Source organism: Actinomadura physcomitrii (genome assembly GCF_008923205.2).
GTDB lineage: Bacteria > Actinomycetota > Actinomycetes > Streptosporangiales > Streptosporangiaceae > Spirillospora > Spirillospora physcomitrii.
In genome coordinates, this window is record NZ_WBMS02000037.1 from 1 (window position 1) to 57,671 (window position 57,671).

Sequence of the window (57,671 nt, forward strand, 5' to 3'; positions counted from 1 at the left end):
CGCACTTACGACGAGCCCTCTCGATCCGGGTGCATGGAAGCGTAGGAACTCCCATCCTCCCAGGCCGGAGGGCATCGTCATGTCCGGGACACCTTCACCGCCGAATGCCGAGCGGTGGATTCAGGCTGAGCTGCGCGCACCAACGCCCATTGCGCTCCGCTACCCCTTGGGGACGGGGGCAGTTTTTCGTCTGGCTGCCCAACTGACCCGCATCACACTCGCAAGCACGGATTGACGATGATGCTCAGCTTTTTGAATCACGTTCGAGAACATCATGAACCACGGCCGGAAAAAAAGTCGAGCGAGACCTTTTTCCATCAATTGTCTCGTATCCATAAAGAATCAGCATTATTTCGAAGTCGACATACCAAGGTTCGCCATCGGCACCCGCAATCCCCCCAACAACATGTCGATGAAATGAATTTGATGTTGTTTCCCTACAGAGGATCCATTTGAGATTTCGCCCGCGATTTATAACCAATTCTCCGAAATAAAGGCCGATATCGTGAGCTATCGAATACCAAATCCCCTCAAGCTGCCCGGGATTTCGCTCGCTCGGCTCAACGTTTTCATTGAACCATTGCTCCAACTTCGTAATTGATTCGTCCGAGAAATCGAGTCTGATGCCATATGCGCCAAGCAAGGAAGCCAACTGAACAAGTCGCGAGTCAAGCGTCTCCATAACATCCTGAAGCACGCGAATAGCTTGCTCTTCACTGACATCCTTGAGGGGGCGATCAACTTCCGGCTGATATGGCTGGTAATCCATGAAACATACAACTTTCTCAATAGTGAATTCTGATAGTCACCCCCATCCTGAGCAGCCTTCGAGCCGCGCGACCACTAAGTCCGATTTTTCCGGTGAGGGGACTACGAACGAATGTCCAAGTAAGGTCCGAATATTCAGGTGTCGGACCATTCAGCAAATGGTCGTCATTTGCCATTTCCTGGCGTATCGGCTTAGTGAGCGAGATTCGGCCCACCTTCACCTCGAGTCCTTCCGTTCCTCCGCTCCCATCGGGTATTTCTATGTCAGTGCGCCTAATCGTACCATTCAGGCCTGGGTGACTGACTTCGCGCTCCGACCCTGGAAGTTGATGCGCTATCACGTCAGCATACCCGTCCCCGATCTACTTGTTCAGAGTGACAGGACTGACTGTCCGGTCATCGATAGGCCCCCCAGGCTCCGCAACGAAGCGCGGCGTCTCGGTTACGATCCCGTTGCCGTCGACTGTGAACCGAGGAAAAGCAGCCATAATGTTGGGACCTGAAGGTGAATCCGCAGGCGTTCCAACAAGTCCCGGGCCCGACACTGGCGACGGGATGAATTGCGTCCCAGTCTCCACGACTTTAGATGCCGGGGTAGGCAAGATTTGAGGCGCATCCAGGCCCGCTTGGCCCGGAAATATCGTGCCAGAGCCTGTTCGAGGAATTGCCGGCGTGTCAACAATGCTAGGGGCCGCCGGGCGAGCTGATTGGAAGTTGAAGTTGCCGATACCCGAAAGCAGGCTGCCTACGCTGTTAACTCCCGCTGCGGCTTTGACGCCACTTTCGATGCTGTTTCGCTGCCGGTCGACGTCTCGTTGGCTGACCGTGTTGACGATCGGGGGGCGCGGCTTGGGATGGTCGCGGGCCCATTCCGCCTGCTTCTTTTGGATTTGTGCGGGCGTGGGGCGCGGCGGCGGGGCGGGACGGCTGCCGATTGCGCCGGTCCCTCCTTGCCCGCTGCCTCCGGCGTAACCGCTACCCCCGCCGATGCCGCAGAACATGCATCCGGTGTATGGGAGTGCCATGTTCATTCCCGGCGCCAGGCCGCTGAAGCCGGGCGCCATCAGTCCGCCCATTGCTCGGCCGTAATAGGGCGCTGCGAGATAGGCACCATAACCTGCATAACCCAGTCCTAGAGCGGCCCATCCATAGGGCCCCACTTCGACACCGACTTCGGTGCCGACTTCGGCGCCAATCCCAATGCTCGGAACAGGAATCGGGAAATCAAGATGGCCGGTGGGGTCGGTGCCGTCGAGAGGGTCGGCGTCGACGTAGGTGTAGCGGTTGGCCTGGATGCTGGGGTCGGGGTCGAGGGTCCAGGTGTCGCGGGTAGTGAAGTTGGCAGTGCCGGGGGTGTACCAGCGGGCGTTCATGTTGACGCGGCCGGTTTCGGGTTCGGCGTATTCGCCCTGGTAGCCGATGAGGCTCGTAGTGCCGGTGGTCCCGGCCTGCCCCCCGAAGGGGTCGTAAGCGGTGGAGCCAGTCAGGGTGGTGACTGTGGCGTCGGTGAGCGCTGTGAGATCGTCGTGGCGGTCTGAGTAGGCGCGGTAGGACTGTCCGTTTTGGTGGGTGCTGAGGAGGCTGCCGTCGGGGGTGCGTTGGTAACTCGATTCCAGGTCGCCTGAGCCGTCAAGGATGGCAGTCAGGTCGTTTTGGTCGGTGGCGTAGAGGAAGGTGTCGGTGTTGGCGCCTTGGGTGCGGGTGGCGATGCGGTTGAGGCCGTCGTAGGCGTAGCGGACACCGTGGTCGGTGATGAGGCGGTCGAAGGCGTCCCAGGTGAGGGTGTTGGTTCCGTCGGATTTGAGGGTGCCGCGGGCGGAGTAGGTGTAGGTGTTGGTGCCGTCGGAGGTGAGGCGGTTGCGTTCGTCGTAGGTGTAGGTGGTGGCGCCGGCTTGGATGCGGTTGCCGGATGGGTCCCAGCCGTAGTCGGTTTTGTGTCCGGTGGGGTCGGTCCAGGAGGTGAGGCGGCCTGCGTCGTCGTAGCCGTAGGTGTTGGTGCCTGCTCCGGTGGTGCCGGTGGTGGTCTTGGTGGTGAGCTGGTCGTCGAGGTTGTAGCCGTAGCCGATGGAGGCCAGGCTGGTGCCGTCCGGGGCTTTCAGCTCGTCGGAGGTCAGGCGGTCCAGGTCGTCATAGCCGTAGGTGCGGTGGGCGGTCGTGGTTCCGTTGAGGGTGGCGATGCCGGTGAGGCGGCCGGCGTCGTCGTAGGTGCGGGTGTCGGTGTCTCCGGTGATGCTGTCGGTGGTGGTGGCGATCTGGTCGTCGCCGTTCCAGGTGAGGGTGGTGGTCCCGGCAGGGTCGGTCTGTTGGGTGAGTCTGCCGTTGGGGTCGTAGCTGAACTGGGTGGTTTTGTCGCCGTGGCTGGTGCTGGTCAGTGGCAGGCCGCGGTCGTTGTAGGTGATGAGGGTGTCGTTGTCGGGCGCCGATACCTGGATGCGGTTGCCGGCGAGGTCGTAGCCGAAGCGGGTGTCGGGGGTGTTGACGGAGCCGCCGGTGCCGCTCTGTTTGGTGAGGCGGCCGAGTTCGTCGAAGGTCCGGGTGATGGACACGGCGCCGGGCTTGTCTTGGCGTACGGGATTGCCGGTCGCGTCGTAGCTGGTGGTCCAGGTGCGGCTGGCGTCGTCGTAGGCGGTGGAGGTGCGCGGCTCGATGACCTTTTCGGGGAGTCCGAGGGTGTTGTAGGTGGTGATGGTGGCGTTGCCGCGGCCGTCGGTGAGGCGGGTCTGCTGTCCGGCGGCGTCGTAGCCGAAGGTGGTTTGGATGGTGGCGGTCGCCGAGGTGGGTTCGGTGAGTGTGGTCAGGCGTCTTGCGGCGTCGTAGGCGCGGTGGGTGGTGTGGCCTTCTGGGGTGGTTTCGCTGGTGCGATTGCCGGCGGCGTCGTAGCCGTACCCGAAGGTGCGCAGGACTGTGCCGGAGGGGTCCAGGTCCTGGACGCGGGTCATCCTGCCAGCAGGGTCGTATTCGGCGGTGGTACTCGCGCCACGCGGATCGGTGATCTTGGTGAGGCGGCCGGTGAAGTCGTAGTCCAGGGTCGAGGTGTGCTGTGTCCGATCGGTGACGGCGGTCAAAGCTCCAGCGTCGTCATAGGTGTAGGAGACGCTGTCGCCAGCGGGCCTCGTACGGGAAATGAGGTTGCCAGCGCCGTCGTAGGCGTAGTGGCTGGTGAACGCGGCGGGTGTGGGATACCGGTCGATTCTGGTGGTGGTGATCTGGTTTCCGAGGTCGTCGTAGGTGGCCTCGGTGCGTGCGCCGACGGGGTTGGTGAGCGAAAGTTGTTCACCGGTTAGGTCGTATTCGGCGCGCCAGGTTCCGGGCCCGGATTCGCCGTCCAGTTCGGGTTCTTCCAGCCGGACCGGGTTGCCGAGTGCGTCGTAGGTGAGCCGGGTGGTGTTGCCGCGTGCATCGGTGCTTTCGGTGAGTTGCCCGGCCGGGTCGTAATGCAGTGTGGTGGTAGGCGTGATTTGTGTTCCGCCTGGTGGGGTGTAGGCGGGGCGGGCGATGGAGGTTTGTCGGCCGGTCTTGTCGTAGGCGATGGTGGTGAGTTGCCCGAGCGGGTTGGTGGCCTGGGTCTGTTCACCTGCGTTGTTGTAGCCGTATTGGAGGGTGGGGCGGTCGGTGGTGGCGGGCTGGCCGTTCTGCTCGACCTGGACCGGGGGTTGCAGCACCTGGGTGAGCTGACCGGCGTTGTCGTAGTGCAGTGTGGTGGTGTAATCGGCCGGTGTGGCGCCCTCGGCGTTGCCGCGCGGGTCCACGATCTGGGTGACCAGGCCCCGCTGGTCGCGGGTGTAGGTGGTGACCAGGTCGTTGTCGCCGTTCTCCACGGTCATCCGGACGGGGAGGTTCATCGGGTCGTAGGCGTAGGTGGTGGTCTCCTCGCCTTCGGAGTCGGCGCCGGTGCGGACGGTCCGGGTGATGTTGTTGTCGGGGTCGAGGCCGTAGTCGGTGCGGCGGGCGGCGCCGTCTGGGTCCACGATCGTGGCGATCAGATGGCCGGTTTCGTCGTACTCATAGTCGGTGCGTTGAGTGCCGCCGACGGTTTCGGAGGTCAGATGGCCGGCTCCGTCGTAGGCGCGTGAGTCCAGCACGAGGTCCTGGGGTGTCGCGGAGCCGTTGATCTTGGCGCCCTGGGCGGTGGTTTGTGCCAGGCGGTCGTCGCCGTAGTAGGTGTAGGCCAAGGTCCGGCCCATGGCGTCGGTGTGGGAGGCCAGCCGTCCGCCGGGATCGTAGGCGTAGGAGTCCAGCACCTTGTCGGTGGCGGGGCTGGGGTCGTTAGGGTTGCCCGTCCAGTCCTTGAGAGTGCGGGTGGCCAGCTCGCCGCGGAGGGTGTAGGCGAACGTGTACTTGGTGCCGCGTTCGTCGGTGACGCTGGTGCGTGCGCCAGTAACGTCGTAGCCGTAGGTCTGCTGGCCGCCTTCGGGGTCGGTGACGGTTTCAGGCAGACCGTGGTCGTTGTAGGTGTAGGTGGTGGTGCGTTCGGGGTCCCCGCCGGTGAGGTCGGCCAGGGTTTGGGTGAGCGTGTGGCCGTCAGCGTCGTAGGTCAGCCGGGTTTCGGCGGTGTGGACGACGTTGGTGGTCTGGTTCGTCACCCCTGGGCCGATTTGGCGGATGAGTCGTCCTTGGCCGTCGTAGCCGTAGGTGGTGGTGACGCCGCCTGGTTGGGCGTCGGTGGTCTCGGTGGCGCTGGTCACCCGGCCGAGGGCGTCATAGGCGTAGGTGGTGACCTTGCCCGCGGCATCGGTGATCTTGGCTAGGTCACCGGCCGCGGTGTAGGAGTAGGTCGCCGATGTTCCACCGTTGGCCTTGCCGCGGCGTTTGAGGAGGCCGGCGGGTTGGGTCCCGCCGCCTTCTGCTGTTTCGGTGCCGTCGGTGTATTGGTACTGGACGCCGCGCAGGCTGTAGGCGTCGGTCGCCGCCCAGATCTCATCGGTCTGCTGGCCGTACTGGTCGTATTGCCAGGTGGTGTAGTACGGCGTGTCGTAGGGGTTGAGGGTTCGGCCGTCGTTGTACTCGGTGAGCTGGTCGTTGCGTGGATCGAAGGGATCGTCGGCGTTGAGGTAGTAGGTCCAGTACTCGGCGTGGCAGGTATCGGGGTCGGAACATCGCTGTTCGTAGCGTTTGTTGCCGCGTTCGTCGAACCAAAGGTTGGTGACGTTGCCGTTGGCGTCGGTGATTTGGCCGAGGTGACCGTCGACGTCGTACCCGTAGGTGGTGGTCTTGCCGAGCTGGTCGGTCTCCGAGAGCAGCCGGTTGCCGCGCAACGGCTCGTAAACGTAGGTCGAGGACGCCTGGTTCGGTCCGGTCAAGGTGATCGTGCGTTGCAGGTCGTCGATCTTGCCGCTGAACGTGGGGGCGCTGATCTTCCAGGTGCCGCCCTTGTCGTCGGTGTGCTGGGACAGCCGATCGGTGCCTGTGTTGTAGGTGTTCACCGCCTGGACACGGCCGCCCGGGCTGGTCACCTTCTGCAGTTGCTGCGACGCGAGACGGGCAGCGTAGTGCTGCTTGATGGTCGGCAGCCCCAACGGCTTGTCGTAGATCGCGACCTCGTCGATCTCGCCGCTGAAGTCCCACCAGGTGTTCGAGAGAGACGTATGTGGCCAACTCGGAGAGGTGTAGCCGCTGCCGACGATGACGAAAGGTGCGTTTCCGTGATCGATCGTTCCCGACAGCGTGCCCACCGCCTGGCCGTCCAGGTACAGCGACTGCGAGCCACCTTGGCCCGACAGCACGACATGGTGCCATTTATCGTCGGTCACCTGATTCGGTGAAGACATGACGTTGGCGGCGCTGCCGTTCCAGAACTGGCCATGCAGCTTGTTGTCGGTTCCGACATAGACTGCGGGGGTGAATTTAGTGGCGATGCCGCCGTAAATGGCGTTCTGGTAAGAGAGGATCACACCGGTACCGATAGTACGGAACCATGCCTCGACCGACAGATAGCCGCCTTCCCGGCTGATGTATCGATCGGGGAGCCGCACACGGCTGGCGAGCCCGCTGAATGCCGTTGACTGGTCGGATGTTCCCGCCAGGGCGCCGTCCTGACCGAGCACGACATTGACGCCGCCGGCGGCGTCGGTGCCGAGATTCTCCGGCACCGACGAGTGCATTACCGTGCCGGATGATTCATTGAAACGCCAATAACCTGTTGGGTTGTCGTCGCGCACGACCGTCTGGTAATGCGATCCGGCGGTGTAGGAGTACTGAGTGCACTCGGTGGTCGTGCCCGGTGGGCATACCTTGGTGAGCGAGTCTCCGTCATAGGTGTAGTTCCACGTGAGCGGGTTCCCGTCGACGGGATCGGTGCTCACACTCAGCACATGGTTCGCGTTCCAAAAATCCCAAGTAAAGGTCAACGATCGGCCATTGGACGCGGTGACCTTATCCAGATGTCCCGTGAGTCCGTAGGTTAGGTTCTCGGATCGCCCACGATTATCGGTGATAGTGTCGAGTTTCCCACCTGAACCGAACTTGTAAGTCGTTGAGGTTTTGTCACGCAGTTTCCAGCCACCACCCAGGACGTTACTCAAAGTGGCGAACGTTCCAGCGGGGGCGGTATAGGTGTCGCCGGAGGCATCTTTGGCGAATCTCACCTCTTGGCCGCCGGGATACGTGACGACGACGTTGCCGGTCCCGTCGTTGTCCGGGACGACCTTCATGTCGTAGCGCGTCGACCAGCCCGCGCCGAACAGGCCATCGGTACGAGGGTCCAGGCTGTTATAGGTGCGGGAGATCGACAAAGGGGGGCCCACTGTCGCGACCTGAGCATCGGTCGCCGTGGTGGTGTAGTTCCCCGCCTGCTGATCGAACTGCTGGCCATCGGATGCCGGGCTGGCCAGATGAGAGGTGATCGCCGGCTGGGGTACACCGGTCACCATTTTGTACCAGGGCCCGTTGGTGGTGGACCCGCCTCCGTCGTTGACCGAGACGGTCCAGTAATACTCCTTGCCCCAGGCCAGCTTGCCCGCCGGGACCGTCCACTTCGGCGTCTGCTGCCAAGGCGAGTTGACGCACCAGTCCCAGTCGATCCACGGTGGCGCGCACAAGGTGAACTGGTAGTTCACGTTGGCCGACGGCCAGGCGTCGACCGACTTCGCTTCTGCGAACAGTTGCGGCTGCAGTGTCCCGGTCTCGTAGTTGTTCTTGGGAAACATCTCCGTCAACTGCGTGGGCACGTCAGGTACGGTGACCTTAAGCGCTGCGGTGCGCGGAACCCCCCAGTCCGAGAATAGCGCATACCCGTCCGACGTCGTCTTGATCATGTCGAACTTGATCGTCCAGGTACCCGGCGGCAGTGGATTAATCTTCGCGTTGACCGTGACGGTCTCCCCGAAGGAGACGGCCTGCGGCAACGCGGTTTGCGCGGCCTTGTGGTAGATCTGCCGCCCTGAGGAATCGAACGCCTCGTAGGTAAGCTTGTAGTCCGAGGTGTTCCACGCATCATGGCCCCGGTTTTGCACCTTGACCTTGACATTTCCAGCACTGTTGTTGAGCACTGGAGGGTCAATCTTGGGCGGGCTGTCAGCGAATGCGTACCACGCATTGAACGGGCTGTAGGTGATCTTCAGGTACGGGCCGCCTCCGGTCTCCCGAGAGGAGAACTTCTTCCAGCCGTAACTGCTGCTCGTCGAGCCCCGGACGGTCAGGCCGTAGTTCGGCTTGCTGCCGTCCACCCATCCCTGGACCAAGGCGTTGCCGGCCGAGCCGAGGTCCATGCCCTCCCAGTCCGCCGGGCACGGGCTCGCCGCCCCCGACCCGTCGGTCCATCCGTGCGCATAACTCTTGGACGCCAGCGCTGAACCGTACTTTGGGCCCGGGTATGCTGCCAGATCCGACTGCGACCACGCTTTGGTGACACCGTAAACTGTTACCGGCGTTGCCTTACACGAGTACGACCAGTAATTGTACATGTACAAGTCGACGTCGTAGATCTTCGAATGGGCGAGATCATTGTCGACTTGCGTGAACGCCAGGTATGTCGCCGCCTTGGTCGAGCCACCGTCGTAGGTTCCGGCTTTCAACTCGTTCTCGGCGTAGGGGCTGGACCCGTACCCGGTCTGCACATAGGTGTCGTGGGTGTCGCTGTAGTTCCACACCGTGGTCGGATCGACGACGACAGGAAAGACACGAGCTGGATCCTGCACCCAACTCGGATCGGCCGAAACCTTCAGAACCCACGTATCTCCACGCTGTTGAAGGCCATAGGTAACCGCTTCTGAGCGCGCTGAGTCTCCAGAGCGGGGGTCGATCTTGGAGTCGACCATGAAACCATGAGGGATACGCCCAGCGACCTGGCCTCCCTTATCCAGCAGTTCCACACTTCCATCGGGAGCCATACGCGGTGTGAGATTCTCCGCACGCAGCGGGAACTCCCACTCGGTCGGCGCGTTCGGTGAACGCAGCGTGATTTGTTCCTTGACGCTGCCGCCATCAAGCACTGTCAACTGCAGATCAGCGTCCGGGCGGACTCCGGCATAAGTGATCGAGTTGCCCTGCACACGGCCTTGCACCGCTTGGGCCCCGTTCACACCGAAGGCGAACTTCTGTTCTTTGCCGAGGTCGAGCGTCGTGAGGTCTTGGCCTGATGCACGTGCTGCCAGGGTGACCGACTGCTGGTCGGCCCGATTGCGCCAGCGTTCCTTGCCGTCCGCAACGAGCGTGGAGTCGACCGGCTGCCAGGTTCCATCCGGCGCCTGGTAGTTCACCGGCCTGGTACTGACCTGCGCCGTCCAGGTGCCGTCCGGGTTCCGGTAACGGTTGGTGAAGCGCGTACGCTGCGTCGGATCCTCAACGCTCTTCTTCGGGTCGAAACCGGTAACCTTCACCGGCTCGTGTTTCGGCATGACCTTCGCCGCGGCGGTCTTCGGCGGCGCCGGCCGCTTAGCGTCGGTCTTGCTGACGACCTTCGGCGTGAACTTCTTCTCCAACTCCGGGGCGCCCTTGGGACGGCGCGGAGTGCGGCTCTTCCGGTCAGGTTTGGCCGCCGTTTGATTTGACGTCGCCTGATGAGGGCGCCCCTTGGCCGTCCCCGCCTGCTGCTTAGGCGTATCGACGAGCCCGGCAGCCACCAACGAAGGCGGCGCCACAGAGCCACCACTGGCCAACGACAACAGCAGCGTGAAAGCCACCAGAACGGCTAGAAGCCGCAGATAGGAGGCATCGCCAACCGCTCTGATCAACTTCAGCCTGCGCACAAGTCATCGGCCCCAACAAGAGAGCAGCCACTACCAATGTCGGAGACGATGAAGGGTCGGCCCTGACCACTTCCGCGCCCGGATCCAGTTGAACGATGGTGATCTTAAAACGAAGATCGCGAGATCGTTAAGTAGGCTAATGCAACGAAACGGTCTCAGAAGCTGGATTCGGGAACCTTTGCGACGATCAGCTATCTTCTGATTTCACAGCGCAGTTGACCACCCCGGAAGGACATGGGGCCGCTACGGATCGTAAGCCCATCACTGAGCCGGCCAGTCACCCTGCCGCCCGACCCAAAGCCGTCGATCTTTGCTGACACAGAGGCGCCCAAGCCGTATGGAACGTGCTGGCCGAGTGTGGTCTCTCCCGCGCGGAGAGTCTCGACCAGCGGGCTTATCGCCGTACATTGGCGTCGCGTGTGCAGGTGATCGCCCTCCGTGTTTTCACGGGGGTCCGTGGCTTTCACAGCTCCCTCTGCACACGCGAGGTGCTACCAGCCGAGGAGCCGAAGAAGTGCAGCAGATGTCCAAGGGCGCCAACATCGACCTGTCCAGCCTCACCGCCGCGACCGGGCCTTTGACGGTGGCGCTGAGTTGGATCGATCCTTCGGGTGAAGGGGAAGCCGATGTCTCGGTGCTCTTGGCCGGTAGCGACGGCAAGGTCGGCAGTGACGGCGACTTCGTCTTCTACAACCAGCCCACCACCGCCGACGAATCAGTGCGACTGCTGGGCAAGTCACCCACTGCCACAGGGAGCGAGGATCGCATCCTCGTCGACCTCGGCGCCCTGCGCCCCGATGTACAGCGCGTGGTCATCGCCGCCAGCCGCTACGCCGGAGCGACCTTCGGCGCCTTGGACGAGCTGTGCCTGACGATCTCCGACAGCACCGGAGCCGAACTGCTGGCCTTCCCCATCAAAGAAGCCGACCGCGAGACCGCGTTCATCTTCGGAGAGCTCTACCGCAGAGACGACAGCTGGAAATTCCGAGCCGTCGGCCAAGGGTACGCATCCGGACTCGCCGGGCTGGCCGCCGACTTCGGCATCAGCGTCGACGACAGCGAAGAGGAGCAACCCGAGCCGGCACCCGCTCAACCAGCGGAACCGCCCCCCACCGACGGGCCGGACGCCATCGCCGACCACGCAGCCCCAGAAGTCTCCCCCACCGGTGGCAAGCGTCCCCAAAGGGTCCGGACCGCCAAGAAGAAGGTCACGGCCCCCAAAGCAGCAAAGGTCAGCTTGGCCGAGCACCCCTCCTGGCAGCATGCACGCCTGTTCCCGGTCACCGGGCTGCGCAATGACCAGGAACGCGAAGCACGCGCCACCGCCACTCTGCTGGCGGTGATGGCCCAAGTCCCTGAATTCGGCCGCCGCCTGACCGCGCGGTTCAACGCCCCGGCCGGCACCATCCAGACCTTCGCCGAGGCGAGCTTCAAGCACGGCGACGGCAAGGTCCGGCCCGACGGCGTGGTGCGCGTCGCCCGAGCAGGCAGAATCTGGACCGCTCTCATCGAAACCAAGACCGGCGGCAATCCCCTCAAGGCCGACCAGGTCGAGGCCTATCTGCAAGTCGCGGCCCGGCACGGCTACGAGACCGTGATCACTTTGTCCAACGACCTGGCCCTGAGCAACGAGCACCCACTCCAGGTCGACAAACGGCTGCTGCGCAAGGTCGCGCTGCGCCACCTGTCCTGGGCCGAGGTCGCCCATGAAGCCGACATGCTCTGTCACCACGACGGCGTGGCCAACCCCGTCCACGCCTGGCTGCTCAGCGAACTGCTGCACTACCTGCGCCAAGACAATGCAGGCTGCCAAGGATTCCGCGACATGGGCGCCGCCTGGGTCCCGGTCCGCAACGCCATCACCGCCGGCACACTGCGCCTGGGGGACCGCCGCGCCATGCAAGTCGCCGAAAGCTGGGAGAAGCTCATACGCCAACTGTGCCTGCGCCTCAGCGGCCAGACCGGCCTTACCATCGCCCCCGTCCTGCGCAAACGACGGGACGGCGACGCCTCAGTGCGTCGCCTGCAGACCGTCACCTCGCTGGTCGAGACCGGACGCATGAGCGCCGAAATCCGGATACCCAACGCCGGCGGCCCAGTCCTCCTCGAAGCCGACCTGCGCACCGGCCAGATCGAGACCACCGTAGAGATCCCCGCCGCAGCCCGCGCACGCTCCCTCACCCGCGTCCAATGGCTCCTGCGCCAACTCGACCAGGCCCCACCCGAACTGCGCATCGAAGCGCTCACCGCCGGGCACAACACCGGGCCATGCGACCTGCTGAAGAACCTCATAGCTGAACCCGGCCTCCTGGTACCCGACGACGGCGGGCAGATCACCTCATTTCGACTGACCCTGGCCTCCAGCATGGGCACCAAGCGAGGCATCGAAGAGACCGGCTTCGTCCGCAGCATCGACCTGGCCATGGACCGCTTCTACCAGGAGATCCTGCTCGTACTGAAACCCGACACCACCCAGTAGATCCTCTGTCTCCCACATGTTCGATAACCCACCGGTAGGCAGCCGAGCGCGGCACCATGCCGGGCCGCCATGCGACCGGGTGCCTTCTCACAGCAATGAGAAGCGGCCAACCCGTGCCCATGCTGGCTCGGGGCTATGTTCGCTCGTTGTTTGCTCGTATGTTGCGGACCAGCACGGCAAGGAACGACACGGGGCGGCACCAAAGACAGCCGCCCGGCGGATAGAGCCACACGAAACGGCACGTGTCCACACGTGGCGATACCGGGACCCCGGCCGTGCAGGGGTCTTCTAAACCGACGGTCGCGGGTTCGAATCCTGCCGGGCGCGCCACCCCTGACCTGCATAAACGTGTGCTTACAACCCAAGATCCACGCCCGATATGTCCGCGTGTTAGCTCGATGTTCGCTCGGATGTCGCAACCGTGTCGCCAGGGCTGCCTGGTCCGCGTCCTGGATCAGGCAAGTCCCACGTTCAGGAAGCAGCCAGCCCAGCGGGCGCGATCTTAAGGCGATGGGGTGGGGTGAGCGCACGTTTGTCCATCAGCCAGCCAGGTCGAAGTACGGCCGATGGGCCGAGCGATGGGGTCTTGTTTGTCGCCTCCCGGGGCTGCGGCGGGATCCATGCTGACGCGCGGGCTTCAGCCGCTGCTGTTGAGACGGAACTGCCCTGGGGTCAAGCCGGTGTGGCGGCTGAAGTACTTGCCGAAGTTGGTGGCCTGATCGAAGTTCAGGCGGCAGGCGATGGTCGATACCGGCAGTGAGGTGTGAATCAGCAAGCGCTTCGCCTCGAGGATCACGCGGCGGTCGATGATGAACTTGGCGCTGTGCCCGGTCGCGTCTTGGCAGACTCGGTTGATGGTCTTGGTCGAATAGCCGAGCGCCGTGGCGTAATTCTCGACTCGCCGGGTCGAAGCGAAATCGTCTTCGAGCCGCCGACGGAAACGTACGTAGATTTCACTGCCCGCCGTGATGGTCTCGGCGGTGGGTTCGGGGCCGGGGAGGGCCGCGATGCGCAGTAGGAGCACGGTCAGCTGGTGCCTGAGCAGTTCCAGGCCGAGTGGCGGCGATGCCGCGGGGGATGCCGCCATCCCACAGGCCGCGGCGTAGTCCTCGGCCAGCTGGCACATGGACCGGTCGACCGGATCGAGAAGCTCCGGCTTTAGCTGCCACCGGCTCGTGTCGTAGGCATCCAAGATCACTCGCAACCCCGGCGATCGGGGCAGGAACGCCTCGGTGAACAGGACGAGCCGCCCCTCAAGCACGGCGGCCGTGTTCTCCTGGACCTGGCCCGGCCTCGTCCAGAGCAGGGTCCCCGGCTCGCACGGGTGCTCCACAAAGTCGACGCGCTGCGCTCCCCGGCCAGAGCTGATCAAGATGAGCTGATGGAACTCCAGCCGGGCCGGGCGCCGCAGGGTCTCAAGGGGAACGCGTTGCCGCAGTTCCGCGAGCGAGAACGTCTCGATGCTCAGGCCGGGTGCGGACGGGTTACGGAAACCGAGATCGGCGATGGGCGCCCCTTCAGCGTGTCCCGTATTTACCATCATGAGTCGTAAGCGTATCTCGCTTCCACCGCAGGTCCTGGCCATCATCGAAGTTGCCTTATGGCTGCTTGAGGAGGATCTTGGTGCAGGCCGACGAGCCATATGAGGCTGGATTGGATCTCGCGGTCTACCGTGAACCGCTCGCTCTCGACGAGCCTTTCCGGATCATGGACGGCGATGGCGGCGACCCTGGGCGCTGCTTGCAGATTGTTCTGGCCGAGCTGGAGCGGGACGGAACCGCCGCGGTGCTCAGCAGATCGCTGCAACATCTCAGCGGCGACCTCGGCAAGGATCGCGAGTTGCTGCGAGCGCTGCTGACCATTCGGGGTCCGCGCGCTCTATCCGGACCGGCGGAGGCGGCGCTCGATCTGCTGCTCGAAGCCGAGCGAGCCGACCGGACCGTCGTCGCCCCTGCCACGCTTCCGCGCACCCATGGACGCGTCGTCATCTGGCGGGGAGACACCACCCTCCTCGGGGCGGACGCCGTCGTCAACGCGGCCAATGACCGCATGCTCGGCTGCTTCATCCCGTTCCACCGCTGCATCGACAACGCGATCCACAGCGCCGCCGGCCCTCGGCTGCGGCGGGACTGCGACCAGTTGATGCGCCTGCAGCGCCAGGCCATCGGCCTGCCGACCGAGCCGACGGGCAGGGCCAAGGCGACCCGCGGTTACCACCTGCCCGCCCGCTACGTCATCCACACCGTGGGGCCGATCGTCCATCACACGCTGACGGCCGCCCAGCGGGAGGCGCTCGCCTCCTGCTACAGATCGTGCCTCGACCTCGCCGCCCGCCTTCCGAGCGTTCGCTCGATCGGGATCTGTGCGATCTCGACCGGAGTCTTCGGCTTTCCTCGCGATGCCGCCGCCCGCATCGCCGTCGCCACCGTCGACACCTGGCTCGCCGAGCACCCCGGCCGGCTCGACCAGATCGTGCTCAACCCGTTCACGTCCGAAGACGAGGTCGACTACCGCAACGCGGCCGCCGACCATCGCTGGGAACACGCATGATGACCGTCGCCGCCCAGGTCACGGCGCTCGAAGCCTGGTTGAACGATGCCGATCGGGTCCTGGTCGGGGCCGGCGCGGGACTGTCCGCGGCGGCGGGTTTCGACTACGGCGACACCGAGACCTTCGCCCGCCTCTTCCCGGACCTGGCCCGCCAAGGGTTCACCGCTCAGTATCAGATGATCGGCCGCCGTCTCCCTCAGCCGCAACTGTGGGGGTACTGGTACCGCCACGTCCATCACATGCGCTTCGCCGACCACGGCCCGAACCAGATCTACCTGGGGGTACGGGACCTCATCGGGGAGAAGGACCACTTCGTCCACACGTCCAATGTCGACAGCCTTTTCGCCCGCAACGGCTTCGACCCCGGACACGTCCATACCCCTCAAGGCGACTACGCTCTCCTGCAGTGCACCGTTCCTTGCAGTCGCCGAACCTGGCCCGTCGAGCCTTGGTTGCGCAGAGGTCTGGCCGGCCTTGACCGTGCCAGCGGATGCGTCACCGACGCGGACGCTCTGCCTCGCTGCCCCACTTGCCAGGGGCCCGCGTTCCTCAATGTTCGGATCGACCAATCGTTCATCGACGACCACTTCGGGCCGGTTCGCCGTGCCCTCAATGAATGGATCGAGGCTCGCCGGGATCAAAAGCTTTTGATCCTAGAAATCGGCGCAGGATTCAACACACCTGCCGTTGTGCGCTGTCCCATGGAACGCCTCGCGCGGACCAGCGTCAACACCAGGCTGGTCCGCATCAACCGCGATCATCCACAGATTCCGACCGTTCTAGAGGATCGCGGGCTTTCCATCAGGGCCGATATCGCCGAGGTGCTGGACTTGATCAACATTCCATCGCGCAAGCAGAAGCCGGCCTGAGCTCGCATCCCCGAGTTGACGCCGGTCCAACGCCTTGAACGATCCAGGCGGACGCGTGACGTACGCGTCCGCCTGGACATCGCTGGGTGCCGTTATCGGATTGTGAAGGCGTCGGTGCCGCGGATGTCGCGGGAAGACGCCGCGATGGAGACGGTGTAGCGGCCGGAAGGGACCTTCCATCTGTGGGCGGTGGTGTCCCAGATGGCCAGACGCTGCCGGGGGACGGTCACGCTGATCTTCTTGCTCCGCCCCGGCTCGAGGCTCACCTTCTGGAAGCCGATAAGGCGTTTCGGGGGCTCGCCTGCGGACGCCGGCAGGGTGAGGTAGATCTGAGCTGTTTCCGCCCCGGCGGCGTGGCCGGTGTTGGTGATGGTCGCGGTGACGCGCAGATCACGCCCCTGTGGCTGGGCTCTGAGGTGCGAGTAGCGGTAGTCGGTGAAGGAGAGCCCGTATCCGAAGGGGAACAGGGGCGTGATGTTCTTGGCGTCGTACCACCGGTAGCCGACGTCCAGGCCTTCGCTGTAGGGGATGGTGGGGTTCGGGTCGACGGGCCCGGCACCCATGGGGGTGTCGGCGAGGCTCCGCGGGAAGGTCACGGGGAGTTTGCCGGACGGATTGGTCCGGCCGAACAGCACGTCGGCGATGGCCTGGCCGCCCTGGATGCCGGGATACCAGGCCTCAATGACACCGGACACGTCGCCCAGCCACGGCATGGTGACCGGGCCGCCGTTCTCGAGCACGACGATGGTGCGCTTGTTGGCCTTGCCGACCGCGCTGATGAGCGCTTCCTGATCGATCGTGGTGGGCCACTCGGGAGCGCCGAGGGTCGGGAGGGCGAGGGTGTCACGGTCTCGGCCCTCGGCCCGCCATTCGTTGGCGAACACGATCGCCACGTCGCTGGCGGCGGCCAGCCTGGTCGCGGCCGCCGTGTCGGTGCCATCGGCGAACCGGACGGAGGCCCGGGGCGCCAGCTTCTTGATCGCGTTGAGCGGTGAGGACGGCGCCCAGATGGGGCAGGAACTGCCCCCGGGGCCCTCGGGGTTGCAGGTCGGCGGAACGGCCGGACCGCCGGTCGGGCTGACCTGCGAGGAGCCGCCGCCCGACAGGACGGCGGCGTCGGCGTGCGAGCCGATGACGGCGACCGATCCGATGGAGGTCTTGAGCGGCAGGGTCCTGGCGTTGTTCTTCAACAGGACCAGGCCTTGGTCGGCGACCTCCTTGGCGACCGCCTGGCCGCGCGCCACGTCGATGGATCCCGGCCGCCCGGGCGGGTCGTCCAGCACACCGACGGCGATGAGACCGCGCAGCTTGCGTTTGACCATGTCGTTCAGGCGGGACAGGGGGACCTGGCCGTTCGTCACGGCGGTCTTGAGAGACTGGTCGAAGTAGGTGCTGGTGAACTCCTCCTCGTCCAGGCCGGCCAGTGCGGAGCCGACCGTGCTGTGGGTGGCTCCCCAGTCGGACTGGACTTGGCCGGTGTATCCCAGTTCCTTCTTCAGGAACTGGTTGATCAGGTAGTCGTTCTCGCAGGCGTACACGCCGTTGACCTTGTTGTAGGAGCACATGACGTTCTGTGCGCCGGAGGCGGGGACGGCCAGTTCGTACGGCAGCAGGTGAAGCTCCCGCAGAGAACGCTCGTCCACCTGAACGCTGTATGTGGACCGGTTGGTCTCCTGGTTGTTGAGCGCGAAGTGTTTGAGGGTGGCCACGACCTTCTGGTCCTGGATCGCCTTGACGTTGCTGGTGACGAGTTCGGCGTTGAGGATCGGGTCCTCACTGTAGGCCTCGAACGAGCGGCCCCACCGCGGTTCGCGAATGAGGTCCGAGACACCGCCGAGGATCCCGGTGAAGCCCTGCACGCGAGCCTCGGTGCCCATCAGCCGGCCGGTCTGGGCCTCCAGTTCCGGGTTCCAGGTCGACGCTCGCTCGATCGGGGCGGGCAGCATGGTCGACTGGCCGTTGGCTCGGCCACCGCAGTTGGTCACTCCGGCGGGACCGTCGGTGTAGTTAATGTCAGGCACGCCGAGTCGCGGGATGCCGGGGATGAAGCCGGCGCCCTTGAGCGTCCCGGCTGCGGTCGGCTTGAGTTGAATGGCGCACACGGCCACACCGTGCACGAGCTGGATCTTCTCGTCTAGCGTCATTACTGCCACCAGCGCCGCGGCTCGGTTGTCCGGCGAGAGCCAGGTCTTCCGCCAGGACTCGCCGGACGGTGGTTGCGCCGAAACCGGCGGCGCCATAGAGGTGCCGAGCAGCAGGGTGGCCATGACCGCGGTCGGGAGGCGCCAGGGCATCCGGCGGCGCCCACCTTTCGAGGGTGGGGGTTGGGAAGCGCGGAGGGATCGCATCGTGCTCCTTGGGGGTGGGGGTGGGGGTAGAGCGGTGGGGCGACTCGTCGGCGGGCTAGCTGCCGGAGCAGACCCAGCGGCCGTTCTTCCAGCGGCAGGTCCGCTCGTAACCGGAGCGGAACGAACCGAGCCAGCGAATGGCGTCGTTGTGGCCTGTTAGCGGGTTCGCCGGAATGAAGTTGGCGGCGTCGTCGGTGCTGCCCGAGCCGTCGTACCGAGCGACCAGCGGGTACGGAAGACCGGCCGGCTCCGGACGGTCTTGCCGCTCTCCGTCTTCATCGCGACCAGGCGGTCCGGGGTGGTGCCGCGTTCGACCCAGTCGACAATCGACGTCAGCGCGTCGATCGTGTCGGGTGCCTGGCCACCGCCGCAGTGGTTGACCCCCGGCAGCACGAGCAGCCGCGCGAACCGCTCCGTGGCGGCCTGGCCGCCCATTCGCTCCGTGAGCGCGTGGCGATAGGCCAGGGTGCCGTACGGGCTGATCGCCCGATCCGCCCACCGTGCCACAGGACGAGCTTGCTCGGCGATGGCCGCCATCGAACGTACGCGCATCGTGATCTCCGGAGATCATCATCCCGAACGGATCGCAGCCCTCGGATCAGGGCATGCGCAGGATCGGCTTGATCACCTCCCCCGCGTACGAGCGGTCCAGGGCCTTCTGGATGTCGGCGAAGTCGAAGTACTCCACCAACCGGTCAAAGGGGAAGCGCCCCTGGGCGTACAGCTGCATGATGCTGGTGACCAGCTCGTAGCTGCGGCCACCTCCGCCCAGCACGCCGATGATCCGCTTGCCCCACAACGTGGACAGGTGGTCCAGGGTGAACTCCGCGCCGGCCGGCGCGCCGCCGATGAGGACGCAGGTGCCGAGCATTCCGACCGAGTCCGCGGCCTGGCGGACGACGCTGATCACGCCGGTGCATTCCAGGGCGTAGTCGGCCGGCCCGCCGCACAGCTCGTGGATCGCCTCGACGGCGTCGTCCTTCGTGGCGTCGACGACGTCGGTGGCACCGAGTTGACGCGCCAACTCCAGACGCGTCTCATGCCGGTCGACGGCGATGATGCGGGTGGCGGGCGAGTTGCGGGCGGCCATGATCGCGGACAACCCGACGGTCCCGACGCCGAAGACCGCCAGCTGGGCCCCCGCCCGGGGCTGCACGGTGTTGAAGATCGTGCCTGCGCCCGTGGACACACCGCACGCCAGCGGTCCCATCAGCTCCAGCGGCATGTCCTCGGGCACGGGCACCAGTGCCGCCGCGGTGGTCAGCGAATGGCTCGCGAATGAGGATTGACCGAAGAAGTGGCTCGAAACGGCGTCGCCGTCCAACCGGTGCAGGGCCGTTCCGCCGCCGATGCGGCCGCCACCGCACAGCGCGACTCCGAGGCGCTGGCAGTAGCGCGGCTCTCCGGCACGGCAGTGCCGACACACTCCGCATGATGGCCAGCCGATGACGACAGGGTCGCCGACCTGATACTCGGTGACGCCGGGGCCGACCTCCGCGACGGTTCCGGCGCCTTCGTGACCGAGCACGCCGGGCAGCGGGAAGGGCAGGTCGCCGTGACGGGCCAGGCCGTCGGTGTGGCAGATGCCGGTGGCGACCAGTTCGACCAGCACTTCGCCGGGTCCGGGGGCGTCCAGTTCGAGCTGCGTCAGGGTGAACGGGGCGTCCAGGTCCTCGACGAGCGCAGCGGTGATCTGCACAGGGGCTCCTTCGCGTCCTGGTCAGAATGGGTAGGCGGGCGTCTGGCCGCGCATGGTGATCCAGCGGGTCTCGGTGAAGGCCTCGATGTTGGCGGCCGCACCGCCGAAGCGGGATCCGGTTCCGGAGGCGCCGACCCCGCCGAAAGGCGAATTCGCCTCGTCGTTGACGGTCTGGTCGTTGATATGGACGATCCCTGTGGGGATCTGCTGAGCCAGCGCCAGGCCCTTCATGGCGTCGCGGGTGACGATCCCCAGCGACAGCCCGTACTCGCTCGTGGTCGCCAGCCGGACGGCCTGTTCGGCGGTGGAGAAGCGGGCCACCGGTGCGACCGGGCCGAAGATCTCCTGGGCGAACGCCGGAGTGTCGGCGCCGACTCCGGCCAGCACGGTCGGCGAATAGAACAGTTCGTCGAACTCGCCGCCCGCCAGCAGCCCGGCGCCGTGGCGGACGCTGCCGGTGACGATGTCGTGAATCTTGTCGCGCTGCCCCTCGTCGATCACCGGGCCGAGCATGACCTGGTCCGTTGCCGGATTACCGACTGTCATCTTGCTGGCCTGGGCGGCCAGTCGTTCGACGAAGTCGTCGTACAGCCGCTCGTGGACAAGATGACGCCCGGTGGTCATGCAGATCTGCCCCTGGTGGAAGAAGCTCCCCCAGGCGGACAGGTTGACTGCCGCGTCCACGTCGGCGTCGTCCAGGACGATCAACGCGGAATTGCCGCCGAGTTCGAGGTGGGCGCGTTTGAGGTGCCGGCCCGCGAGCTCGCCGACCTTACGGCCGGCCTCGGTGGAGCCGGTGAAGGAGATGACCCGCACCAGCGGGTGGGTCACCATCGCCTGGCCGACATCGGCGCCGCCTGGCAGCATCTGCAGCACGCCGGCTGGCAGCCCGGCCTCCTCGAAGATCCGGGCGATGGTGACTCCGCCGGTAACCGCGGTGCGCGGGTCGGGCTTGAGGATGACGGCGTTGCCGAGCGCCAGGGCGGGGGCGACCGACCGGATCCCCAGGATGATCGGCACATTGAACGGGGCGATCACACCGACCACTCCGGCCGGTCCCCGGGTGGCCATCGACAGCCGCGGCTCTTCACTGGGCAGCAGCTCCCCGTAGGGGCGGGAGGGCAGCGCCGCCGCCTCATGGCATTCCTGCTCGGCCACGTGCACCGCGAACCCGGCCATCCCGGGGACGGCGCCGACCTCACGGATGTTCCACCACGCCACGTCCTCGGCGTGCTCCGCCCACAGCGCGGCCGCACGCCGCAGCACCGCCGCCCGCTGCGGATGCGGGGTGGCCGCCCACTCACGCTGGGCGGCCGCGGCGCTTTCGGCGGCCCGTGCCAGATCGGCCGCGTCGGCGATGCCGACCTGGCCGAGCGAAGCGCCGGTGGCCGGCTCGATCACCTCGGCGACGCCGCCGGATCCCGCCTCCCACGCCCCGCCGATGAAGACCTTGCCCTGCCACTGCTTCGCGTCGAGGAACACCCCGGAGCCCTTCCTGATCGGTCGAGTGCGCCGAATGTAGAAGGGCCCTTCACGCTAATCAACACGCTGTTCCGACTAGGCGAACACTTTTTGGATCAACGGATCACGGGCCGCAGTGGCGCGGCCGGTCAGAGCTCACGTCGTCGGGGCCTGCGGACGGTAGCCGAGACGCGTGGAGATCTCGGCGGCGGTGCGGCGCAGGGGTTCCTCGATGCGGCCGGTCAGCGAATCGACCGAGGCCGACCAGGTGGTGAGGTGGACCGCGACGTTGATGGCCGCGACGACGGCACCCGACCTGTCCCGTACCGGGGCCGCGACCGATCGAAGGCCGGGCGCCAGTTCCTCGTCGTTGACCGCGATCCCGCTGCGGCGGACCTTGGCCAGCACGCTCATCAACTGCTCGCGCGCGGTGATGGTGTTGGGTCCGCGACGAGCGAGGTTCGTACGGTCCAGAAGCACCCTCAGCGCGGCGGGTTCGCGATGGGCCAGCAGGACCTTGCCCATCGATGTGCAGTACGCGGGCAGGCGGGAACCGACGTGCAGGTTCAGGTCGACCACTAGGCCGTTCGGCCGACGGCTGCGGCGTCTGTCGACGTAGACGATGTCGGGCCCGTCCAGCACCGCCATGCTCGCGGCGAAGCCGGTCTCGTCCGACAGGGACTGCAGGTGACGGGCGGCGACGCGGGTCATCTCCATCGAGCTCAGCGCCGCGAATCCCAGATCGATCACGCGCGGCCCGAGGGAGTACTTGCGGGTGTCGGGGTCCTGCTGCACGTACCCGAGCTTGGCCAGCGTGGAGACGTAGCGGTGAGCGCTGCTGCGGCTGAGCCCGACCGCGCGGGCGAGGTCGGCGATCCCGAGGACCGCGCCGCTCTCGGCGAAGGCGGACAGGATCGCCAAGCCTCGCTCCAGTGACTGGGAGAAGCCCGCCGCACTCGTGCCGTCCGTGCCCGACGACCCGCCGGTGGATCCGGCCTCCGCCTCGGTGGACTCGCCGTGTTCGTCCTCCGGCTCGACGGATCCGGCCCGGTCGGGAACGGACGCGGGGGCTCGGCGACCCGCGGCGGAGGGTTTCCGTGAAGCGCTCATGGCTCATCCTTACCACTTGCGTTCTAACTATCGGAACAGGTGATTGACGTACGGGACAGATGCTCTTTACGTTCCTCGCACCCCATCACAGCCCGGAGGAAGCTTCATGAGTGTTCCGCCGTCTTCGACCACCTCATCGGCCCCGCTCAGCAGGCGCGATCTACTGCGCGGCACCGCCGTTGGAGTCTCCGGGCTGGCGCTCAGCCCACTGCTGGCCGCATGCGGCGGACTGGGCAGCGGCGGGGGCAGCGGCGGCAAGACGCTGAAGATCGGCTTCGTCAGTCCCCGCACCGGAGCGGCGGCGGGCTTCGGCGAGCCGGACGCATATGTCCTCAAGCTCGCCCGCAAGGCGTTCGCCGCGGGCCTGACCATCGGCGGCAAGAAGTACCAGGTGGAGATCCTGGACCGCGACGGCCAGTCCAACCCCCAGCGCGCCGCCCAGGTCGCCAACGACCTGATCAACGGCGAAGGCATCGATCTGATGCTGACCACCTCCACCCCCGAAACGGTCAACCCGGTCTCCGACGCCTGCGAGGCCGCGGGCGTCCCATGCGTGTCGACCGTGGAGCCGTGGGAGTCGTGGTACATGGGGCGCAACGCCAAGCCCACCGACAAGAAGGCGTTCCGCTACGTCTACCACTTCTGCTTCGGCGTGGAGGAGTTCCACAAGGCCTACGCCCACCTGTGGCCCCAGGTGTCGACCAACAAGAAGGTCGGGGTCATGTGGCCGAACGACTCCGACGGCAACGCCATCCGCTCCGCGCTCGGCCCCCTGCTGACCAAGGAGGGCTACAACATCGTCGACCCCGGCGCCTACACCGACGGGACCAACGACTACTCCGCGCAGATCGCGAAGTTCAAGAGCCAGAAGTGCGAGATCTTCAACACCTTCCCGCTTCCGCCCGACTTCGCGACGTTCTGGCGCCAGGCCACCCAGCAGGGCTACCGGCCCAAGATCGTGCAGGTGGCCAAGACCGGTCTGTTCCCTTCCCAGGTCGAGGCGCTGGGATCGATCGGCGTGGGGCTCGCGGGCGCGGCGTACTGGACTCCGACCTTCCCCTACTCCTCGTCGCTGACCCGGATCTCCTCCAAGGACCTGGCAGCGGGGTACCAGAACGAGGTTGGCAAGCAGTGGACCCAGCAACTGGGGCCCAGCCTGGCCCTGTTCGACGTGGCGGCGGCGGTGTTCAAGGCGGTCTCCGATCCCAAGGACAAGAAGGCGGTCGCCAATGCGATCGGCGGGCTGACGGTCGACACGCCCGTCGGCCGCCTGGAGTGGGGCAAGGGCCCGAACGGCAACGTCGTCGTCACTCCCATCCTGGGCGGCCAGTGGGTGCCCGCCGCGGCCGGGAGCAAGTACAAGCTGGACTTCGTCGTGTGCGAGAACTCCTGCGACACCAACGTCCCGGTCGCGGCCAAGCTCAAGGCCTACGGAGCATGAGCACGGTCCCCACCGGGACGGCCGCCGGAACGGTGCGGGCCCCCACCGTCCTGGCCGGCCGCGGCCTGTCCAAGCGGTTCGGCGACCTGCAGGTCCTGACGGAGGTGGACTTCAGCGTCGGTGCGGGCGAGGCCGTCGGCATCGTCGGGCCGAACGGCGCCGGCAAGACCACGCTGCTCAACGTCCTGTCCGGGTCGCAGCGTCCCTCCGCCGGCCGGATCGAGTTCAACGACCAGGACATCACGGGCCTGCGGCCGGAGCTGCGCTGCCGCCGTGGAATCGGGCGCGCGTTCCAGGTGCCCAAGCCGTTCACCGGCATGACGGTGCTGGAGAACGTCCTGGTCGGTGCCTCTTACGGGGCCGGGCTCGGACGCCAGGCCGCCTACCGGCGATGCGTCGAGGTACTGGAGACATGCGGGCTGGCCGGGTTGGCCAATCGGCGCGCCGACAGCCTGGGCCTCCTGCACCGCAAACGGCTGGAACTGGCCCGCTCGCTGGCCACCGCCCCGCAGGTGCTGCTGCTGGACGAGATCGGCGGAGGGCTCACCGACGCCGAGGCCGACGAACTGGTCGCCACGATCAAGCTGGTATCCGAGCAGGGCACCAGCATCGTGTGGATCGAGCACATCGTGCACGTCCTGATCCAGGTCGTCGACCGCCTGGTGTGCATGGACGCCGGACGCGTCATCGCCGACGGCCCGCCGGGAACGGTCCTGAGCGACGCCGTCGTGGTCGACGCCTACCTGGGAAGGGCCGGGTCATGACGCTGCTGGAGGTGGAGAACCTCGCCGCCCGGCACGGACTGCTGCAGGCCGTCCGCGGTGTGTCGTTCACCGTCGACCAGGGCGAGATCCTGGCGATCGTGGGCGCCAACGGAGCCGGCAAGTCCACCCTCCTGCGCACGATCGCCGGCGCCCATCCGGCCGCGCAGGGTGGCGTCCGATTCGACGGCACCGACCTGGCCGGCGTTCCCGCCCACAAACGCGTCGGCCTGGGCATCGCGCTGGTCCCCGAAGGCCGCAAGCTCTTCGGTGAACTCACCGTCGAGGAGAACCTCGCCGTCGCCGGGCGCCGTTCCCGGCCGGGCCCCTGGGACCTGAAGGCCGTCCTCGACGCGTTTCCGATGCTGGAACCGCTGCGCGGCCACCGTGCCTCCAGCCTGTCGGGCGGCCAGCAGCAGGCCACCTCCATCGCTCGCGCGCTCATGACCAATCCGCGCCTGCTCCTCATCGACGAGGTCTCCCTCGGCCTGGCACCGGTCGCCGTCGACGCCGTCTACGAATCGGTCCGGACCCTCAAGGACGCCGGTGCGACGCTCCTGATCGTCGAACAGGACCTCGGCCGCGCCCTGTCCGTGGCCGATCGGGTGCTGTGCTTCCTGGAGGGCCGTATCGCCCTCAGCGCGCCCACGGGCGAAGTCACCCGCGAGCAGGTCACCGCCGCGTACTTCGGCCTGGACCGCCCCTCTGTCCCGGAGCAGACATGACCTGGATAAACGCCGTCGTTCAAGGACTGTTCCTGGGAGGTCTGTACGCGCTCTTCGCGTGCGGCCTGTCCCTCATCTTCGGCGTCATGCGCATCATCAATCTGGCCCACGGCGACCTGGCCGTCGCCGGAGCCTTCCTGATCTGGACCATCAACTCCCAGTTCGGCCTGAACCCGTTCGTCGCCCTGCTGCCGGCGTTGCCGATCATGCTGGTCGTCGGTTACGTGCTGCACCGGACCGTGCTGGCCCGCAGCCTGCGCGGTGGTGCGCTGATCCCCCTGCTCACCACCTTCGGACTGTCCATCGTCATCCAGAACGCGCTGCTGCAGGGGTACTCCCCCGACGTCCGTTCCCTGGGCGCCGCCGCAGGCGATTGGACCACCGGCAGCTGGCGGCTCACCGACCAGCTGTCGGTTCCCTACATCGGCGTGTGCACGCTGGCGGTCGCCTGCCTCGTGCTCGGCGGGCTCCAGCTGCTGCTGCGCCGTACGGCGTTCGGCCGCGAGATGCGCGCCACCGCCCAGGACGCCGACACCGCCGCACTGGTCGGCATCCCCGCGGCGTCGATCTACGCCCGCGCCACCGCCATCGCCGTCGGAACCGCGACGCTGGCCGGAGCCTTCCTGGCCGTCCATTCCACCTTCGACGCCTCCAGCGGGCCCACTCAACTGATCTTCGCCTTCGAAGCCGTGATCATCGGCGGGATCGGGTCGCTGTGGGGCACGCTGGCCGGCGGGGTCGTCCTCGGCGTCGCGCAGACCGTCGGCGCGGCCATCGACCCCCAGTACTCCATCTTGGCCGGCCACCTGGTCTTCCTCATCGTCCTCGCCGGCCCCCGCGGCAGGTCCCTCATCACCCGGAGCGCCCCTGCATGAGCATTACCGCACCGACTCCGCCCGCGGCCGGGCACGCGTGGACGATCAGCCGCTCCGACCGCACCACCCGCGCGGCGTCCGCGGGCCTTGTCGTCCTGGGACTCCTGCTGTTCGCGGTCCCCTTCGGCTTCAGGACCAATGTCGTCCAGCAGCTCACCAGCCTGTTCATCCTGCTGATCCTCGCCGTCATGTGGAACGCCCTCGCGGGTTACGGCGGCATGGTCTCGGTCGGACAGCAGGCGTTCATCGGATTCGGCGCCTACACCACCATCTTCTTGACCCAGCACGGCGTCACCACCTATCTCGCCGTGGCCCTGGCCCCCGTCGCCAGCGGTGTGCTGGCCGTGGCGCTGGCGCCGCTCGTGCTCCGATTGCGAGGCGGCCAGTTCGCCGTCGGGACCTGGGTCGTCGCCGAAGCACTCGCGCTGCTGGTCGCCCTGGACAAAGGACTGGGCGGCGGCACCGGCGCCTCGCTGCGGGGCCTGAGCGGCATCGAGCCCGATCTGCGCCGCGCCTTCACCTACTGGCTCACCCTGGCGTTCATGCTGTCGCTGCTGGTCGCGGTGGTCGTCCTGCTGCGCCATCGCACGGGCATCGCCCTGCAGGCCATCCGGGACGACGAGGACGCCGCCGCCTCCCTCGGCGTCCGCACCGCGCCGCTGAAATTCGGCCTCTATGTGCTGGCCGGTATCGGGTGCGGCGCCGCCGGGGCCTTGACCCTGGCCAACAGCCTCTTCATCCAGCCTCAGTCGATCTTCGGGGTGCAGTGGACCGCGTACATGCTCTTCATGGTCCTGGTCGGCGGGTTGGGCACCTTCGAAGGGCCCGTCATCGGCGCCGTCCTCTACTTCGCCCTCCAGAACCAGTTCGCCGAACAGGGCGCCTGGTACCTGATCGGGCTCGGCGCCATCGCGGTCGCCTTCGCTCTGTTCCTGCCGCGCGGGCTCTGGAGCCTGGCCTCGGACCGGCTCAATCTCCGCCTTCTGCCAGTTGGCTACAATCTGCTTCACCGCACCGGACGATCGGCAGGGTCGTCCGCCCAAGCGCCCGATGGCGGGACCAGTTCTCGAGGGGAAAGCACATCGTAAGCTTCGGCCTGGCTGCGGAGCTGCCCGTCTCGCCCCGCGGTACGAGGGACGACCTCACGTGAGCGGCATCGCCGAAGGCGGCGCGGACGGGCACCGGATCAGGCACTTCATCGGCGGCCAATGGTGCGACGCGGTCAACGGCCGCACCCATCCCGACCATGACCCCTGGACCGGCGAGGTGCTGGCAGAGGTCGCCTCAGGCGAGGCCGAGGACGCCCGCGTCGCGATCGAGGCCGCCCACGCCGCGTTCCCCACCTGGGCCGGCCTGTCGCCCACCGACCGGCAGATCATCTTCCTGAACGCCGCCACGGTCCTGGAACGCCGCGAGGACGAGGTCATCGGCCTGCTCGCCGCCGAGACCGGCACGGGCGCCGACTTCGCGCGTAACCAGATCACCTTCTGCCTGTCCCTACTACGCCAAGCCGGCGCCCTGGCGTTCGCGCCGACCGGGCAGGTACTGCCATCCGATGTGCCGGGCACCCGAGCTTTGGCGCTACGCCGCCCGGTCGGTGTCGTCGGCGCGATCTCCGCGTGGAACGCCGCCCTCACCCTGACCGGCCGCGCCATCGTCGGCCCGATGGCGCTCGGCAACACCGTGGTCCTCAAGCCGTCGGAAGAGGCCCCCCTCGTCGGAGGCGCCCTGTGGGCGGAGATCTTCGCCGAGGCCGGGCTGCCGCCGGGCGTCCTGAACGTCGTCCTGCACGCCCCAGGCGACGCCGGGCAGATCGCGGACGAGTTCGTCACCCACCCTGACGTGCGGCGGATCAACTTCACCGGCTCCACCGTGACCGGACGGCGGCTGGCGGAGTCGGCCGCCCGATATCTCAAGCGTCCCGTTCTCCAACTCAGCGGGCACAATTCCCTCATAGTCCTGGCCGACGCCGATCTGGATTACGCCGTCGACGCCGCCGCCTATGGCGCATTCGTGCACCAGGGCGAAGTATGCATGTGCGCTCGCCGCATCCTGGTGGAACGTCCCATCGCCGAGCAGTTCACCGAGCGGTTCGTCGCCAAGGTCGCCAAACTCCCCATGGGGGACCCGCGCGATCCCGCCACCGTGCTGGGCCCGCTGATCAACCGATGGGCCGTCGCGCTGATGGCCCGCCGCATCGAGGAGGCCGTTGCGCTGGGCGCCCGGGTCCTGGCCGGCGGCACCGCCCAGCCTCCCTGCTTCCCCGCCACCGTCCTCACCGACGTCCCGGAAGAGGCCGAACTCGCCTTCGAGGAGACGTTCGGCCCTATCGCCCTGCTGGAGACCGTCGAGGACCGCGACCATGCGGTCGAGCGCGCCAACGCCTCCCGGTACGGCCTGACCGGCGCCATCCTGACCGGTGACACCTACGCCGGCCTCGATCTGGCCCGGCGGCTGCAGGTCGGCATCGTCCACATCAACGACCAGCCCGTCAACGACGAACCCCACATGCCTTTCGGCGGCCTCAAGGACTCGGGATGGGGCCGGTTCGGCCTTGGCTTCGCCGCCGAGGATTTCACAGAGCTTCAGTGGGCCACTCTGCGCGACTCCCCTCGCCCGTTCTCGTTCTGACCTCGGGCGCATACGGCCCGACGTCAGAGGGAATTACCGGAGTCACAGTCGCGATCGCCGTCATCGTCCTCTGGAAAGAACATCGGCGAGCGCGGTGGCAGGATGTCCGGTCAAGGTGGGTACGGCGTCACTGACCTGGGCGAGCTCGCTGCTCGCGATGGCGGTGTAGGTGGAGACCCAGGCGTCGACTTGCCAGTCGGGCGCACCGTAGTGTGCGCGGGACTGGTAGGCCTCCTCAACCGTCTCGGACTGATAGGTGACCGTGCGCCCGGTCGCCTTGCCCACGATGGCGGCGATCTCTTCCAGATCCAGGGACTGGGGCCCTGTGAGGTCATAGACGGCACCCTGATGGTCCTCGGCCTCTAGGAGCACCGCGGTGGCCGCGTCAGCGATGTCGTCCTGGCCGACGACGGCGGCCCGCCCCTGTCCGGCCGGCCCACGGATCACTCCGTCATCGCCGACCAACGCCGGCATGAAGTCGGCGTAGAGGTTGTCGCGAAGAAAGGTGTACGGCAGGCCACTGGAACGGATGCGCTCCTCGGTGGCCCAGTGGTCTCGGGCCAGCGTGAATGTTGCGGCGGGCGCGGCCCCGAAGAAGGAGATGTACACCAGATGCCCGACCTCGGCTTTGGCCGCCGCGTCGACGAACGCATGATGCTGCTCGACCCGATCTGCCGATTCCGAAGCCGAGACCATAAGCACCCAGCGGGTCACCCACGGCTCTGCCCGTCATTGACACTCTCCCCCAAAGTGGCCAGCACGCCCATTTATACCAGAACAGGAAAAGGGCCGCCGGTGACATAGGGGGCAACCCCACCCGGCTGAAGCCCGCGCCACAGAATCGACGCACCCCAGGTACGGAATGAGCCGGACACCATTGATGTCCCGTTCTTACCGTCACGCTTCCGGTTTGACCGTCCCAGGCGACTCCGGTCGACCAGGGTCTCGGTGTCCGAGCGGCCGCAGGGCTACCGCCGCCAGCAGATGTCAGCGCCAAGGGCAAGTTCGCGTTTCATCGTGCAGAACCGTCAGGGCGTCCGGTTTCACGGCACGGAACACCCACTTGTGAAGAATCCGCGACTTGTCCCACAGTTCCAGGAACGCAACACGGCCGTAACGGGACGGCCATCCGGAATTGGGGGCTTTTATGACAAGGCGGTTCTTCGTCGGCACCGACGTGGGCGGCACGTTCACCGACCTGGTGGTGCTGGAGGACGAGAGCCCGCCGCGCCTGTTCAAGTCGCCGACGACCCCGGACGACCGCGCGGTGGGGGTGGTTTCCGCCCTGAGGTTGGCCGCCGAATCGTATCGGATGGATCTTGCTGAATTCTGTGGGTCGGTGCGCTATTTCGCGCATGGTACGACGGCTGCGACGAACGCTCTGATCGAGCGTAAAGGCGCCCCCACGGCATTGCTGACGACGCGCGGATTCACCGACACGATGGCGATTCAGCGGTCGATGACGTCGTGGGTCGGGATGGGCGCCGCCACCGGTCACTACAGCCGGCGGCGGAATCCCGACCAGATCGTTCCGCGCGAGTGGATCGAGGGCATCAGCGAGCGGACCGACGCGGCGGGAACCGAGATCGTCGCCCTGAACCAGGACGAGATCCGCAGCGCGCTGCGGCGGCTGCGGGCTGAAGGGGTCCGGGCGCTGGCGGTGTCGTTCCTGTGGTCGTTCGTGAACGGCGCGCATGAGACCGAGGCCGCCCGGATCGTCGCCGAGGAGTGGCCGGAGGCCTACCTGACCCTCTCGCACGAGATCGCGCCGGTCATCGGCGAGTACGAGCGGACCGCGACCACGGTCGTCAACAGCTACCTCGGTCCCGTCATCCGCGACTACGTCGAGGGGCTGGAGAGCCGGCTGCGGGGCTCGGGCTTCGAGGGCGAGTTCTCGATCATGGACTCCGGCGGCGGCGTCATGCGGGCCCGGGACGCCGCGCGGCGGTCGGCGTCGATGCTCACCTCCGGACCGGCGGGCGGGGTCCTGGCGTCGCTGGCCCTGGCGGAACGGCTCGGGCACCGCAACGTCATCACCTCCGACATGGGCGGCACGAGCTTCGACGTCGGTCTGATCATCGACGGCGCCCCGCTGGTCGAAAGGGTCAGCGAGGTCGGTGACCTGCACCTGGCGATGCCGCGCATCAAGGTCACCGCGATCGGCGCGGGCGGCGGGTCGATCGCGTCGGTGGACGAGTCGGGCGTGCTGGTGGTCGGCCCGGAGAGCGCCGGGTCGGTGCCTGGCCCGGCCTGCTACGGCCGCGGAGGGGACCGGCCGACGGTGACCGACGCGGACGTAGTGCTGGGGATCATCGACCCGACATACTTCCTCGGCGGCCAGATGCCGCTGGACCTGCCGTTGGCGGAGAAAGCCATCCGCGAGCACGTCGCCGGCCCGCTCGGTTTGTCGGTAGAGGAGGCCGCAGCAGGGATCCGCCGGGTCGCCGACAACCAGATGGCCGACCTGCTCCGCAAGGTCACCGTCGAGCAGGGCCACGACCCCCGCGATTTCGTCGTGTACGCCTACGGCGGCGCGGGCCCCACCCACGCCTATGCCTACACCGAGGCGGCTGGGATCGAGACGCTGGTCGTGCCACCCACCGCCACCGTCCACTCCGCCTACGGGACGGTCATCTCCGACCGGTACCGCGCGGTGCAGGTCACCGACGTCCACCGCACACCGCCGGGTGCGGCGGACCCGGCCGCGCACCTGAACGCCCGGACGATCGACGCCGCGCTCACCGAACTCGCCGACCAGTGCCGGGCCGACCTCGACGGGGACCCGCGGACGAGGCTGACGCGCATCGCGTACCTGAAGTTCCGTCGCCAGTCGCACGAGTTGCCGGTGACCGTGCCCGACGGCGAGGTCAGCACCGAGGTGCTCCGCGGGGTCGTCGCCGAGTTCAAGGCGGCCTATGAGCGGATCTACGGCGCGGGTACCGCACTGCTGAGCGCGGGCATCGAACTGCACACCCTTCGGGTGGAGGGGCGGGTCAGCGTCACCGAGATCTCTGAGGCCGCGGCGGCGGGGACGACCGACCCGGACCAGGCGCGCATCGGCGAGCGGTTCGTGCACTTCCCCGAGACCGGTCGAGTCGCCACCGGGGTCTTCCGGGGCGAGGACCTGGGGCCCGGAGCCGAACTGCACGGCCCGGCGATCCTCGAGTTCGCCGGCACCACCGTCGTCCTCGGTCCAGTCCAGTCGCTGGCCGTCGACGCCGGCAACAACCTCGTCATCAACTGCAGGGGGAACGCGTGACCACCATCGACCCGGTGACCTTCGAGGTCATCCGCCACCGGCTGCTGGCCATCACCGACGAGCAGGGCGCCACCCTGGCGGCGATCTCCGGCTCGACCCATGTGGTGGAGGCCAGCGACTACAACGTGGGGCTGTACCTGCCCGACGGCTCGGTCGCGGCGATGGGCCGCACGATCCTGTCGCACGCCTCCTCGATGGCCGCGATCACCCGTTCGGTCATCGCGGACTGCACCGACGACCCCGGCATCGGCCGGGGCGACATGTTCCTGGTCAACGACCCGTGGAAGGGCACGGTGCACGCCCAGGACGTGGGCCTTGTCGCACCGATCTTCTTCGAGGGCGAGCTGCTCGCCTGGACCGGCGCGATGTGCCACATGGTCGACGTCGGCGGGATGACGCCCGGCAGCTTCTGCATCGACGCCACCGACTCCTACCAGGAGGGCCTGCAGCTCCCGCCGGTCAAGCTCGTCGAGGACGGAACGGTCCGCAGCGACGTGTGGAACGTCGTCCTGGCCCACACGCGGATGCCCGCGACGGTCAACCTGGACCTGCGTGCGCTCGTCGGCGCGAACAACACCGCCATCAGGGCGATGACGGCCCTGGCGGAGAAGTACGGCGCGCAGACCGTCCGGACGGTCATGGCGAACCTGATCGAACTGTCGGAGCGGCGGCTGCGCAACCGCCTGGCCAAGTTGCCCGACGCCCGCCTGCACTCGCGTGCCTTCCTCGACAACGACGGCGGCCTCGGCGAGGTGTACGAGGTCGACCTCGTCCTCACCAAGCGGGGCGACACCCTGCACTTCGACTACTCGGGCTCATCGCCGCAGGTCAACGGCTACATCAACTGCGCACGGTCGGGAATGATGGCCGGCATCGCGGCGGCGCTGCTACCGACCCTGGCCTTCGACGCCCCATGGAACGAGGGACTGTTCCAACCCGTCGAGGTCGAGTGCCCCGAGGGCCTGATCTGCAACGCCGCCCGCCCGGCGGCCGTGAGCGGCGGCGCCCTGGAGGCCGGGTGGATGGTCGAGATGACAGCCGTGGAGTGCCTGTCCAAGCTCGCCGCCTGCTCCGACGAACTGCTGCCGGAAGCGCAGGCCGCCCCGGCGGGCGGCCCGGACAAGTTCGTCCTCACCGGAGCCGGTGAGAACGGCAAACGGCAGACCTACGTCATCATGGACTGCCTGGCGACCGGCGGTGGCGCCTACAGCCACCGGGACGGTGCCTGGACCCAGGGCCAGCACAACATCGAGCGGCAGCGGATCTCCAACGTCGAGGCCGTCGAGATGGACTCGCCGCTGCTGTACCTGTGGCGCGGCCTGGTGCCCGACTCGGGCGGGGCGGGCCGTCACCGCGGCGGCATGAGCATGGGCGCGGTCTACGCCGTCCACCGGGGACGCGACGTGACGGCGCTCAACTCCGCGCACGGCTGGGAGGCGCCCAACTCCACCGGCATCTTCGGCGGCTACCCCGGCGCGCAGAACACCCGCACGGTCGTACACGGCAGCGACGTCAAGGCGCGGCTGGCCGCCGGCGAGCTCCCGAACGTGGACGAGCTGTCGGGCGAGCGGCCCGTGATGCGCGGCAGGCAGGGCCAGTACGGGCTCGGCGAGCACGACGTCCTGGCCACCGTCCCGCAGGCGGGCGGCGGCTGGGGCGACCCCCTCGACCGGCCCGCCGCCGACCTCCAGGCGGACCTGGACCTCGGCGCGATCACGCCGGACGCGGCCGTCCGGCTGTACGGGGCGGTGCTGGCCGAGGGCCGCGTGGCGGTCGAGGAGACCGAACGGCGACGAGCCGGACTGCGTGCCGAGCGTCTGGCGTGGCCCGCAGAGCAGCCGCTGCCCGCCGCGCCCGAGGGAGCGGTAAGGCTTCATCCGCTCGGCGACAGGCTCGCGGTGCTGTCCACGGGCGAGGCCCGCTGGATCGGCTGCGCCTGCGGCGCGGTCCTCGCACCCGCGGACCAACCGTGGCGCCGTTACGCGGCCCGGCAGGTCGGCCACGACGTGCACGAGGTAGGCCATGCGACCCGGCTGAGTGGGGAGCTGGAGCTGCGCCGCTACGCCTGCCCGGCCTGCGGCACGCTGCACGCCACCGACGTGGTCCGCCGCGGCGCCGACGACCTCGACGACCTTCGCCTGCTGGAGGCGTGATGGCCCGCGTCGTACTCGCCGGGGCGACCTCGCACGTGGGCGCCATCGTCAAGGACCCGCACGCCGATCCCGCCGACTCCGACGTCCTGCACGAGGCGTGGCGGCGGCTGGACGCCGACATCGCTGCCGCCGATCTGGACGGTGTCGTGCTGGTCGCCACCGACCATTACGAGACCTTCGGGCTGGACAACTACCCGGCTTTCTGCCTCGGCATCGCCGACTCCTTCGAAGGCTGGGGCGAGTTCGGCAACCCCGGCGGCCGGGTTCCCGGCCGCCCGGAGCTGGCCGGCGAACTGCTGGGCGCGCTGACGAGAGCCGGGTTCGAGGTGGCCCGGTCGCACACCATGCGCCTGGACCACAGCTTCACGGTGCCGTGCGCGAAACTTCCGTCCGCCGTCGCCGCCGGGGTCGTGCCGCTGTTCGTCAACTGCAACACCCCGCCGCTGCCGACCCTGCGGCGCTGCCTGCAGCTCGGCAGGGCACTGCGCCAGGCGCCGGGCGACGCCCGCATCGGCGTGATCGCGACCGGCGGGCTGTCGCACTGGGTCGGGCTCCCCCGCTTCGGCGACATCAACCCCGACTTCGACCGGGCCTTCCTGTCCCTGCTCGAACAAGGCAGGGCCGAAGAGGCGCTCGCATGGAGCGACGCCTCCATAGAGCAGGAGGCCGGCAACGGCGCGCTGGAACTGCGGACCTGGCTGATCGCCGCAGGCGCGGCGGGCGGCGGTCCCGCACGCACCTACGCCTACCGGCCCATGCCCGCCTGGACCGTCGGCATCGGCATCGCCGCCTTCGAGGTGGCCGCATGAGCATCGTCGGCCTCAACCGGCTCGCCTGGGACCTGGAGCACCGCCCCGACCTCCCCGGCGAACTGCCGGAGACCCTCCAGCACTACCCCCTGACAGCGGTAGAGCGCCGGGCCGTGCTGAACCGGGACTCGGCCTGGCTGCTGGCGAACGGCATGAACCCGGTCGCGCTGCGCAACCTCATGGTCAGCCTCGGGGTCCCGCACAGCGCCATGTACTCCCTTCCGACACCCAAGGAGACGACCATGTGGGTGACCTTCCCCAGCGGCGGCGACGAGATCCGCGGTTACCTGGCCCTGCCGTCCGCGACCGGCACCCCGCCCCCCGTGGTGATCATGGCGCACGAGAACCTCGGCGTGACCTCGCACCGGCAGGAGGTGACCGAGCGGATCGCCGCGGCCGGATACGCCTGCCTGACCGTCGACCTCTACAGCCGGATCGGCGGGCGCCCGCCGCAGGACTACACCACGCCCGAGGAGCGCCGCGCCAAGGCGTTCCTGGCCGCGGCCGACGAGCAGGCCGTCCCCGACCTGGACGCGGGCCTGGACTACCTGGCCGGCCGCGGGGACGTCGACGCCTCGCGGGCGGTCGGGATCGGCTTCTGCCTCGGCGGCGGGCTGGTGCTGTCGTGGGCGACGCGCACCGACCGGCTTTCTGGCGCGGTCGCGCTGTACGGCCTGCCCGAACTCCCCCCGTCCTACAGCCCGACCGGGCACACCCGGTCCCGCATCGAAACCGCCCACACCGTCCGCTGCCCCGTGCAGGCCCACTTCGGCGGCGACGACGAGGTGATCCCCCTCGACCAGGTGAAGCGGCTGACCGGCGCGCTTGAGCGCAGCGGCCAGGACACCGAGGTCTTCGTCTACGAGGGGGCCGGCCACGCCTACCACGACGACACCCACCCCAACCACCACCCCCAGGCGGCCGACCTGACCTGGCAGCGCTCCCTGGAATTCTTCGAGGCCCGGCTGTGACCGTCTGGACGGACCTGCTGGGCGCCGAAGTACGGATGCTTGCGGCCGGCGGTGTCACCACCCGGGTGGCGCTCGTCGGCGAGGGGCCACCCGTGGTGTTCCTGCACGGCCGCGGCGGGCATCTGGAGACCTTCACCCGGAACCTGGCCGCCGTCGCCGCGGCCGGATACCGGGCGATCGCCTTCGACCTGCTCGGCCACGGGCTGACCGGGCGGCCGGCCGACGGCCGCTACACCGTCGACCGGATTACCGCGCACGCCGCGGCCGTCCTCGGCCGGCTCGGTCTCGACCGCACGCACCTGGTCGGCCAGTCCCTCGGCGGCTGGTGCGCGGCCCTGCTCGCACTGGACGTGCCCGACCGCGTCGCGAGCCTCGTGCTGATCGAACCGGCCGGGCTCCAGGACGAGGCGGACCGGCTCGCCGACAGCCGCGTCCGCGCGGCCCACCAGACCGGCGGGCAGGCCTACATCCGGCCCACCCCCGAGACCGTCGCGGCCCGGCTCGGCGGCCTGCTGGCCGACCCGGCCGGAGTGGACCCGGAACTGGTGCAGGTCCGCGCCGGCCTGTACGCGCCGGACGAGGCACGCCAGGTGCACCGGGCCGTCCGTGCGGCGGACCACTCCCCTTGGCTGCTCACTCCCGCACGTCTCAGCGCGCTCACCGTTCCCGCGCTGGTCATCCGCGGCGAACACGGACACACCCCACCGGCGGTCGTGGACGCCGCCGCACAGGCGGCCGGCGCCCGGGTGCGGACCGTGCCGCACGCCAAGCAGTGGCCGCAGTACGAGCAGCCCGGCACCGCCAACACCCTCATCACCGACTTTCTTGGAGCACACCCATGACCTTCTGGACCGACGCGCTGGGCGCCGAGATCCGCTTCCGCGACGCCGCCGGCTGGCGCACCCGCTCTATCGAGGCGGGCGACGGAGACCCGGTGATCCTCATGGGCGGGCTCACCGGGCACGCCGAGGCGTTCCTGCGTAACCTCCTCCCCCTCGCCGACCGGGGCCTGCGCGTCCACGCCATCGACGTGCTCGGGCACGGCCTCACCGACCGGCCCACCGACGTCACCTACCACGCGCCGATCTTCACCAAGCACCTGATCGGCTTCCTCGACGCGATCGGAGCCGAACGCGCTCACCTGGTCGGCCAGTCCCTCGGCGGATGGATCGCCCTCCACACCGCCCTGCACCACCCCGACCGCGTCGCCAAGCTGGTCTCGGTCACCGGCGCGGGCCTGCTGCTGTCCTCCGACGACCGCAAGGCCGAGAGCGAGAAGGTGCACGCCCAAGTCCAGTCCGTCACCGCCAAGGCAGCCGCGGCCCCGACCCGCGAGAGCGTCCGCGCCCGCCTGGAGTGGCTCATGGCCGACCCCTCCGCGGTCACCGACGAACTCGTCGAGTGCCGCTACCGGTACTACACCCTGCCCGGGACCGAGAAGGCGCAGGCCAAGCTGGTCGCCGAGCAGCCCGGCACCGCCAACCGGGCCCACATGATCGACGAAGCGGGCCTCGCCCGCATCGAGCACGAGACCCTCATCGTCTGGACCGACCACAACCCGACCACGCCTCCCGAGGTCGGCCGGCGGGCGAGCGAGATCATGCCCCACGCGCGGTTCGACATGATCACCGACGCCGGGCACTGGCCGATGTACGAGCAGCCCGAGCAGTTCAACCGCATCGTCGGCGACTTCCTCACCGGGAACCGGCCGCGATGACCCCCGCCGAGCAGGTCGCGCTGGGCTGCCGGATCCTGGCCGCGAACGGCAACGCCGACATGATCTGGGGGCACCTGTCCCAGCGTGACCCCGACGGCGGCGGGGTGTGGCTGAAGGCGGCGGGCTTCGGCCTGGAGGAGATCACGCCCGACCGCGTCATCCGCATCGACCGGTCGGGGCGGCGGCTGGAGGGCGACGGCCCAGTCCACCTCGAGTACCCCATCCACACCGAGGTCATGGCGGCCCGGCCCGACGTCGGAGCCGTCGTGCACAGCCACGCCGAGTCGGCGGTCGCGCTCGCCGCCACCGGTCAGCCTCCCGTGCCGATCGGCCACGAGGGCACCCTGTTCTGGCCGCCCGACCTGCCCGTATTCACCGAGACCGGCGACCTGATCCGCGACGCCGGCCTCGGCGCCGCGCTCGCCGCCGCCCTCGGTGAACGCAACGCCGTGCTGCTGCGGCAGCACGGGCTGGTGGCCGTCGGCCCCGACGTCCCCACCGCCGTCATGACGGCGATCTTCCTGGAGAAGGCGTGCCGCATGCAGCTCGGGCTCCTCGGTACCAGCTTCACCTGGTCCGACGAAGCCGAGGCCTTGGCCAAACGCGGCCGCTGCTACGGACCCGATCAGCTCGCCCGCGCCTGGCAGTACCTGGTCCGCACCAGCTGACCGCACTTCTCAGCGCGCCGCGCTGACCCACCCCACCGGAAGGCCTCACCATGCTCCGTTCGCCCATCGTCCGCCTCGCCGCGACCGCCGGCGCCGCCGCGCTCGCCCTGGCGGGCTGCAGTTCCTCCTCCGGCTCCGGCGGAGGAGGCGGCGGCTCCACGCCGGCCTTGTCCGCCAAGCTCACCAAGGCGATGGCCCCGGCCGCCGACGCCGACTACAAGGACCCGGGCCCCGCCGTAACCGGGGTCTCCAAGCTGGCCGGCAAGACGGTCTGGTATATCCCGCTGTCCTCGCAGATCACCACCACCCAGCTCGTCCAGACGAGCCTGACCGAAGCGCTGGGCACCGCTCATGTCGGCGTGCACCCCTGCAGCGGGCAGGCCAACCCCTCGACGATCTCCAGCTGCATCACCAACGCCATCAACTCCGGCGCGGCCGGCGTCGTCTTCGACTCGATCGTGGCCGGGTTCGTCGCCGACGGCATCAACAAGCTCAAGGCCGCGCACATCCCCGTCGTCATCGCCGACGAACCCAACCCGGCGGGCGACTCGCCCGGCGACGCCCAGCTCGCCTACGTCCCCGGCAACCCCACCCAGGCTCTGCAGGTCCTGGCGCAATGGATCGCCGAGGACAGCGGCGGCAAGGCGGGCGTGCTGGTCAACGAGGTCACTGACGCGCCCCCTCCCATCGCCTACGTTCAGCAGGGCTTCGTTCCCACGCTGAAGAGCGCCTGCTCGTCCTGCACCGTGACGATCAACAAGATCCAGTCCGCCAACTACTCGATGATGCCCTCCTCCACCAGCGCGGCGCTGATCGCCAACCCGTCCACCAAGTACGTGGTGTCAGAGTTCGACGCCTTCGCCGCGCCCACCCAGCAGGGCGTGCAGCAGACCGGCAAGCTCAACGCCGTTAAGGGCGGCTCCACCGGCGGGCTGCTCGCCCAACTGCAGACCCTGAAGTCGGGGACGTTCCTGCGCGCCGACGTGGGCACCAACTTCACCTACCAAGGCTGGGCCATGGCCGACCAGACGCTCCGCCTGCTGACCGGCGCCAAGCCGGTCACCTACCAGGTTCCGCTGCGGCTGTTCACCTCCGCCAACGTCGGAAGCCTGGAGCTCACCAGCCAGGCGCAGACCTCCGGCGCCTGGTACGGCAGCACCGCCTACAAGCAGATGTTCACCCGCCTGTGGGGGCTGGGCAGTTGAGCACTCCACGGCTGACCGTCAGCGGGCTGGCCAAGACCTACGGCAACAGCCCCGTTCTCCAGGACGCCGCCTTCGAGGTGGTCGCCGGGGAGATCCATGCGCTCGTCGGGCAGAACGGCTCGGGCAAGTCCACGCTCGTCAAGATCCTCACCGGCTACCACGGGGCCGATCCCGGTGGAGCCGTCCACGTCGACGGGCACCGGCTCACACTGCCCGCGCGCCCGGCCGATCTGCGCCGCCTCGGTGTGTCCGTCGTCCACCAGGACCTCGGCCTCAACGCGGGCGACTCCGTCGTCGACAACATCTGCGTCGGATCGTGGCCACGGCACCCGCTCACCCGGCTGATCGACCGGCGCCGCGCGGCGCGCCAAGCCCGCGACGCCCTGGAGCGGATCGGTGAAGACGTCGCACTTGACGCCCTGGTCGGCGACCTGCCGATCGCCGACCAGGTCAGCGTCGCGATCGCCCGCGGAGTCCGGAACCTGCCGGCCGGCGGCGGGCTGGCCGTCTTCGACGAGTCGACGCGGGCGCTGCCCCCCGACTCCCTGGGTCACTTCCATGCGCTGACCAGGGCGCTGGCGGCGCAGGGCACCGGCGTCCTGCTGGTCAGCCACAACCTCGACGAGGTGCTGGACCTCGCCGACCGGGTGACCGTCCTGCGCGGCGGGCGGGTCGTCGAGGCGGGCCTGCCGACCGGCGGGCTCGACGCCGCCGGCCTGACCCGCCTCATCCTCGGGCACACGCTCGACGCCGCAGCCGCGACCGCACGGCCCGCGCCCGAAGGCGCCGACGAGGTCTTCCTGCGCCAAGCCGGCGGCGGGACGCTGACCGACCTCTCCGTCCGGCTCGCCGCCGGGGAGATCGTCGGCGTCACAGGGCTGACCGGTGCGGGGCACGAGGACCTGCCCGCCCTCCTCACCGGGGCCCGGAGCGCCAGAGCGGGGGGCGAACTCCGTATCGGCGACACCACCCTTGATCTCGCGGGACTGACCCCGCGCCGGGCCCTGGCCGCCGGCGTCCACGTCGTTCCCGCCGACCGCGGCCGCCACGGCCTGGCACTGGAACTGTCGATCGAGGACAACATCGCCCTGGCGCGCCTGCGCCGCGGCCGTCTCCGCCCGCTGACCAGGCGCGCGCACCGCACCGACGCCGCGACGGTCATCGAGGAACTCGGGGTGAGGCCACCCCTCCCCGACGCCCTGATCCGGACGCTCAGTGGCGGCAACCAGCAGAAGGTCCTGATCGGCCGGGCCCTGCTCGGCTCACCGCGGCTGCTGGTCCTGCACGAACCCACCCAGGCCGTGGACGTCGGCGCCCGCCGCGACATCCACACCGCCATCCGCCGCCACGCCTCCTCCGGAACGCCCGTCCTGGTCATCGCGAGCGACCCCGCCGAACTCGTCGAGCTGTGCGACCGGATCGTCCTCGTCCACGACGGCCGCGGCCGCGAACTCACCGGCGGCCGCACCGTCGAAGCCGTCCTCGACGGCATCTATCAGCCAGCCACACCGCAGGGAGCCATCCATCATGGCAACTGAGACCCGATCCGAATCCCGGCCGCTGCGGCTCGGCGTGCCGGCCCCGCTGCTGCGCTTCACCGAACGCTGGACCATGGTCGGCCTCTGGATACTGCTGGCGCTGGTGTTCGGCATCGTGGAGCCGTCCAAGTTCGCCACCTCCGGCACGTTCAAGACGATCTTCGGTTCGCAGACTCCGCTGCTGTTCCTGGCGATGGCCGTGCTGTGCACGATCATGGTCGGCGAGTTCGTCGACCTGTCCATCGCCTCGATCCTCGGTCTGGCCGCCACACTCGTCCCCGTGCTGACCGTCCAGCACCACGTGCCGTTCCTGCTGGCCTGCCTGGCCGCATTGGCCGCCGGCGCGCTCGTGGGCACGGTCAACGGCGCGCTGATCGTCCGCCTCGGCGTGAACCCCATCGTGGTCACCCTCGGCATGTCCACGCTGCTGCTGGGGCTCGCCCTGTGGAGCACCGACCTCAACAGCGTCAGCGGCCTGGACCCCGGCGTCTCCTCGTTCGCGCTGGACGAGATCCTCGGACTGCCGCTCTCCTTCTACTACGGCATCGCTCTGGTCCTGGTGGTCGCTTACGTGACGGGGCTGACGCCGCTCGGGCGCCACATGCGCTTCGTCCACGCCAACCGGGAGGTCGCGCGCCTGGCCGGGGTCCAGGTGGACCGCATCCGCTTCGGTGCGTTCGTCCTGGCGGGCCTGCTCAGCGCGGCGGGAGGCGTCCTGCTGGTCTCCGGCGTCGGCGGCTTCGACCCGAACTCCTCGGCCACCTACCTGCTGCCCACCTACGCCGCCGTCTTCATCGGCACCGCCGTCGTCCGCCCGGGCAGTTTCAACCCGATCGGCACCTGGATCGGCACGTACTTCCTGGCGACCGGCGTCATCGGACTCCAGGAGCTGGGCCTGGCCGCATGGATCTCCGACGTCTTCTACGGCGGCGTGCTGATCGTGGCCGTGGCGGTCTCCACCGTCATCGGCCGGCGCCGGCGTGGCTGACGCACTCGCGGACCAGCTCGCCGATGGCCGCCAGCCGCCGCGCTCCGCAGCGCGACACCGGCGCGACGACCGCGACCGCACCGGCCGCCTTGCCCTGCGCCATCACGACCACGCTCGCCCCGGCGACCCCCGGAGCGAACTCACCGCTCTCCACCGAGTAACCGTGCTCCCGAGCCCGGTCGATCTCGGCCAGGAAGGCGTCGTATTCGGTGATGCTCCTGCCCGTTCGCCGGGGAAGCCGCAGCGTCGGCATCAACTCGACGACCTGGTCGCGCGGCAGGCTCGCCAGCGCCGCCTTGCCGATACATCCATTGGCGATCAGCGACCTGCGCCCCACCGGCGACAGCACCCCCAGCACATGCGCCGCGTCCCGGCGCTGAGTGATCACCAGGCTGCGGTCGCGCCAGTCGATCTCCGCGGCCAGGACCGTCTCCCCCGTCCGCTCGGCCAACCGCGCGACGATCCGCTCGGTCACCAAGGCCACCGGGGACCCCTGGGCGACCACCGGCGCCAGCTCCAGCAGCCTGGCACCGAGGCGGTAGCTGCCGTCGTCGTCCCGCCGCAGAAAGCCGTAGGCGAGGAGCGAACCGGCGATCCGCAGCGTCGTCGCCTTCGACAGGCCCGCGCCCTGCGCCAGCTCGGTCAGGGTCAGCCGCGGATGCGCGCTGCTGAAGCAGGTGAGGATCTCCAGCGCACGGTCGACTGAACGCACGCGGTTCACCGACAGTGACGAACCTTTGAGGTCGGCGTCGGACACCTCGTCTCCCCTCCGAGGTCGGGAGACGTGTGGTCCACGTCTCACCGGCCCAGCTTGCCCCCAAGGTAACCGATATGGACCCCGCTGTTTCACCTGGTAAAACCCCATGAAGGAGCACATCGTGCCCAACGACGCTCGTGGAGAGCTCAGCGGCCGGCGAATCCTCGTCATCGGCGCTGCCTCGGGCATCGGCGAAGCCACCGCCGGCCTCTGCCGCGCCCGTGGCGCGTCCGTCCACACCGCCGACCTGCGGCCGATCCCGCATGGAGACGTCGTCGATCTCCTGGACGCCCGCTCCGTGCAGGATTTGGTGGACCGCCTGGACGAGCGATGGCACGCACTCGACGGCCTCGCCATCACCACAGGGACCTCTCACCACGGCTCCATCACGGACACGCCGTCGGAAACCTGGCGGTCGCTTCTGGCACTGAACACCGCGGCGCCCGCTGAAACGATCACCCGGTTCCTTCCCCTACTGGAGCGGGGCGACGATCCGTCCATCGTCACGGTCGCCTCCGCAACGGGCCTGCGCGCCTACCCCGACTTCGCCGCGTATTCGGCCTCCAAGGCGGCCCTGATCCACTGGTCCCGCGCAGCCGCCCGTGAACTGGCCCCCGCCGGCATCCGCCTGAACTGCGTCTGCCCCGGCCCTACCGATACCCCGATGCTCCGAAACGACGTCTCGGGCTCCACCGCCGCCCTGCGCTCCATCGCAACATTGACCGCCCAGAACAGACTCGGCTCACCCGAAGAGATCGCCGAACCGATCTCCTTCCTGCTGTCCCCACGCGCCTCGTTCATCACCGGCGCGGTCCTACCGGTAGACGGCGGCGAGTCCGTCCGCGACGGTCATTGAGAACGGTGCTGCGTCAGCTGGGCAGGGGATTGCGCGGCGATCGCTTCGTTCCGCACGCCCGCTTGGACAAGCTGTTCGGTGATGACACGCACGAGTTGCGAGTTCCGCCGCGCCCGGATGACGTCCAAGGGCGGCACGAACCAGTATGTGCACTGGGCCAGCGGCACCGCCCGCCTGCCGCCCCGCCTCTGCAGGCCGCGCGGGTGCTGCGGTATTAGGGATCTCTAGAAGAGCACCCCGCAGAGGCCGAGCCTGTTTCGAGTCAGGACCAAGATCGAGCTTTCGCAGCAGCACCGTCTGCGGCGGCAGGTGCACCTGCCGTAGTCCCGGGATGAACCCCAACAGCACGCCGGTGACCAGCAGCACGATGGGCGGGGCGACGCCTACGCGGCGGCTCAAAACGCTTCGGGTCAGGATCGCGGCGCCCAGGATGCCAACGAGCTCCAGCCCCAGCATGATCCCCTCTGGCAGGCCACGGGCGGTACGCGGTCTTCCGGATGGACCTCGCCCATGGAGGTGTCCATTTCACCGGTGCCGGGGCACCGGATATTGGGGTGTGCCTCAAGACCGTCCTACGCGGCCGTGTCAGCGTTCCAGCATCCTCCTGGCGGCTTCGGGGTGGGTGTCGCCGGCGGCCGGGGGCAGGCTCGACAGCCGGTCGAGTTGCTCGCTGGTGAGCTGGAGGTGGTCGGCGGCGGTGTTCTCCTCGACGCGGTGGACGCGCTTGGTGCCGGGGATGGGGGCGATGTCGTCGCCCTGGGCGAGCAGCCAGGCGATGGCGACTTGGGCGGGGGTGGCGTCGGCGTCGGTGGCGATGGTCTGGACCTGGTCGGCGATGCGCATGTTGCACTGGAAGTTCTCGCCGGTGAAGCGGGGGTTGCCGCGCCGGAAGTCGCCTTCTTTGAAGTCGGCCTCGTTGCGGACGGTGCCGGTCAAGAAGCCGTGGCCGAGCGGAGAGAAGGGCACCAGGCCGATGTTCAGCTTGCGCAGGACCGGCAGGATGCGGTCCTCGATGCCGCGGGTCCACAGCGAGTATTCCGATTGGACGGCGGTGACGGGCTGGACGGCGTGGGCGCGGCGGATGGTGTCGGGTCCGGCCTCCGACAGGCCGAAGTGCCTGACCTTGCCTTCGGTGATCAGGTCGGCGACGGCGCCGGCGGTCTCCTCGACGGGTGTGCCCGGGTCGACGCGGTGCTGGTAGTACAGGTCGATGTGGTCGGTGCCCAGGCGCTTGAGGGAGCCTTCGACGGCGGTGCGGATGTTGGCGGGGTCCGAGTCCAGATTCCAGGGCCCGGCGCCGGCGTGGGAGACCAGGCCGAACTTGGTCGCCAGCACGACCTGGTCGCGGTGTCCCTTGAGCGCGCGGCCGAGGAGTTCCTCGTTGATGTAAGGGCCGTAGATCTCGGCGGTATCGATGAGGGTGATGCCCAGGTCGATGGCGCGGTGGACGGTGCGGATGGACTCGGCGTCGTCGGTGCCGGAGTCGGAGAAGCCGTGGGACATGCCCATCGCGCCCAGGCCGATGCGCGCCACGTCCAGATCACGCAGCTTGACGTGCTTCATGCTCTGCCCTTTCGCTGTGTCTCGTAGAGCGGTGTGCCGGTCAGGAGCGCGGCGTGAGTTTGATCGTCGCCTCGCGGGAGGCGGAGTTGACCACGCCGCCGACGATGTTCGCGCCGTAGCGCTGGTACTTGGTGCGGTAGACCTCGTCGATGTCGGCGTCGAGGTCGTGGTCGGTGTCGTCGAAGGCGACGTCCTTGGTGACGCCGTCGGCGGTGACGCGGCCTTGGCGGCGGGTCTGGGTGCCGCGGTACCAGGCGCCGTCCGGGCCGTTCATCGAGCGGACGAACACCTCGTCGCCGACGCGGACGACCCACATCGTCACCGGGTCGCGCAGTGTCCCGTCGTCGCGCGCCGATTGCAGGTCCAGCTCGGTGGCATCGCCGATCCTGTCGAGTTCGTCGCTGGTCCAGGCGGCCATGGAATTCTCCCTTTCGTTGAGCGGGTGATCAGGCGGTCATTCGCCGGGCGGGTAGTCGGTGGAGGCGGCCAGCTCGGTCTGCTGTTCGAAGTCGGCGACGCGGGCACGCAGCGCGGCCAGGGTGTTGTCCAGGGCTTGGGAGCCAAGGACCATGCGCAGCGGCGCGGGCTCGGCCTCGACGCCGGCGATGATGCGGGCGGCCATGCGGCCGGGATCGCCGGGCGCCAGGCCGCCCTTGTCGGGATCGAGCATGGCCTGGAAGGCGTGCGCGGGGTTGCCGTCGTATTCGGGCATCAGGTCGGCGACGCGCGCGCTTGCGTAGCGGAACTCGGTACGGGCGCCGCCCGGCTCCACTATCGTCACCCCGATCCCGAACGGCGCGACCTCTTGCGCGACCGCTTCACAGAAGCCTTCGATGCCCCATTTGGTGGCGTGGTACATCGAGTTGCCGGGGAAGGCGACCTGCCCGCCGTAGGAGGAGATCTGGATGATCCGTCCCCCGCGCTGGGCCCGCAGGTGCGGCAGCGCGGAGCGGATCAGCTGGATCGACCCGGTCAGGTTGGTGGCGATGATGTGGTCGACCTGCGCGTCCGACAGCTCCTCGGCGGCACCGAACAGGCCGTAGCCGGCATTGCTGACGACCACATCGATACGGCCGGTTTCGGCGAACGCCCGGTCGACCACCTGCCGGACCGCGGCGGTGTCGGTCACGTCCAGGATCTCGGCGCGAAAGCTCTCCGGATACCGTCCGGCCAGGTCGCTGACCTTGCCGGTGTCGCGGACGGTGCCGACCACCCGGTCGCCGCGCCCAAGGAGCTGCTCGGTCAGCTCGCGGCCGAAGCCGCTGCTGACCCCGGTGATGAGCCAGGTGCTCATGGTTAGTCCTCCTGTTCGGGGGTGTCTTGTTCAGGGGTGTGCTGGGCGGGGGCGACTTCGTCCAGAGCCCGCAGCGCGTTCAGGGTGCGGGGATAGCCGATGTAGGGCAGAAGCTGGGTGAGCACCTCGATCAGTCGGCCGCGGTCGTTGCCGACGTTGAGGTTGGCTGCCACGTGGCCCTTGACCTGGGCGTCGCAGCCGCCGAGCGAGACGAGCATCGCCAAGGTCAGCAGTTCGCGCGTCGGTACATCGAGCCCGCCGCGGGTGTAGTGGTCGCCGAAGCAGTTGGCCGACAGGTATCGCTGGATGTGCTGCTCATCGGCGGGCGCGGCCGCGTACATCTGCTCGACGGCGGAGGCGCCGACGATCTGTTTCTGGACTGCCAGCCCTCGCTCGGCGCGGGTGCCTGGTGTGGTGGTGGACTGCCCCGGCAGCGGCAGCTCCACACCCTGCTCGGTCAGCACCTCGTTGGTGGCGTGCAGGAAGTCGAACACTTTGGCCATGCCCACGTACGGCACCGCCTGGTAGACGATCTCCTTGACCTGTACCGGGGTGACGCCCGCGGTCAGCGCCGCCCACAGCATCACCCGGTACTCGCTCACCGCCTGACAGGCGATCATTGCGGCGAGCTGCGCCATCAGACGCGTCGGCGCGTCCAGGGAGCCGTGCCGGAGCACCTCGTCGAAGGCGAAGTTGTCGAAGTACTCGATCAGCTCCGGATCGGTCCGCGCCAGCGTCGAGACGTGACCGGGGAACAGTTCCTGGTGGTTACGCCGCGCGGTGTCGCTGATCGCCATGGCGATTTCTCCTCTACTGCCTCAGAAGCACGGATCTTTCCGTGTGGGCGACTTACTCATGCTGGAAGTCAGGCTTCGGGAATGGCTCTGCCGTAGCTCTCCAAGGTGATGTCGTCGGGTTCGGGGCCGCCGCGCACCCCGGTGTCGAGGGCGTCCAAGGCGGCGCATTGCGCGTCGGTGAGGTCGAAGTCGAACACCGCGAAGTTCTCGGCGATGCGTTGGGGACGCACCGACTTGGGGATGGCCGCCCGACTCTGCTGCAGATGCCAGCGGAGCATGACCTGCGCGGGTGTCTTGCCGTGCGCTGCGGCGATCTCACCGATCACCGGATCATCGAAGGTACTGGCGCTGGTGCCGCGGTAACTGGTGATGCCGCCGATCGGCGACCACGCCTGGGTGACGATTCCGCGCGCGGCGTCGGCGGCCTGAACATCCGGTTGACCGAAGTACGGATGGACCTCGACCTGGTTCACCGCGGGCACCACCGACGCCTCCCTCATCAGCGCGTCCAGGTGGCCGGGCATGAAGTTGCTGACCCCGATGGCCCGCACCCGACCCTCGTCCAGCAGCGTCTGCAGGGCGCGATACGCCTGCACGGTCAACTCGAACCGGCTTGGCAAAGCCTGGTGGAGGATGAACAGGTCGATCGTCTCCACACCGAGCTTGCCCGCACTCTTGTCGAAGGCGTGCAGCGTCTCGTCGTAACCGAAGTCACTGATCCACACCTTGGTCTCGACGAACACCTCATCGCGGCCCAGGCCCGAGTCGCGGATCGCCTCACCGACCTGGCGTTCGTTGCCATAGGCCGCGGCGGTGTCGATCAGCCGGTACCCGGTCTCCAGAGCCGCCCGCACCGCCTCGGCCGTCTCCTCTGGCGGCGTCTGGAACACCCCGAACCCCAGCGCGGGCATCACGACACCGTTGTTCAACGTCAGATCCATGATCTTTTGCCTCCCGGCACTTCGCGGCTCAGCCTGTTCCTGTGCGCGTCACGGGCGGATGAGGACCTTGATCGCCTGCCGGTCGGCCATCGCCCGGTACCCGTCGGGCACCTGGTCCAGGCCGATCGTGCGGTCGAACACCCGGCCCGGCTCGACGCGCCCTTCCAGCACGTCGGGCAGCAGGTCCTCGATGTAGGCGCGGGCCGGAGCCACACCACCGGTCAGGGTGATGTTGCGCAGGAACTCGCCGAAGCCCATCGGCACCGCCGGATACTGCGGGGCGCCGACCCGGCTGACCGTGCCGCCGTCGCGGACCACCCCGAACGCCGTCACGATGGCCTGCTCCAGCCCGACGCACTCCAGCACGGTATGGGTGCCGTCGCCGCCGGTCAGTTCCCGGACCCGCTCGACACCCTCATCGCCGCGCTCGGCGACCACGTCGGTGGCGCCGAACTCGCGCCCCAGATCGGTGCGGTCCTTGTGCCGCCCCATCAAGATGATCTGCTCGGCCCCCAGCCGCCGCGCGGCCAGCACCGCCGACAACCCGACCGCGCCGTCCCCGATCACCGTCACCGTGGTCCGCGGGCCCACCCCGGCGGTCACCGCGCAGTGGTGCCCGGTGGGGAACACATCCGACAGCGCCAGCAGCGACGGCAGCAGCGCCGCATCCTCACCGGCGACACTGGCCGGCAGCTTGACCAGCGTGCCCTGCGCCTGCGGCACCCGCACCGCCTCGCCCTGGCCGCCGTCCACCCCCGGCGCGCCCCACTGCCCGCCGTGCCTGCACGAGGTCTGCAGGCCCTCGCGGCAGAAATCGCAGGTGTTGTCGGCCCACACGAACGGAGCCACCACCACGTCACCGGGCCGAAGCCCCGACACCTGCGCGCCGACCTCCTCGACCACGCCGAGGAACTCGTGCCCGATCCGGGCACCCTGCTCACTGGCCGGACGCGACCCGTACGGCCACAGATCACTGCCGCAGATGCACGAGCGCAGCACCCGCACCAGCGCATCGGTCGGCTCACGCAGCACCGGATCCGGGACGTCCTCCACCCGCACGTCACCGGCACCGTAGATCAACGTCGCACGCATAAAACAGATCTCTCCGATCATGTGAAGTCGTCTCAGCACTACCCAGGCCAGGGCACACGCGGCTTTTCGCCCGCCCCGCCGGCAGCCTGCTATCGGTAAAGAACCGCGGCCGCGGCAGCCGTCTGGACGACCAGGTGCTCCGGTGCTGCCAGACACACGGCCGAGCGGCCCGCACGAATCCCAGCCCGCGCGATGACGGGCTCTCCTACTCGTGGCCGGTTCCTCGAGATCCACCCTGCCGTGGGCGCGGGCCCTGTGACAGGCCGGGCCGTTCGGGGGTGTGGCAGGGCCCCTCACACGGGATCCGGCACTTCCGGAGAAGGTGTAACACTGGAACCATGGCAGGTGACAGACACCAAGGCGGGACCGAGCTCGGGCGGTTCCTGCGGGCCCGCCGCGAAGAGGTCACCCCCGACCAGGTCGGCCTCACCACCGGCGCCGGCCTGCGCCGCACCCCGGGCCTGCGCCGCGAAGAACTCGCCACCCTCGCCGGCGTCAGCGTCGACTACTACACACGCCTGGAACGAGGCCGCGAGACCCGGCCCAGCCCCGCCGTCGTCGACGCCCTCGCCCGCGCCCTGCGCCTAGGTGAACCCGAATACCAGCACCTGCTGGACCTGGCCGTCCGCGCCGCACGCCATATCCCCGACCCGGCGGTCGTCCCCAGCCGCACCGTCAAACCCGGCGTCAAACAACTGCTGGAAGCCCTGCGCCCGCACCCCGCCGTCGTCCAAAGCCGCACCATGGACATCCTGGCCGCCAACCCCGCCGGATTCCACCTGTACGCGGGCATGCAGGACTGGCCCGCCAAGCACCGCAACCTGGCCCGCTACACCTTCCTGCACCCCGCCGCCCGCACCCTTTTCGACAACTGGAACAGCCAGCTCCGCGGCTGCGTCGCCCGCCTGCGCGCCCTGGCCGGCACCGACCCCGATGCCCCCGATCTCGCGGCTCTGGTCGGCGAACTCCTCCTCAAGAGCCCCGAGTTCGCCAAACTGTGGGAACGCTACGACGTCCGCCCCCACACCGCAGGGACCAAGACCTTCCACCACCCCGAAGTCGGCGACCTCACCCTCGGCTACCAAGGCATGCTGCTGGAAGGCGCCCCCGGCCATCGCATGTCCGTCTACCACGCCGACCCCGGCACCCCCGACCACGACGCCATGGTCCTGCTCGACATGGCCGCCCCCCAGACCTCGGAATCCCGCCCCGCTGATCAGACCCGCTGAGCTTTACGGCGCATTCTCGGCCGGGGCGGGCACGACGGCCGGTCCGTAGATCTGCTTGCCGAGTGCCTGTCCGCCGTCAGCGGTGAGGACTTCGCCGGTGACGTAGGAGGCCTGGTCGGACATCAGGAAGGCGGCGAGGCCGGCGATCTCGTCGGGGTCGGCGAAACGTCGCATCGGGACCGAGGCCAGGACGCGTTCTCTTTCCTCGTCGGTTCCCCACAGTGCGGCTCCGGCGCCGGCGGTGGAGGTGGGGCCGGGGGCGATGCAGTTGAGGCGGATGCCGTGGCGGGCCCATTCGACGGCGAGGGTACGCGTCATGGTCAGCACTCCGGCTTTGGCGGTGGCGCTGTGGACGGTGCCGGGGTGGCCGGTCCAGGCGTAGGTGGCGATCACGTTGAGGATCACGCCCGGGCGCCGGGCGTTGATCATGTGCCGGCCGACGGCCGAGGTGCAGTTCCAGGTGCCGTTCAGCACGATGTCGATCACTGAACGCCAGCCGTTGGCCGAGAGATCCTCGGCGGGGCAGACGAAGTTGCCGGCGGCGTTGTTGACCAGTCCGTCGATGCGGCCGCTCTGTTCGGCGATGCCGGCGACCGTGCCAGTGACCTGGTCGGGGTCTCGGACGTCGAGGGGGTAGGCGTCGGCTTGGCCGCCCAGCTCGGCGATGTGTGCGACGGTCTGGTCGAGTCTGTCTTGCCGACGGCCGGCGACGGCGACGCGTGCGCCGAGCTGCGCCAGTTGGGAGGCGATCGAGGCGCCGATGCCGCTTCCGCCGCCCGTCACCAGATAGACGCGGCCCGCGAGCGGCTCAGTGAAGACATAGGACATATGGATGGTTTCTCCGTGTGGTTAAAAGGGGTCGCCGGTCGGCGGGGCCGACCGGTGGCCGCGCGCCGCCGCTGCCGAGCGACGGGCGGCGCGCGGACCGGGATGCGGGCCGGGAGCAGGTCCTCACCCGGACGGATCGCGACGGCCAGATCAGGTGAACATGCCGAGCTTGAGCATGTTGCGGGCCAGGACGAGACGATTGATCTCCGAGGTGCCTTCCCAGATGCGTTCGATGCGGGCGTTGCGGTAGGCGCGTTCGACGAAGACCTCGTTCATGTAGCCGGTGCCGCCGAAGATCTGCAGGACGCGGTCTGCGACGCGGCCGAGGGCTTCGCTGGCGAAGACCTTGACGGCGGAGGCTTTGCCGTTGAGAACGCGGAAGTCGCTGCCCTGGTCGGTGTCCCACGCGACGTTGTAGGTCATCATGCGGGCGGCGTACAGATCCATCGCACAGTCGGCCAGCATCAGCTGGATGGCCTGGTAGTTGCCGATCGGCTCACCGAACTGGACGCGCTGCTTGGACCATTCGAGCGCCTCGTCGATCAGCCGGGCCATCGGTCCGAGACATCTCGCGGCGGTCATGATGCGGCCGTTGCGCAGCCAGTCCCTGGCCAGGTCGAAGCCCTTGCCGACCTCGCCCAGGATGTTGCCGTCGGGCACCCGGCAGTCGTCGAAGACCAGTTCGGCCTGGCGGTAGCCGCGGTGGCCCATCGTCTTGTGGAGCTGCCCGATGGAAAAGCCCGGCGTTCCCTTCTCGACCAGGAACGCGGTGATGCGGTCGGTCTCGGACTCGGGGTCGGTGACGGCGAAGACGATGGCGAAGTCGGCGCTGTCGCCGTGGCTGATGAACCGTTTACGTCCGTTGATCACCCAGCTGTCGGCTTCCTTGACCGCGCGGGTCTTGATACCGGCGGCATCGGAGCCGGTTTCGGGTTCGGTGAGGGCGAAGCAGTCCTGCTTGTCCCCGCGGACGGTCGGGTAGAGGAACCGCTCGCGCTGCTGTCGGTTGCAGGCCATCAGGATGTTGGACGCCTCGGGCACCACCGAGGACGAGACACCGGGCAGCGCCCGCGACAGCTCCTCGGTGACCAGCACCTGGGCCAGCAGACCACTGCCCTGCCCGCCCACCTCCTCGGGCATGTCCATGCTGTTCAGGCCCAGGGCGACAGCCTTCTTCTTCAGGTCGTTTTTGACGTCGTCGGGCAGGCCGTCGTGCTCTTCGACGTAGTCCTCGTGCGGGATCAGCTCGGTGTCGACGAAGCGGCGGACCTCCGTGCGGAAGGCGACGAGGTCCTCGGGTAGCGAGAAGTCCATGTCAGCTAAAACCTTTCTGCCCGGTCAGGGGCCGTGGGTGCGGTGCCGCGCCGCTGCCTGATCAGGGTGTCCAAGGCGGTCGTCCCCTTGGGGGTGCACAGCAGCGGGTTGACGTCGAGTTCGGTGATCTGCGGGAGGTCGGCGAGCATGCATCCGACCGCGACGGTGGCCTGGGCGACCGAGGCGAGGTCGCAGGCGGGGGCGCCGCGGTATCCGCGCAGCAGGGCCCCCACGCGCAGCCCTTGAAGGGCTTGCAGGACCTCCTGCTGGGTGAACGGCCAGAGCAGGGTCACCGCGTCGTTGAGCAGTTCGGTCAGGACGCCGCCGGCTCCGAGAACCACCACGCTGGCCAGGCCGTCGTTGGAGCCGCCGACGATCAGTTCGACGCCATGGTCGGTTTCGGCGGCCGTCTCGACCCGCACGCCGCGCACTGGTGCGGGCCCCAGCGCGGTTCGCCCCCGGTCGAGGACGTCGCGGACCGCGCCGCGGAGCTGGTCGGCGTCGTGGATGCCGACGACGACTCCGCCGATGTCGGACTTGTGGGCCAAGCCGTCGGCTTCGAGCTTGCACACGACCGGGTAGCCGATACGTTCGGCGATGGCGACGGCCGCGTCCTCGTCGGATGCGGAGCCACCTTCGGGAACAGTGATTCCGTAGTGGCCGAGCAGCGCTTTGGCCGCCGTTTCCGGAACCGTTTCGGGCTCACCATCGAGAAGTTCCTGGCCCACGTCAGCGAGTTCGGACGCTCGGAGGGGTCCAGCCGGGTCCTCGGTGAGGCTCTTCAAACGTTCCAGACGCAGCCCTGCGTGCCGGATCGCTCGCAGCGCGGGCCGCATGCCGGCGAGAAGGGTGACGCCGTGACGCTCGCACAGACCGGGCAGTTCAGGGTCGGTGTCGGTCGTCGAGGTGATCACGGCGACCGGGACGTCGCCGCTGCTCGCGGCGCCGAGCCCGGCGATCATGGCGGGCCATCCGGCTTCCTGCAGGTTCGGGCCCGCGGTGGGTGCGTCGCCGGTGAAGGCGACGAGGTCCACGGTGGGGCAGGCCGCCAAGGCTGTCGCCGCCGTACGGCAGACTTCGCCGTCGCCCCAGCCGGCAGCTATGACGTCGAACGGGCTGCTGAGATAGCCGTAGTCGGGCAGCACCGATCGCAGCGCCTGCTCGGTGGCGTCGTCGAAGGCGGCCAGGGCAGGCCGTGGTCGTGGGCCAGGTCGGCGAGCATGCCGCATTCGCCGCCGGAGGTGGCGAACAGGCCGAGCGAGGTGCCGCGCGGCTTGCGCGGGCCCGCCAGCAGCGAGCAGGTGGCGATCAGCTCGTCCATGTCGTCCACCCGGATCACACCGGTCTGCCGGAACAACGCGTCATAGGCGGCGTCGTGGCCGGCGAGCGTGCCGGTGTGCGCGACGGTGAGGGTTCCGCCGGCCGGGGACCGGCCGTTCTTCAGCACCACGACGGCCACGTCGGCGGCGGCCGCCCGCAACGCCAGGGCACGGAACCGCTCCAGGTCGCTCAGCCCCTCGACCAGCAGCGCGACCACGCGCACCGCAGGATCGTGCAGGTAGTACTCCAGACAGTCGGAGATGTCGACCAGCGCCTGGTTACCGACCGACGCACAGTAGGCGAGCCCCGGCAGCCGGCCGGACATCATCAGACTGAGGGCGAGGCTGCCGCTCTGCGCGGCGACGGCGACGCCGCCGTCGGTGGAGGCATGGGCGAAGGGGATGTCCAGTCCCCACAGCGCTGCCCGGGCTCGGTAGCCGACCACACCCAGGCAGTTGGGGCCGACCACCGGCATCCGGCCGCGGCAGATGTCGGCGATCTCCTGCTGGAGCCGCTGCCCCTCGGCGCCGGTCTCGGCGAAGCCGCTGGCGTACACCACCGCGCCGCCCACCCCGAGATCGACCGCCTCGGCCAGGACCTCCGGCACCGCCGCGGCGGGCACCGCGACTCCGATCGCATCGGGCACATGGTCTAGTGCCGCATCAGGCAACGTTCGCCCTGTTGACTACGCGGCGGAGGTCGGGATCGGTGGTGTGCCGATTGCGCCAGGCGATGTAGCGGCGGATCATGCTGCCCTGCTCGCGGTGGCTGGTGTGGTCGGTGCCGTCGAGGGTGAAGTAGCGCAGCGCGGTGAACTGAGCCTCGATGCGGTTCAGCCATGATGAATTGGTCGGGGTATAGGCGATCTCGACGTTGTTGGCCACCGCCCACTGGCCGACGCTTTTGTCGGTCTTTGTGGTCAGATGCGGGCTGTAGTTGTCACATATGATCGCAATCCGCACCTGGGGCGGGTAGAGCGAGCGCAGGTAGCGGCAGAACTCCAGGAACTGGGCGCGTTTCTTGCGTTTCTTGATGTGCCCGTACATCTTGTCGGTACCCAGGTCCAGGGCGGCGAACAGGTGCCGCACGCCGTGGGTACGGCGGTAGGTGGCGCGTCGCCGGGGCCTGGACTGCCGGTCGGGGGCGGTGTTGTGCTTACCGCCCTGGTCGGTCCATTGCCGCCCCGGGTGGGGCTGGATGTTCAGCGGCCCGAATTCGTCCATGCAGAAGACCACTTCGGGTTCGCCGGACTCCGGGCGGACCTCGCCGTCGGCGATGGCGTACAGGTGCTCGACGCGAACCTTCTTGGCCCCGTAGTCGGGGTCTCGCGAGGCTTTCCAGGTCTTCATCCGTTGAAACGAGACGTTCTCGGCACGCAGCAGGGCACGCAGGCCCTCGTGGGAGATGTCGTCGACCACCCCCTCGGCGACCAGGAAGTCGGCCAGCTTGGTCAGGCTCCAGGTCGAGAACGGCAGCCCGTGCTCGACCGGCTTGGACTTGGCGATCTTCTTGATCTCACGGCGCTGCGGCAGGGTGAACGTCGGCGGCCGGCCGCCTTTGTACTTGGGGTACAGCGAGTCGAACCCGTCGGCGTTGAAGTTGTGGATCACGTCCCGGACTCGATCCTGGCTGGTGAACGCCACCTGCGCGATCTTGGCGACGTCCATGCCCTGGGCCGATAGCAGGATCATCTGTGCTCGCCGCCAGGTCACCACCGACCCGGTACCGCGGCGGATGATCCGCAGCAGCCGTTGCCCCTCATCGTTGTCGAGTTCCCGCACCCGCACCCGCTCAGCCATGACTGAAGTCTGAAGCGGCCACGCCCTCGAGTCCGGGAAGACGACAGGCGTGTCACGCACTCAAGACAGGGCGAACGTTGCCTGCTGCGGCACTAGTACGGCAGCCGCACTTTGCAGTCTGAGCTGGGCGGATGCGTCGCGGGGGTGAGGCGAGGGGCCGGGCGGTTGATGTGATCTTGTGATCGGAACGCCGGACATGAAGACGGCTGCTCTGTGATCAAGTCTGTGTGAAGAGAGCAAGATCCAGAACAGCCGCTGCGCTCATCGTAGAGGCTGAGCGGGCCATGGCGGGCCTGCATGAGGTGATGGAAGCGGTCCGGGGCTGCTTCGCCCGGATCGAGCCGTGGGTCCAGGCCCGCGAGTACGTCCGTGCGGTCTCCTCCGACCTGCCTGAACGCAACGGGTGGACGACACCGACCGGCCCACACGACACACCACCCGCCGAGCCCGGGCACACACCGCTCACCGTCGCAGCGCTCAAAACCCTGGTCAACGCCCTCCACCCCCGCCACCACAGCATCGAGCACACCATCCACTGGCAGAACTGGCGAGACCGCCACCGAGCCAGAGCCCGCTGGCACCACCAACGAACCCGCCTCCGCCGACCACCCCAGCACGCATACCCCCAGCTCACCTAATGAAATGCGGCTGCCGTACCAGGGCTGAGGCGACGGTCCAGGAGGGGCGGAGCCGACCTCCCTCCGCGCAGCGAAGATCACTGTACTTCGTCGAGGTCGATACGCCACAAGAGCGAACGAAATGCTGGGCGCGGGTACGAACCGCAGATCTCCCGCTTGTACGGAAAAAGGGACAAAGCGCGTTCGGAAGGCGAAGACCGACGTCATCTTCGACCCGGAAGCCCTCGGACCGACTGGCCCGCGTCTCGGCCGCAGACCGCGTGACGCGCGGTTATATTCACCCGTTGTTCGCTCGGATGTCGCCCATGTTCCGCCGACGGCGTCCGAGCGGCGCACGGTTCAGCCGGGGTCAGGTGTCCGGCCCGCTACAGATGCTCCGTTCTGACAGCGGTGTTCGCGGACGACGTCCGGCACGGGCGCCAGCCCCTGTTGGACGCCAACGTCGCGCATGCCCTCGCCGAAGCCGGCGGCTGCGCCGTCACGGCGGTCGGCGGCCGGCACCCGCGCACGTTCCCGCAGGCCCGCCCTCCCAGCCGTGGGGAGGGCGGGCCTTCCGGAGCCGATCGTCTCGGCTGCGGTCAGGTTCCGTTGGCCGGCTGGTGATAGGTGCGGCCTTTGATGGTGGTGGTGAGCGTTCCGGTGGCTTGGAAGATGTTGGTGAGGACGTCGATGGTGAGGTGGAATCCGTCGGGGCCGGTCTTCTTGGTGCCGTGGTCGCGTCCGGTCTGGACAAGGTCGGAGTACCAGTCGAGTTTGTTGAGGGTGGGGCTGGGGTTGGTGGCGGTGACCCTTTCGGTGCCGTTGAGGATGCGGGCGCCGTCGTCGGAGTAGTTCCGGTAGGCGACCGAGACGGTGCTGATCGCGGTGTGGTCGGCGTTCTCGGTGATGGTCACCGCCGCGGAACCGGACCGCTTGCCGACCAGGGTGTAGTGCCCTTGCGGGGGGTACGGGCGGGCCGGGATGGCGCTGCCCGGAACGTAGGGCGTCCCCCACGGGACGGTGTCGGAGGCGACGGCGACGTGCCGGGGCTTGC

Annotated in this window: 43 protein-coding genes and 1 pseudogene (1 of these 44 running past the window's edge); 22 read left to right on the top strand and 22 right to left on the bottom strand. The window is 68.3% G+C overall.

The features are described from left to right. Window positions 1-244: 244 nt before the first annotated feature. On the bottom strand, window positions 245-769 hold the full coding sequence (locus tag F8568_RS34395) for a hypothetical protein (RefSeq protein WP_151597839.1): 525 nt from the start codon (window positions 767-769) through the stop codon (window positions 245-247). Between the two features lie 361 nt (window positions 770-1,130). Beyond that, on the bottom strand, window positions 1,131-9,887 hold the full coding sequence (locus F8568_RS34400) for a DNRLRE domain-containing protein (protein WP_151597840.1): 8,757 nt from the start codon (window positions 9,885-9,887) through the stop codon (window positions 1,131-1,133). A 589-nt stretch (window positions 9,888-10,476) separates the two neighbouring features. Here F8568_RS34400 and F8568_RS34405 point away from each other — a divergent pair. Then, window positions 10,477-12,432: a TerD family protein gene (locus tag F8568_RS34405; RefSeq protein WP_202125696.1), complete on the top strand. Its 1,956-nt coding sequence runs from the start codon at window positions 10,477-10,479 to the stop codon at window positions 12,430-12,432. Between the two features lie 637 nt (window positions 12,433-13,069). Here the strand turns inward: F8568_RS34405 and F8568_RS34410 are convergent. After that, the gene (locus F8568_RS34410; protein WP_160573867.1) at window positions 13,070-13,975 is read right to left on the bottom strand and encodes an AraC family transcriptional regulator; all 906 of its coding nucleotides are present in this window, start codon (window positions 13,973-13,975) and stop codon (window positions 13,070-13,072) included. A gap of 80 nt (window positions 13,976-14,055) precedes the next feature. On the opposite strand from F8568_RS34410, the gene F8568_RS34415 reads away from it, so the two are divergent. Together F8568_RS34415 and F8568_RS34420 are read left to right on the top strand one after the other, a co-directional pair. Continuing rightward, on the top strand, window positions 14,056-14,982 hold the full coding sequence (locus tag F8568_RS34415) for a protein-ADP-ribose hydrolase (protein WP_202125688.1): 927 nt from the start codon (window positions 14,056-14,058) through the stop codon (window positions 14,980-14,982). Beyond that, on the top strand, window positions 14,979-15,851 hold the full coding sequence (locus F8568_RS34420; protein ID WP_151597843.1) for an SIR2 family NAD-dependent protein deacylase: 873 nt from the start codon (window positions 14,979-14,981) through the stop codon (window positions 15,849-15,851). The genes F8568_RS34415 and F8568_RS34420 overlap by 4 nt, the downstream gene beginning before the upstream one ends. A gap of 92 nt (window positions 15,852-15,943) precedes the next feature. On the opposite strand, the gene F8568_RS34425 is transcribed toward F8568_RS34420, so the two are convergent. The 5 genes from F8568_RS34425 to F8568_RS34445 all read right to left on the bottom strand — a co-directional run bounded on the left by F8568_RS34425 (window position 15,944) and on the right by F8568_RS34445 (window position 22,469). Further along, on the bottom strand, window positions 15,944-18,145 hold the full coding sequence (locus F8568_RS34425; RefSeq protein ID WP_160573868.1) for a beta-glucosidase: 2,202 nt from the start codon (window positions 18,143-18,145) through the stop codon (window positions 15,944-15,946). 210 nt (window positions 18,146-18,355) lie between these two features. Next, a complete protein-coding gene (locus F8568_RS34430) occupies window positions 18,356-18,736 on the bottom strand; it encodes a tannase/feruloyl esterase family alpha/beta hydrolase (protein WP_160573869.1) in 381 nt (126 codons plus the stop codon). Between the two features lie 61 nt (window positions 18,737-18,797). Next, complete coding sequence (locus F8568_RS34435) at window positions 18,798-19,898, bottom strand: NAD(P)-dependent alcohol dehydrogenase (protein WP_151597846.1); 1,101 nt, start codon at window positions 19,896-19,898, stop codon at window positions 18,798-18,800. Window positions 19,899-19,919: 21 nt separating this feature from the next. Continuing rightward, complete coding sequence (locus F8568_RS34440) at window positions 19,920-21,380, bottom strand: aldehyde dehydrogenase family protein (protein WP_151597847.1); 1,461 nt, start codon at window positions 21,378-21,380, stop codon at window positions 19,920-19,922. Between the two features lie 135 nt (window positions 21,381-21,515). Then, window positions 21,516-22,469 (bottom strand): IclR family transcriptional regulator, encoded by a 954-nt coding sequence (locus F8568_RS34445; protein WP_151597848.1) that lies wholly within the window; start codon window positions 22,467-22,469, stop codon window positions 21,516-21,518. Window positions 22,470-22,575: 106 nt separating this feature from the next. Between F8568_RS34445 and F8568_RS34450 the strand changes: the two genes are divergently transcribed. From F8568_RS34450 to F8568_RS34475, 6 genes are read left to right on the top strand one after another with little or no spacing between them, the layout of a single operon-like run. Then, a complete protein-coding gene (locus tag F8568_RS34450) occupies window positions 22,576-23,910 on the top strand; it encodes an ABC transporter substrate-binding protein (protein WP_151597849.1) in 1,335 nt (444 codons plus the stop codon). Beyond that, window positions 23,907-24,674, top strand: a complete 768-nt coding sequence (locus F8568_RS34455) for an ABC transporter ATP-binding protein (RefSeq protein ID WP_151597850.1) — start codon at window positions 23,907-23,909, stop codon at window positions 24,672-24,674. The genes F8568_RS34450 and F8568_RS34455 overlap by 4 nt, the downstream gene beginning before the upstream one ends. Next, window positions 24,671-25,396 (top strand): ABC transporter ATP-binding protein, encoded by a 726-nt coding sequence (locus F8568_RS34460; RefSeq protein ID WP_151597851.1) that lies wholly within the window; start codon window positions 24,671-24,673, stop codon window positions 25,394-25,396. Before F8568_RS34455 ends, F8568_RS34460 begins: the two co-directional genes overlap by 4 nt. Next, window positions 25,393-26,271: a branched-chain amino acid ABC transporter permease gene (locus F8568_RS34465; RefSeq protein ID WP_151597852.1), complete on the top strand. Its 879-nt coding sequence runs from the start codon at window positions 25,393-25,395 to the stop codon at window positions 26,269-26,271. Before F8568_RS34460 ends, F8568_RS34465 begins: the two co-directional genes overlap by 4 nt. Then, entirely contained in the window at window positions 26,268-27,359 is a 1,092-nt protein-coding gene (locus F8568_RS34470) for a branched-chain amino acid ABC transporter permease (protein ID WP_151597853.1), read from the top strand. The genes F8568_RS34465 and F8568_RS34470 overlap by 4 nt, the downstream gene beginning before the upstream one ends. A gap of 58 nt (window positions 27,360-27,417) precedes the next feature. Continuing rightward, the gene (locus F8568_RS34475; RefSeq protein ID WP_328601154.1) at window positions 27,418-28,902 is read left to right on the top strand and encodes an aldehyde dehydrogenase family protein; all 1,485 of its coding nucleotides are present in this window, start codon (window positions 27,418-27,420) and stop codon (window positions 28,900-28,902) included. 60 nt (window positions 28,903-28,962) lie between these two features. Here F8568_RS34475 and F8568_RS34480 read toward each other — a convergent pair whose 3' ends face one another. Then, the gene (locus F8568_RS34480; protein ID WP_328601155.1) at window positions 28,963-29,616 is read right to left on the bottom strand and encodes an NmrA family NAD(P)-binding protein; all 654 of its coding nucleotides are present in this window, start codon (window positions 29,614-29,616) and stop codon (window positions 28,963-28,965) included. A gap of 433 nt (window positions 29,617-30,049) precedes the next feature. Between F8568_RS34480 and F8568_RS34485 the strand changes: the two genes are divergently transcribed. Genes F8568_RS34485 through F8568_RS34530 form a run of 10 tightly spaced genes read left to right on the top strand, consistent with a single transcriptional unit; the run spans window position 30,050 to window position 42,210 of the window. After that, window positions 30,050-32,161, top strand: a complete 2,112-nt coding sequence (locus F8568_RS34485) for a hydantoinase/oxoprolinase family protein (protein ID WP_151597855.1) — start codon at window positions 30,050-30,052, stop codon at window positions 32,159-32,161. Beyond that, window positions 32,158-34,314 (top strand): hydantoinase B/oxoprolinase family protein, encoded by a 2,157-nt coding sequence (locus F8568_RS34490; RefSeq protein ID WP_160573870.1) that lies wholly within the window; start codon window positions 32,158-32,160, stop codon window positions 34,312-34,314. The genes F8568_RS34485 and F8568_RS34490 overlap by 4 nt, the downstream gene beginning before the upstream one ends. Continuing rightward, window positions 34,314-35,123 carry a DODA-type extradiol aromatic ring-opening family dioxygenase gene (locus F8568_RS34495; RefSeq protein WP_151597857.1) on the top strand — a complete coding sequence of 270 codons (810 nt, stop codon included), beginning with the start codon at window positions 34,314-34,316 and terminating at the stop codon, window positions 35,121-35,123. The genes F8568_RS34490 and F8568_RS34495 overlap by 1 nt, the downstream gene beginning before the upstream one ends. Further along, a complete protein-coding gene (locus F8568_RS34500; protein WP_151597858.1) occupies window positions 35,120-36,094 on the top strand; it encodes a dienelactone hydrolase family protein in 975 nt (324 codons plus the stop codon). The genes F8568_RS34495 and F8568_RS34500 overlap by 4 nt, the downstream gene beginning before the upstream one ends. Continuing rightward, window positions 36,091-36,936 (top strand): alpha/beta fold hydrolase, encoded by an 846-nt coding sequence (locus tag F8568_RS34505; RefSeq protein ID WP_151597859.1) that lies wholly within the window; start codon window positions 36,091-36,093, stop codon window positions 36,934-36,936. The genes F8568_RS34500 and F8568_RS34505 overlap by 4 nt, the downstream gene beginning before the upstream one ends. Further along, window positions 36,933-37,811: an alpha/beta fold hydrolase gene (locus F8568_RS34510; protein WP_151597860.1), complete on the top strand. Its 879-nt coding sequence runs from the start codon at window positions 36,933-36,935 to the stop codon at window positions 37,809-37,811. The genes F8568_RS34505 and F8568_RS34510 overlap by 4 nt, the downstream gene beginning before the upstream one ends. Continuing rightward, window positions 37,808-38,479, top strand: a complete 672-nt coding sequence (locus F8568_RS34515; RefSeq protein WP_151597861.1) for a class II aldolase/adducin family protein — start codon at window positions 37,808-37,810, stop codon at window positions 38,477-38,479. The genes F8568_RS34510 and F8568_RS34515 overlap by 4 nt, the downstream gene beginning before the upstream one ends. A gap of 50 nt (window positions 38,480-38,529) precedes the next feature. After that, window positions 38,530-39,684 (top strand): sugar ABC transporter substrate-binding protein, encoded by a 1,155-nt coding sequence (locus F8568_RS34520; protein WP_151597862.1) that lies wholly within the window; start codon window positions 38,530-38,532, stop codon window positions 39,682-39,684. Then, window positions 39,681-41,222 (top strand): ATP-binding cassette domain-containing protein, encoded by a 1,542-nt coding sequence (locus tag F8568_RS34525; protein ID WP_151597863.1) that lies wholly within the window; start codon window positions 39,681-39,683, stop codon window positions 41,220-41,222. The genes F8568_RS34520 and F8568_RS34525 overlap by 4 nt, the downstream gene beginning before the upstream one ends. Then, window positions 41,212-42,210: an ABC transporter permease gene (locus F8568_RS34530; RefSeq protein ID WP_151597864.1), complete on the top strand. Its 999-nt coding sequence runs from the start codon at window positions 41,212-41,214 to the stop codon at window positions 42,208-42,210. Before F8568_RS34525 ends, F8568_RS34530 begins: the two co-directional genes overlap by 11 nt. On the opposite strand, the gene F8568_RS34535 is transcribed toward F8568_RS34530, so the two are convergent. Next, on the bottom strand, window positions 42,185-42,967 hold the full coding sequence (locus F8568_RS34535; protein ID WP_160573871.1) for an IclR family transcriptional regulator: 783 nt from the start codon (window positions 42,965-42,967) through the stop codon (window positions 42,185-42,187). The genes F8568_RS34530 and F8568_RS34535 overlap by 26 nt on opposite strands. Before the next feature lie 121 nt (window positions 42,968-43,088). On the opposite strand from F8568_RS34535, the gene F8568_RS34540 reads away from it, so the two are divergent. Next, window positions 43,089-43,823 (top strand): SDR family NAD(P)-dependent oxidoreductase, encoded by a 735-nt coding sequence (locus F8568_RS34540; RefSeq protein WP_160573872.1) that lies wholly within the window; start codon window positions 43,089-43,091, stop codon window positions 43,821-43,823. Window positions 43,824-44,408: 585 nt separating this feature from the next. Here F8568_RS34540 and F8568_RS34545 read toward each other — a convergent pair. The 6 genes from F8568_RS34545 to F8568_RS34570 all read right to left on the bottom strand — a co-directional run bounded on the left by F8568_RS34545 (window position 44,409) and on the right by F8568_RS34570 (window position 49,510). After that, complete coding sequence (locus tag F8568_RS34545; RefSeq protein ID WP_151597867.1) at window positions 44,409-45,386, bottom strand: aldo/keto reductase; 978 nt, start codon at window positions 45,384-45,386, stop codon at window positions 44,409-44,411. Between the two features lie 40 nt (window positions 45,387-45,426). Beyond that, window positions 45,427-45,804, bottom strand: a complete 378-nt coding sequence (locus F8568_RS34550) for a DUF2255 family protein (RefSeq protein WP_151597868.1) — start codon at window positions 45,802-45,804, stop codon at window positions 45,427-45,429. Window positions 45,805-45,840: 36 nt separating this feature from the next. After that, window positions 45,841-46,680: an SDR family oxidoreductase gene (locus tag F8568_RS34555; RefSeq protein ID WP_151597869.1), complete on the bottom strand. Its 840-nt coding sequence runs from the start codon at window positions 46,678-46,680 to the stop codon at window positions 45,841-45,843. Window positions 46,681-46,682: 2 nt separating this feature from the next. Further along, window positions 46,683-47,477, bottom strand: a complete 795-nt coding sequence (locus F8568_RS34560; protein WP_151597870.1) for a carboxymuconolactone decarboxylase family protein — start codon at window positions 47,475-47,477, stop codon at window positions 46,683-46,685. 68 nt (window positions 47,478-47,545) lie between these two features. Further along, a complete protein-coding gene (locus tag F8568_RS34565) occupies window positions 47,546-48,418 on the bottom strand; it encodes an aldo/keto reductase (protein WP_151597871.1) in 873 nt (290 codons plus the stop codon). Window positions 48,419-48,466: 48 nt separating this feature from the next. Next, window positions 48,467-49,510: a zinc-binding dehydrogenase gene (locus F8568_RS34570; protein ID WP_151597872.1), complete on the bottom strand. Its 1,044-nt coding sequence runs from the start codon at window positions 49,508-49,510 to the stop codon at window positions 48,467-48,469. 338 nt (window positions 49,511-49,848) lie between these two features. On the opposite strand from F8568_RS34570, the gene F8568_RS34575 reads away from it, so the two are divergent. Beyond that, entirely contained in the window at window positions 49,849-50,739 is an 891-nt protein-coding gene (locus F8568_RS34575; RefSeq protein ID WP_151597873.1) for a helix-turn-helix transcriptional regulator, read from the top strand. 3 nt (window positions 50,740-50,742) lie between these two features. Here the strand turns inward: F8568_RS34575 and fadH are convergent, their stop codons facing one another. From fadH to F8568_RS34600, 5 genes are all read right to left on the bottom strand, one after another. Further along, window positions 50,743-51,567, bottom strand: coding sequence for a 2,4-dienoyl-CoA reductase (fadH, locus tag F8568_RS34580; RefSeq protein ID WP_151597874.1), 825 nt, complete (start codon window positions 51,565-51,567; stop codon window positions 50,743-50,745). Window positions 51,568-51,717: 150 nt separating this feature from the next. Continuing rightward, window positions 51,718-52,881, bottom strand: coding sequence for an acyl-CoA dehydrogenase family protein (locus F8568_RS34585; protein WP_151597875.1), 1,164 nt, complete (start codon window positions 52,879-52,881; stop codon window positions 51,718-51,720). Between the two features lie 5 nt (window positions 52,882-52,886). Next, entirely contained in the window at window positions 52,887-54,026 is a 1,140-nt protein-coding gene (locus tag F8568_RS34590; RefSeq protein ID WP_160573873.1) for an acetate--CoA ligase family protein, read from the bottom strand. Then, entirely contained in the window at window positions 53,981-54,847 is an 867-nt protein-coding gene (locus F8568_RS34595; RefSeq protein ID WP_160573874.1) for a CoA-binding protein, read from the bottom strand. The genes F8568_RS34590 and F8568_RS34595 overlap by 46 nt, the downstream gene beginning before the upstream one ends. Window positions 54,848-54,863: 16 nt before the next feature. Then, on the bottom strand, window positions 54,864-56,000 hold the full coding sequence (locus F8568_RS34600) for an IS630 family transposase (RefSeq protein ID WP_151597878.1): 1,137 nt from the start codon (window positions 55,998-56,000) through the stop codon (window positions 54,864-54,866). Between the two features lie 413 nt (window positions 56,001-56,413). Between F8568_RS34600 and F8568_RS51485 the strand changes: the two are divergent. Further along, window positions 56,414-56,638, top strand: a pseudogene (locus F8568_RS51485) (IS701 family transposase); the annotation flags it as partial. Window positions 56,639-57,216: 578 nt separating this feature from the next. On the opposite strand, the gene F8568_RS34610 reads toward F8568_RS51485, so the two are convergent. Beyond that, window positions 57,217-57,671 carry the 3' end of a TolB family protein gene (locus F8568_RS34610; RefSeq protein WP_202125689.1) on the bottom strand. 1,444 nt of this gene lie beyond the right edge of the window, so only the last 455 of its 1,899 coding nucleotides appear in the window; its start codon lies off the right edge, out of view — the gene reads right to left on this strand; its stop codon occupies window positions 57,217-57,219.

Bases quoted from the DNA above. Each gene is read 5' to 3' on its own strand.
- F8568_RS34510 (WP_151597860.1), top strand. From the start codon at position 36,933: ATGACCTTCTGGACCGACGCGCTGGGCGCCGAGATCCGCTTCCGCGAC.
- F8568_RS34570 (WP_151597872.1), bottom strand. From the start codon at position 49,510: ATGCGTGCGACGTTGATCTACGGTGCCGGTGACGTGCGGGTGGAGGAC.
- F8568_RS34560 (WP_151597870.1), bottom strand. From the start codon at position 47,477: ATGGCGATCAGCGACACCGCGCGGCGTAACCACCAGGAACTGTTCCCC.
- F8568_RS34565 (WP_151597871.1), bottom strand. From the start codon at position 48,418: ATGGATCTGACGTTGAACAACGGTGTCGTGATGCCCGCGCTGGGGTTC.
- F8568_RS34515 (WP_151597861.1), top strand. From the start codon at position 37,808: ATGACCCCCGCCGAGCAGGTCGCGCTGGGCTGCCGGATCCTGGCCGCG.
- F8568_RS34465 (WP_151597852.1), top strand. From the start codon at position 25,393: ATGACCTGGATAAACGCCGTCGTTCAAGGACTGTTCCTGGGAGGTCTG.
- F8568_RS34575 (WP_151597873.1), top strand. From the start codon at position 49,849: ATGGCAGGTGACAGACACCAAGGCGGGACCGAGCTCGGGCGGTTCCTG.
- F8568_RS34550 (WP_151597868.1), bottom strand. From the start codon at position 45,804: ATGGCCGCCTGGACCAGCGACGAACTCGACAGGATCGGCGATGCCACC.
- F8568_RS34455 (WP_151597850.1), top strand. From the start codon at position 23,907: ATGAGCACGGTCCCCACCGGGACGGCCGCCGGAACGGTGCGGGCCCCC.
- F8568_RS34495 (WP_151597857.1), top strand. From the start codon at position 34,314: ATGGCCCGCGTCGTACTCGCCGGGGCGACCTCGCACGTGGGCGCCATC.
- F8568_RS34555 (WP_151597869.1), bottom strand. From the start codon at position 46,680: ATGAGCACCTGGCTCATCACCGGGGTCAGCAGCGGCTTCGGCCGCGAG.
- F8568_RS34500 (WP_151597858.1), top strand. From the start codon at position 35,120: ATGAGCATCGTCGGCCTCAACCGGCTCGCCTGGGACCTGGAGCACCGC.
- F8568_RS34585 (WP_151597875.1), bottom strand. From the start codon at position 52,881: ATGGACTTCTCGCTACCCGAGGACCTCGTCGCCTTCCGCACGGAGGTC.
- F8568_RS34600 (WP_151597878.1), bottom strand. From the start codon at position 56,000: ATGGCTGAGCGGGTGCGGGTGCGGGAACTCGACAACGATGAGGGGCAA.
- F8568_RS34545 (WP_151597867.1), bottom strand. From the start codon at position 45,386: ATGAAGCACGTCAAGCTGCGTGATCTGGACGTGGCGCGCATCGGCCTG.
- F8568_RS34485 (WP_151597855.1), top strand. From the start codon at position 30,050: ATGACAAGGCGGTTCTTCGTCGGCACCGACGTGGGCGGCACGTTCACC.
- F8568_RS34445 (WP_151597848.1), bottom strand. From the start codon at position 22,469: ATGAGCGCTTCACGGAAACCCTCCGCCGCGGGTCGCCGAGCCCCCGCG.
- F8568_RS34425 (WP_160573868.1), bottom strand. From the start codon at position 18,145: ATGCCCTGGCGCCTCCCGACCGCGGTCATGGCCACCCTGCTGCTCGGC.
- F8568_RS34530 (WP_151597864.1), top strand. From the start codon at position 41,212: ATGGCAACTGAGACCCGATCCGAATCCCGGCCGCTGCGGCTCGGCGTG.
- F8568_RS34405 (WP_202125696.1), top strand. From the start codon at position 10,477: ATGTCCAAGGGCGCCAACATCGACCTGTCCAGCCTCACCGCCGCGACC.
- fadH (WP_151597874.1), bottom strand. From the start codon at position 51,567: ATGTCCTATGTCTTCACTGAGCCGCTCGCGGGCCGCGTCTATCTGGTG.
- F8568_RS34470 (WP_151597853.1), top strand. From the start codon at position 26,268: ATGAGCATTACCGCACCGACTCCGCCCGCGGCCGGGCACGCGTGGACG.
- F8568_RS34395 (WP_151597839.1), bottom strand. From the start codon at position 769: ATGGATTACCAGCCATATCAGCCGGAAGTTGATCGCCCCCTCAAGGAT.
- F8568_RS34410 (WP_160573867.1), bottom strand. From the start codon at position 13,975: ATGATGGTAAATACGGGACACGCTGAAGGGGCGCCCATCGCCGATCTC.
- F8568_RS34520 (WP_151597862.1), top strand. From the start codon at position 38,530: ATGCTCCGTTCGCCCATCGTCCGCCTCGCCGCGACCGCCGGCGCCGCC.
- F8568_RS34450 (WP_151597849.1), top strand. From the start codon at position 22,576: ATGAGTGTTCCGCCGTCTTCGACCACCTCATCGGCCCCGCTCAGCAGG.
- F8568_RS34420 (WP_151597843.1), top strand. From the start codon at position 14,979: ATGATGACCGTCGCCGCCCAGGTCACGGCGCTCGAAGCCTGGTTGAAC.
- F8568_RS34460 (WP_151597851.1), top strand. From the start codon at position 24,671: ATGACGCTGCTGGAGGTGGAGAACCTCGCCGCCCGGCACGGACTGCTG.
- F8568_RS34430 (WP_160573869.1), bottom strand. From the start codon at position 18,736: ATGGCGGCCATCGCCGAGCAAGCTCGTCCTGTGGCACGGTGGGCGGAT.